This is a genomic window from uncultured Pseudoteredinibacter sp., assembly GCF_947502065.1.
Classification (GTDB): Bacteria; Pseudomonadota; Gammaproteobacteria; order Pseudomonadales; family Cellvibrionaceae; genus Pseudoteredinibacter.
Map to the genome: position 1 here is coordinate 288,357 of NZ_CANMYE010000004.1, position 57,671 is coordinate 346,027.

Consider the following 57,671-nt stretch of genomic DNA (forward strand, 5'->3'; position numbering starts at 1 on the left):
GCTTTATTGAAAGACGTGATAATGCCGAAGAAATTAGCGCCCGCCATCAACTATTAAGCTACCAGGTATCGGAGCTCGATGAGCTGGATTTACAAGAAGGCGAGCTAGAGAAAATTGAACAGGAACAGCAGCAACTAGCGAGCGCTGAAGACACTTTGCATAAGTGTCAGCAAGTTGCTGATTTATGTGAAGGTGAAAGTGAATATAGCCTACGCCAGGGCTTAAACCAGTGTCTGCATTTACTCGGCGAGATTCAAAGCAAAAGCTCGTCCCTTAACGAAGCAGAATCCATGTTAAGCCAAGCATTGATCCAACTTGAAGAAGCCAATGGGGAAATCCAACGCCACGTCGATAGCTTCGAGGCAGATCCGGAGCGCTTATACGAATTAGAGAATCGCCTAAGTCGCGTTTACGACATTGCTCGCAAGCATCGTATCGATCCATCTGAGTTATGCCAACTTCATCAGCAACTGAGTATAGAACTGGCTGAGCTTGGCAATGTCGATGAAGATTTGGACCACTTGCAACAGCAAGCGGAAGCCGCCCTTTCACACTATCAAGTATTAGCCGGAAAGTTAAAACAAAAACGCCAAGCTGCTGCTAAAAAGTTGCAACAAGACGTTAACAAACAACTGCAAAATTTAGCGATGAGCAACGCCACTTTTGAGGTTGCTCTTATCGCTTTGGAAGAACCCAGCAGCAAGGGCAGCGAAGAAATAGAATTTTTAATTGCCACCAATCCAGGTCAAGAACCTAAGCCGCTAGGCAAAATTGCCTCCGGTGGTGAGCTATCTAGAATCAGCTTAGCGATTCAAGTTGTTACTGCCCAAACCAGCGCTGCTTCAAGTTTAGTCTTTGACGAAGTTGATGTCGGCATCGGCGGCGCTACCGCCAATGTGGTTGGGCAGATGCTACGCCAGCTTGGCGAACGCTGTCAGGTACTATGCGTTACCCACTTACCACAAGTGGCCAGCAAGGCTCACCAACATTTACAGGTTGTAAAAACCACCGATAAAGCCGGTGCGGCGTCTTCGTTAAGTAAACTTGCAGAGGATGAAAGAGTTTCCGAGATTGCTAGAATGCTAGGGGGTGAAGCTGGAAGTGAACAAGCCGTTGCTCACGCCAGAGAAATGCTCTCCGTTGTGCATTAATATTTTTACAGCACGATCGGCGGCAATAAAAAAGCCTAGTGGACACTAGGCTTTTTTATTGTAAGATTTATTAGCAATCAAACTATTAGCTTGACTGGGTTTCACCTTTAGATGATTGCAGCTCGTTTAGCTCTGGGTACTGCGCAGGATCTACATACATTAGTTTCACCGCAACACCCAATTTGCTTTCACGCTCCATTATGGGCTCAACCATCATCAACATAACGTTGTAACGGCCATCTAACTCTGTAATACCCGGCAAATGGATTAAAGCCCCACCAGAACCACTACCTTCCTCGGTTAAAATATTTAAATTGCCCTTGGCAGCCAAAGTTTGGGCGATAACGCTCACCGTAGCCCTTATAGACGCCACGAACGACGGCAGGTTAAAAGAGCCGCGAAACTCGCTATAGTCGAGTTTAATTTTCATCGGCAAATCTAACTTAGACTCAATACCAGAGCTTTCATCGGTAAGTGTCAGCGTCAAAGTCCCCACATTTAACCCTTTACCGGATTTAAGGTCTTTCAAGGCCGCCTTTGCTTTGTCCTTCGCCTGCACAATAAAGGTATGATGTAGAATACGACAAGCCAAGTCACTTACCTGAACCAAATTCAGTTGAAAATTGCGAGCCGGGGCCGCTGCTTTTTGTTCTTCTGCCATAACAATCTGCTCTAATTCACTTCTTTGCGCGGTATCACCTAACTACCTTCAACGAGTTAAGTAAAACCATAAAACCAAAAATGGGGCCTCAATCGCCCCATTTAGCTCAAACCAAGGCCTTTAATTAATCCTTTGGTTTAACATACAACACTAAGCTGTGACCAACAATCTCATAGCCATGCTCTTCGGCAATAGCATCTTGAAGGCGCTCAATCTCTTCATTGTGGAACTCTATCACTGTGCCGGTGTCCGTACAAACCATGTGGTCATGATGATCACCACGAGCCAATTCAAACACTGAGTGACCGCCATCAAAATTATGACGAACTACCAAGCCAGCACCCTCAAACTGAGTGAGAACTCGATATACAGTGGCCAAACCAACGTCTTCTCCCGCTTCCATCAGCGATTTATAGACGTCTTCAGCGCTCATGTGATGCTGTTCCGAGGATTCAAGAATTTGCAGGATTTTAACCCTAGGCAAGGTTACTTTTAGTCCAGCCTTGCGTAATTCCTGGTTTTCAACAGCCATTTTTCCCCCAAGAGTCTTCTCAGTATTGAATAAGTTCAGGTATTATCTCCTATTAGTCTAACGAAGTGGAAGCCCTTCATGCAAAAAGCAGTAAAGCTCAGTTTCGCAGCCGCCTGTCTGGTCTTAGTCAGCGCCTGTTCATACCTTAAATTTCCTGGGGTTTATAGCCTCGATATCCAGCAGGGTAATATCATTACTCAGGATATGGTTGATCAGCTAAAACCTGGCATGACCAAACGCCAAGTGCGCTTTGTCCTTGGCACGCCATTGATTGCCGATACATTTACACCGGACCGCTGGGACTACTACTACAGCTTAAAAGACGCTAAGGGTAAGGTGGCCAAAGAACGGCTCACCGTATTTTTTGAAGAAGATAAGTTGGCACGCTTTTCTGGTGATTTCCGCGCGGACGGTGCTGGTAACTAGACAGTACTGAGAATTAGTCGCACTGGGAATTAATTACATTCTCAGTTTAGCTAACCAAGTGCTGGGTGAAGCAAATCTCATTTTTGAGAGGCGCTTCGCAAAGTTATTTGCTAAAACGAGCCACCTCTCATTAATCAGCTAGATTATTCAGCCGCTTTTGCCGCTCGACGTCGGCGAACCTCTTTAGGGTCCGCAATCAGCGGGCGGTAAATCTCTACCCTATCCCCTTCTTTAAGTTGATGCTCATGGGCTTTTAACAAACCCTTTGTGCCCAAGCTTTGACCGAATATACCCATCTTGGCCGTATCGGGGTCGATCTCTGGAAAAATTTCATTGATGCCTGATTTCTTTACGGCTTGTAAAGCCGTAGTACCGGGTTCAACCAATAGAGATACGATCTTTTGCTTATCCGCTAAGGCATAGGCTACCTCAACGGAAATAGTTTCAATATCACTCATCGTTACATCTAACTCTTTCTTTTTGAGTCACTTGAGCACATGGCTCGCAATAGTTTCGCCGCTATAAATCGCAAAAAGTCGCCGACTACCATTAGCTCACTACTAGTTAGTCACTACAAGCTTATAGTTTGCTCGGTCCATAAACTTGCTCAGCTCTTTGACACAGAGCCGCGACCTGCTGATTGGCTGATTTTTCAAATAGCTTCCCAGCGGCTAATTTTAGCACGGCATTGTCAAAGCCAAATCTTAAACTCAGCTCCACTTTGCAGGCGTTCTCAGCCAACGGAATAAATCGCCACTCACCCGATAACTCAGAAAACGGGCCGGCCACCAAACTCATTAACATCTTGCCGGGCCGCTCTAAAATATTGCGGGTGGTAAACTGCTGCTTAATACCAGCCTGGGAAAGGTACAAACTGGCCTCTACAAAATCTTCACCTTGTTGATGAACTTCTGCTGCCACACAGCCAGGCATAAATTGCGGGTAGGATTCTATATCCCCAACCAACTCAAACATTTGTTCTTGGGAATACGCCACCAGGGCACTACGCTCAATTTCAGTCGCCATTCATACTTCCATCAACTAAATTCACTAGGCTGCTCATAATCAATAAAGGTAATCGGCTAAAAAATTGTACTTTTTTGCGCTCACAATTTGCGACCACTACCTTTAATCTCTGCTTCGCGATCACTTTAGCCAACTTTGCAACATGGGCATGATAAAAATCGCATAGATCAATAAAGGTGCGCCGTATTTTAACAAGAACAACCAAGCTTGGAAGCGCCATTTTGAATCTTGCTGAAATGCTTCACGTGCTTTCTCGATTGGCAGCAACCAACCAACTATAACTGCCATAATCATTCCCACTATAGGCATCAATGCATTTGCCGTCACATAATCCAATAGCTGCGAAAAATTCATGCCATCTAAGAGTTCGACTTGTTGCCATTGATTAAATGACATCACTACGCCCAGGCCGATAGTCCAACAAACCGTACCCGCAAAAATCGCGCCTTGGTAACGTGGCCAGCCACGATCAACCATATGGGCTACTAAAGGCTCCATAAGGGGCACCATAGAACTTAAAGCAACGGCAACAACAACAATATAAAACCAATTGGCCAGCGAGAAGCCACCATCTAAAGAGCCAAACACCGCAGGTAAAGACACAAATAAGGATTCAGGGCCTGCTGCAGGAGCCTGTTCAGGAATCGACATCAACAAAGGCAAAGCGACCAAGCCAGCTAAAACTGCAATAAGCAGATCCAGAACACTGATACGCAACACTAAGCGCCCCATTTGACTGCTCTTTGGTAAATAGCCGCTATAGGTCATCATAACACCCAAGCCCACCCCCAAAGTGAGAAAGCCATGACCTAGTGCTAACAAGAGCGAATCCCAACTGAAATCTTCGGGCCTAAAGGAAAACATCCAAGCCAGGGCGTAACTAAAATCATCCAACGAGGACAGCTGCATCACCAAAAGCAGCATAATGATAAACATGCCCGGCACGAGAATTTTAAGAACCCAGGCCAAAACCCTTATACCCGCCGCAACTAAAAGCACGGCCGTCATCATTAATGCCGAGTGCCAGGCCAGCATAGATGTTTGATCGAGCAAAAAGCGGTCGAATTCAGCCTTACTCGTCGCAAAACTTATCCCCGCAAAGCGATGCTCTAGGCTCATACTTAGGTATTCAAGCCCCCAGCCTCCCATGACGCTGTAGATCGGCAAAATCAAAAGACTACCGGCAATCACTAGGTAGCCGACTAATCGCCACAAGCTCGATATGCCCGACAAGCGACTCACATTGGCCACCGCCAATACTGGGTTGCCACGCCCCAAGCGGCCAATCAGTACCTCAGCCAGCATAATCGGAACGGCTAAGACGATGACACAAAGCAAGTAAACCAGCAGAAACAAGCCACCACCGTGCTCCCCTACCAAATAAGGGAAACGCCATAAGTTTATTAGGCTTACCGCAGCGCCCGTTGCCCCCCAGACAAAGGGCCAATATCCTAGCCAACGAGCCTCTGCTTTAGCAGAAAGCTCGCTTGCGGGCTGTGCAACTGTATTTTCCTGAACGTTATCCATAGTTGAAATGCTACCACTAGCCTTGAGATCCAGCCATAAGCGTGACGCATAATTGTAGGGCCTGCTAACACTAATACAGCCATCACTGCCGTTCTTATTTCATCGCTTCGGCAAGGCAGAGTGAGCATATTGTGCTTTTTCCACTGTGGCGAGCCCTAAGGTAGCTGAACGGCCCCTTTGGGTTAGGCCAAAATCGCCTTACTCTGTGTTGCTCGTTGCTTATTTGGAATGACCAAACTACGCGCCTCGCGCCTTGATTAAGACGATTTTGGCTCTAACAGTGAAAGCTGTAATAGTATTAACAGGCCCTAGGTTTTCCGAACACTTACCTTTATAATCCGCCGCCATGGCAAAGAAGCAAAAGAAAACCAGTCCCAATACCATCGCTCAAAATAAACGCGCCCGTTTCGACTATCACATCAGTGATACGGTTGAGGCTGGCCTAGAGCTAATGGGTTGGGAAGTTAAAAGCCTGCGCGAAGGCAAAGGCCAACTTACCGACAGTTATGTGTTTTTCAAAAACGGCGAAGCATTTTTATTAAATGCCCAGATTCAGCCGCTGATCAGCGCATCAACTCACTTTGTGACCGAGCCCACCCGCTCTAGACGACTGCTGCTGCATAAAAAAGAGATCGCCAAATTGCGCCAAGCCGCCGAGCAGCAGGGTTATAGTGTGATCGCACTTTCTCTTTACTGGAAAAACCACCTGGTGAAATGCCAGATTGGATTAGGTAAAGGTAAGCAGCAACACGATAAGCGTGAAACGGAAAAACAGCGCGATTGGAACCGTCAAAAGCAACGTTTGATGCAAGCCAAATAGCATCCCGTTAGAAATATTGCCAATTTCCGGCTTTTTAGCCAATTTCTCGCATCATTGTTCAAATTGCGGCAAAATCAGCTTGTACCGAGTATGATTTGCCGTCTTTCAAGAAAAAGAGTGCGGCAGCGTCTACCCAACTAGAATAATGAGACGTAGATTATGAGCAGCCCTAGGGGACAATTCTCTTCCAAAACCGGATTTATCATGGCCGCCGCCGGCTCCGCCGTAGGCCTAGGTAATATCTGGGGTTTTCCAACCCAAACAGCAAGTAATGGCGGTGCCGCCTTTGTGCTGGCTTATTTAGTTCTGGCATTCTGCTTGGCCTATCCGGCTTTGATGGCCGAATTAACACTAGGCCGACACTCACGCTCCAATACTGTCGACGGCTTAGCATCCGTTGCAGCTAGCCCCCTGACAAAATTCTTTGGTCGCTTTGTAGGCTGGTATGGCATTGTGGTGGCGAGCTTAATTTTAAGCTTCTACACCATTATTGCCGGCTGGATGGTGGCCTATCTCTTCGCCCCCGTGACCGATATGCTGAGCATGGAAGCTGCGACGAGCTGGCTCAGCGAACAAAGTAACAGTCGCAACTTAATCTTCGGCGGCTTGTTTGCCGGTCTTACCATGGCGATTATCGCCAGTGGCGTTGAGTCAGGTATCGAGCGCTGGTCCAGCCGCTTAATGCCAGCGCTGATTATCTTGCTGATTCTGCTGATCGTTTATGTTCTCATGCAAGAAGGCGCAGCCGAGGGTTTAGAGCTTTATCTATTGCCAGACCTCAGCCAGCTTTCTGATCCACAACTGATCGTTAACGCCATGGGGCAGGCCTTCTTCTCGCTCTCCTTAGGTGTTGGCACTATGATGATTTACGGCTCTTACCTGAGCAAAGATGACAGCCTGCCTCGCCTAGGCGCCATTGTGACGACTGTAGATGTCGGTATCGCCTTTACTGCTGGTCTACTGATCATTCCCGCCATGTTTGTTGCGCAACACCATGGCGCTACTATCTACAGTGAAAGTGGCGAGCTACTGGCAGGCCCCGATTTGATATTCCAGGTGTTACCAGTGCTATTTGATTCCATGGGAGCTGCCGGCCCTTGGGTTGCTATTGCTTTTTTCGGCTTGATGACTATTGCCTCGCTTACGTCTTCCATCTCAATGCTTGAAGTTCCTGTAGCCCGAGCGGTAGAGCGCAGTAATGCTTCTCGCCCAGTGGTAACAATGATTATCGGCGGAATTATTTTTGCGGTTAGCGCCGTGATTATTTTGAATTTTAGCAGCCTATTTGGCCTAGTCGTGGATTTCACCACCAAATACAGCCAACCAATTCTTGGCATTTTGCTGTGTATTTTTGCAGGCTGGATTATGCATCGCGACCGCTTGCTAGCCGAACTCAAAGAAGGTCATGAAGATATTGAAGATAGCCTGTTCTGGAAGATATGGCCGATCTATGTACGCTTCTTCTGCCCGGCGCTAATTTTGCTAAGTTTTTGGCAGAGCTTATAAGCCTGCCATTTCAAGCTACTAGCCATATCACGCTACTATCATGGAGCTGATCGACAGTCATTGCCACCTGGACTTTCCCGAGTTCAGTAATGTCGATCAGCTCTGGCAGCAATGCCAAGAACATCATATTTCTCAGCTCATTATCCCTGCCACTGAGCCACAACAATGGCCCAAAATCCAAGCCATATGCAAAAAACTTGATGGCTGTTATTGGGCGGCCGGATTACACCCTTGGTGGGTCGATGAAGATAACTTTCACACCCTAAAAAACGAGCTTGAGCAAGCCTTGCAAGATCCGAACTGCATTGCGATCGGCGAGTGCGGTTTAGATGGCAGCAAAGGAATCACGCCACTGCATATCGAAGCTCTGCAGTGGCAGCTACAGCAGGCAAGTGAGCGCAACTTACCCGTTATTCTGCATGCCCACAAAGCACAACAAGAACTGCTCCCTCTTCTTAAACAGCAGCAGCCTCTGTGTGGGGTTGTGCATGGCTTTAGCGGCAGTATTGAGCTTGCCCAAAACTACATCGACCAAGGTATGTTGATTGGAATTGGAGGCAGCATCAGCTATCCGCGGGCACAAAAGACTCGCCGTATGGCCAGCGAGCTGCCGCTATCTAAAATTGTACTGGAAACCGACGCGCCCGCTATGCCTTTATTCGGCAAACAAGGCCAGAGTAATAGCCCACTGCAACTGTTAGAAGTAGCCCAGTGCTTAGCTGATCTGCGCCAGCAAGATATCGATCATATTGCTGAGCAAAGCAGCGCTAACAGCCGTGCATTATTTGATCTTAAATGAGCCGCCAAATCTGTGAGACAATGGCATCATTAACTGAACCATAGGTTCGAGCAAAACGAGAAAATAAGACCTGCAGCTGCCATGAAGACAACCGATTTTGACCCGCAAGCTTTCAAAAGCTACTTCCCTGCCCTGGCCGATGACTCCATTCATTATTTAGATAATGCTGCAACAACCCAAAAGCCCGCTTCGGTTATTGAAGCATTCTCCGCCTATTATTCATCTACCGTTGGCAATGCCCATCGCGGCAGCCACCGTTTTAGTCGAGCCGCGACAGAGACCATTGAAAGCTGTCGCCACCGCTGTGCAGAATTTATTAACGCCGAAAATGCTAACACTATGGTCTTCACCCAAAGCTGCACGGCCGCACTAAACACCTTGGCAAAGGGCTTGGCAGAAAACCTGCAAGCGGGCGATGAAATAATTCTTTCCTTGCTAGAGCATCATGCCAATTTAATTCCCTGGCAAGAAGTCGCAGAGAAAAAACAGCTGAAGCTGAAATTCCTACCTCTTAAAAATGGCCAGCTGGATTGGCAAGCAGCAAAGCCGCTTATTAGCGACAAAACTCGCATCGTCAGCATCACGGCCTGTTCGAATACCTTGGGCTGCAGTAGCCAACTTGGTGAACTTAAAAAGCTTCTGCCCAAGCACTGCACCTTTATTGTAGATGCAGCGCAGGCCATCGCGCATCAGCAGATTGATGTGCAAGAACTAGAATGTGATTTCCTCTGTTTTTCGGCCCATAAAATGTTTGGCCCCGAAGGGCTGGGAATTCTCTATGGCAAACAAGAAAGACTTAATGATCTGCCTCCTTTGCTCAGCGGTGGTGGGATGATTCAGCAAGTCAGCCTGCAAAATAGCAGCTATTTAAATGCCCCCCATCGTTTCGAAGCGGGCAGCCCGGCAACAGCCAATGTCGCCGCGTTTAGTGCTGCACTGCAGTTCTTTAAACAGTGGCCACTCACACAAATGCAACAGCACATCAATGATCTATGCGAGCAAGCTCATCATAGATTATCTGAATTTTCAGAGCTTACGCTCTTTAGTCAGGCAAACAATACGGCGGCGATCGTTTGCTTTAGCCTACAGCAACAAGAACTTAATATTGAGTTGGCCGATTACCTCGATCAAAATGGCATTGCCATTCGCCATGGACATCATTGCACCCAACCATTATTGCAAGAGTTAGGGCAAAGTAGTTTATTGCGTGCCTCTATCGCCCCCTATAACCAGCTTAACGATATTGAAGCCTTGGTAAATGCCTGCGCTGAGTTCTTGAGTGCTCAAGAACAAATAAAAAGCGAAACTGAACTAAGCTCGAATGAACTCGACAGCAAGCGCGCGGAAGAGATCAAGCGGGCAAAAAGCTGGCAGCAGCGGCAGAAGCAGCTAATCCTTTGGGGTAAAAACATAAGCACTAAAAAAGATATTCAACAAGCCCACTTATTAATTCCAGGTTGCGAATCGGCCCTGTGGCTAGAAGCCAAGCGAGGTGATGGACATTGGCATTTTCGTCACGACAGTGATGCCCGTCTAATCAGAGGGATTAGTGCTCTTATATTAAGCTGGGTGGAAGGCGCCAGCAGCCAAGAAATTACTGACTTTGATTTCACTAAAGCAATCGATGAGCTACAGCTTAAAAACTACCTCAGCCCATCTCGTAGTAACGGCGTTTACAGTTTAGTAGAACATCTTCAAAATTTAGCAAAGGACTAAGTGCTTTTTATAGTTTGCGCATTGCCTTTTGCCTATTAGCTTTATTGGGCACGCTCTAAGTAGCGCTCAATTGCTCGGGTGGCCGCATGCATGGCAAAAACCGAAGTCACCATGGTAATAGAGCCGAAACCGCCACTGCAATCCAAGCCCTGCCCGGCATCTTGCTTGGGTTTTTGCTCGGTAAAGCCTCCTGCACCATCGGGGTATCGCATCTGCTCGGGCGAATATACCGCCTCGACAGAAAAAACACGCTTGGGGTTACGCGGAAAACCGTATTGCTGGCGGAGTATTTTTCGAACCCTAGCGAGCAAAGGATCTTTGATGGTTTTGCTTAAATCCCCACTGATGACTCGTGCAGGATTGACCTTGCCGCCAGCGCTACCCAAGGTGATCACTTGTTGCTTATGGGAGCGACAATACGCGATCAAGGCAGCTTTTACCTTACCCGAATCGATTGCATCTATAACGACATCAATATCCTGGCCCACAAGCTCAGAAATGTTGTCTTGGTCTAAAAAGTCATCGATACAGTTTACCCTGATTTCGGGGTTAATATCTTTTAGCCTTGCCGACATTAATTCAATTTTGCTTTGACCAAGCGTGCTCTGCAAAGCATGCACCTGGCGATTGATATTACTGACACAAACCTCATCCATATCAACAAGGCTAATTTCACCCACCCCGCTACGTGCCAGGGCCTCTGCCAGCCAACTCCCTACACCGCCAATACCTATGACCATCATATGAGCTGAAGCCAGCTGAATCAGGCTATTCTCACCATATAAACGAGCAATACCGGAAAAGCGTTGATGGTAGGATTCACTGAGCATAAGGTTTCCAATTGTAGGGCTGCTAAAACGGCGCAAGTTTACTCAATTAATGCCTTTGGCTCTAGGCAAGCTCGAAACAATAAGCTGCCAATTGTCCCTCCCACTAGGTAACCCAGCCCCACCCATGTCACCTATCACCTTAAATAATTTACCCGCCATGAATTAGGTCTGAGCACAGCGGCCATGGCGCCAAAATTTTGGCTTCATAAAATGTTAGCCAGTTCACAAAGAGAGATAGTTCCTTGACCAGTTATCGCCCAGTCAATTAAATATCAAAGCCAATTTTTAGCGAAATTACATTTAATATCAATAGCTTAGAAAAACATTCGAGAGTCACTTATAGAGTGATTGAAACTTGACGCCCACTTGGAGATAAGGGAAGCTATAGGTGTTTTTTGACGCCAGTATCCTCATTTTTTTCAAGGGCTTGAATTAAACACTAGGGCCTGGCGACGGAAGACGGATTCTAAGCCTGCGGATTTGACAGCCAATTACAGATCCTATTGAAAAGTCTGGCTGCCAAATAAACTTTTCGGTCAGCGGGATGCCGACCCAACGAGCTAAAGAAGCAATGACTATGCGACTTAACTATCTAAAGCTACCTCAAATAGGGACATCTGTGGTTTTGCTAGCGGCATCAGGAAAACGCATCGAGCTACATATTAAACCTGTAGAAGATGGGCTGTACTCCTTGATAGCCTTAGGTGGCATCAGCGATGAGCAGCCACATAAAGTGAAAAGCCAAGGCCCTTATCACCGCTGCCAGCAAGCTTTAGGGGCAGCCAATGCCATAATTAATGCGCTGATTAGCCGCGGCTACTGCGTATCTGAAACCGTTGCACAATGGCAAATCCCTGCTCAGCGACAGCTCCGTAAAATTCGCGACAAGCGCCGCCAACATGCAGTGAGCTATACCGTAGAGCCGGTTTAATCCTAACTGCGGTAGAAAGCAAAAAAGCTCGCTGATTAGCGGGCTTTTTTATGGGCTCTTATTTTTCAACAAAGGGAAACGGCTATTCGCAATTTGGCAGCCCTCTCGCCAATAACCCTGCGGCCAGCAACATCGCAGCAGAGGCCAATAAGCAAGCCGCTAGGCCAAAGCTGGCAAAGATCCAACCCGACAAGATCGTCCCAAGCAACCTACCCAGCGCATTCGACATATAATAGAAACCCACGTCTAAAGAAGCACCGTCGGCACGCGCATAGGCAACCACTAAATAGCTATGGTAGGCCGAATTAATCGCAAAGATTCCAGCAAAGGCAAGCAAACCTAATAACAGTAACAACTGCGATAACGCAATATTATCCGCCGCTAAAAATAATAATGGCAATGCGATAGCAAAGGTTAGGATAGCCAGCAACACAGCCCAAAAACACAGCCTGGAAGCTGCATCTTGCTGTTTTAGTAACTGCGGCACAAAACCTTGAACGGCACCATAAATGATAATCCAAACAGCTAAAAACCCACCGACCGCCGAATGCTCCCAGCCAAAATACTGGGCAAGCGAAACCGGTAAAGCTACAACAAACCAAACATCCCTGGCAGCAAACAAAAATAATCTGGCGCCAGAGAGCTGATTTAAGGCAGCGCTATTTGAGAAGAGCTCCGTAAATTTCGCCCTATACTTGCTACGACCTAATTGCTTATCAAGCAACAGCAAGCTTGCCACTAAAGCGATAAACAACAAACCCATTAGCAATAACAAAGCCTGCTGGAAGCCCAAAAATTGATAGAGCGCAGCCCCCACAAAAAAGCCAAGACCTTTCAAACTGTTTTTAGAACCCGTTAGCCGTGCCACCCAACGGAATAATTGATCTTGGGGCACCAAGTTTTTAATGGCGCTCTTTGCGCTCATCTTGTTTAAATCTTTGGCAATACCCGAGCCAGCTTGAGCCATCATTACCCAAGCCACACTCAGCATATCCGCTGGCACCAGCAATAAACCCAGCGCACAAATTTGCAATAGCAAACCCACATTCATGGTTTGATTTAGGCCAATTCGTGCACCTAGCCAGCCACCAAATAAATTGGTGAAAACACCACAAAGCTCATACAGTACAAATAAACTGGCAATCGCTAGCGCGCCAAAGCCCTGCTGATGAAAGTACCAAAGCACCAACATCCGCAATGCACCATCCGTGATGGTAAAGGCCCAGTAATTCGCACAGATCAGAGCATATTGGCGGATGCCACTATTCATCTTTCTAGCCTCGAAAAGTCCCAGTAAAGCAACGCAAAAAACAATTGATTAGCAGTGCAGGGCAAGCATCTTAGCAAGCTCGGCACTACGATTCGCATAAGCCCACTCATTGTCATACCAAGCGTAGATTTTCACATGGCGAGAATTAATGACTCGAGTACTTAAGGCATCGATAATGCTGGAGCGCGGATCAGTTTTGAAATCCACCGACACCAATGGTCGTGTTTCGTAGCCTAAAATACCGCTTAGATGAGTTTCACTGGCGAGTTTTAATTGCTCATTAACTTCTTCAGCCGTTGTATCTTTTGCAAGCTCAAAGACACAATCAGTTAAAGAGGCGTTGGCCAAAGGTACTCTCACTGCGTGGCCATCTAAACGCCCTTTTAATTCAGGAAAGATCTCCATAATAGCTGTTGCCGAACCTGTACTGGTAGGAATCAAGCTCTGCCCACAAGCACGAGCTCGGCGCAGGTCTTTATGGGCCTGATCTAAAATACTTTGAGTATTGGTAATATCATGGATGGTGGTAAAACTACCATGCACAATTCCGAAAGCTTCCTTAATAACTTTCACGACCGGCGCCAGGCAATTGGTGGTGCAAGAAGCCGCAGTGACAATGCGATGCTTAGCTGGGTCAAATAAATGATCGTTTACACCCAATACGGTATCTAATACCCCAGGTTCCTTAACCGGCGCCGTAACCAAAACCCGCTTCACTCCCTGATCAAAGTAAGCTTTCAGGCTGGCCTGGCTCTTAAATTTTCCAGAGGCTTCAATGACGAGATCACAAGACGACCAATCGACGGCCTCAATTGACTTCTCGCGAGTAAAAGCTATCTGATGCCGGCCTAACAACAAGGATTGCTCTTGGGCCACACAGTTGCCATCAAAGCTTCCGTGGACAGAATCAAAATTCATCAGGTGCGCAAAGCACTCCGCATCACCGGCAGGGTCGTTAATCTGTACGAATTCAAATTCCGGCCATTGCCAAGCGGCGCGTAATACCAAACGCCCCATACGCCCAAAGCCGTTGATTCCCACTTTAACCGCCATCACCCATCCTCCGAAGCTATAAACATATGGGGCGCATTATATACGCCAAAACATATATTTAAAGCCCTAGATATGACAATTTGATGAATTTAATCTCCAGGGTAAAAAATGGCTAGCGGTAAGCCTCCCAACGTTTGCGACGTAGGCAATAATCTCTTGGGCTTTCATCACCCCGTATCAGCCCACGTTCGATATCACTAATCACGAATAAAGCCATCTTGGCATCTTCACGCTTAGCAGGCTCATTAAGCTCTTCACGTAACATTTTTTTGAGAGTCAGAAAGGGCAGTACACCAGGTTCGGTCAACTTGCCATGAAGATATTGATATTTCGAGCAGAAATGCTCATGGCCTGACTCACCACAGGCCTGCAGCCCTAAAACGATCAGCAGCAAAATAACAGCGCGCGCCATAGCAAACTCCTGTTTACTTAATAGAAGGCCTTCAGCTCAGTTGTCAATCACGAGCCAATGTCAACGATGCTGTAAGCATAGCAGTTAATCAATATTCTGCTGACTATGCAGAGGTCATCATGGCAACGAAAGGCGCTAATAGGAGATAAAACAAAGCTGCGATTAAGGCTGAAAAGGCCAAGACCTTGATTGGGCGGCGACGGGCATGTGACCACCAGCTTTCAACAGGTTGCTGACGTGCAGCCTGTGCGCGATAACGGTGATACTTTTCGAGATGTTCCTTAGCCTCTTCCAATTGACTGTCGTCATGTAACCAAATAGCCGCTAGAGAAATCCCCCAGTTGCCGGCACTGGTTTCATAATATTCAATACCTGCATCATCGAGCAATTGGCGTATTTCAATGATTTCATCTTCAGGCAGTTGATTTAGACGATAAAGCAGATGCGCCACGATAGTACTCGCAAAGAAGGCTGGATTAACTCATGTAAGAAGGAAAACAATGGCCAGCTATGCAAACTGGCCTATCTGTATTAGCTATTGGCCTGAGCGTCTTCGGCCTGAGCTTTCTTTAGATTCTGAATAAAGGTCAGGTTATTTTTGTAAACCTGAGTCACTTTTTCAATGCCAGACTCATGCAAATAACCTTCATTGCCAGAGGTTGTATAAGTCGCATATACACCAGATGCACTCATCAGTGCTGCAGAGATGATTTGCACATCGCCACCATCATCTTTTAACTTGTTCGCCAGCTCAATAAATTGAGAGGTGTAATTTGCATGAATTTCGCGTTGTTCATCAGGCAGCTTCGCCATAGTTTTCTTCCCAAGTTTTCGATCACACCGCTCAACAGCGGCTTGTTATTGATAAATACCTTCACAGTAGGCCTGCTAGGCGCGAGTCTGCACTTCAAGCAAGCTTAAGATCTGCATGGCTTGATCGCGATTTTCACCGCAGAAATCCACATCTGGCTGAAAGCCTCGACAGAAATCTGGGTAATCTTGCTGCCCCCAAATACGGCACTGCAAACTCACTGGATCTAAATTAGCACACAGCTCATCAGCAGCCTTACCTGAAGGCATATTTGGCATGGCCTGCTTTATTGAAGGAGCAATACAACAGGCGCCACAAGATTCTCGACACTCCATAAACTGATTCTAGCACCTTTCGTGAAGCTTCCACAGAAACTGTGTTAAATCCAATTATAGAAGGGCTCGATGCGACTTAGTAGCCAGCCGCCTGTCCATCTTTGCGAGTTTCAGAAGCACCATAATAGACGCCACTGTCTAGGTCGCGCAAAATAGCTTGATAGCCGCCAAAGGCTCCCAAGCTGTCGCGTAAAACATGGCCTCGCTTGGCCAGTTCTCGGCGCACAGATTGCTTAATTCCAGATTCGAGGCTGACAAAGCCGCCATCTAACATTATTTCACCGGTAGGCTGGCTTGAGCCCGTATGTAATATTCGAGGAGCATCTCCCGCTTCCTGCAAGTTCATCCCGAAATCCACTAGATTCATAACAATTTGAGCGTGCATTTGGGGCTGTGTGGCTCCTCCCATTACCCCAAAGCTCAACCATGGCTTGCCATCTTTGGTCACAAAAGCCGGAATAATTGTGTGAAAGGGGCGCTTAGCAGGTGCATACTGATTAGGGTGACCATCAATAAAGTTAAAAAGCTCACCGCGATTTTGCAGTACAAAACCTAGTTTTTCAGGGGTCATGCCAGAGCCCATACCTCGAAAATTGCTTTGGATAAGCGATACCATGTTGCCGGCTTTATCGGCGGTGGTCATATAAATCGTATCGCCCTCTACGGGGCCTGCGTGATCACGCTTTGCCGCTTTTGCCATATTGATTGAAGGGCGCTGTTGATTGGCATATTTTTTAGAAATAATTTTAGCAACAGGAATATCGCTAAAATCTGGGTCGGCATAGAATTTTGCTCTATCAGCGAATGCTATCTTTTTAGCTTCAACAAAGGCATGAATATAATCCACCGAGCCAAAGCCCATGGCCTTTACATCAAAGCCTTCCATCAGGTTTAAAATATGAAGGGCGGCGATACCTTGACCATTTGGCGGCAGCTCCCAAACATCATAACCGCGATAATTACTGCTCACAGGCTCAATCCAGTCACTGCGATGATCTGCCAAATCTTGATAGCTTAAAAAGCCACCATTGGCTTTCATATAGCGATCAATCTCGCGAGCAATATCACCTTTATAGAAAGCGTCGCGCCCTTCTTTGGCAATTTTCTCTAGGGTATTGGCCAACGCTGGATTGCGAAATATTTCCCCTTTAAGTGGCATACGCCCTTTAGGCATAAACACTTCTTTGAAGCCTGGGTACTTCGCTCGAGTGGCAACACTTTTATCTAGGTAATAGGCAATCAATTCAGATACTGGGAGGCCATTTCGCGCATAATCGATAGTAGGCTGCAACAAGCTTGCCATGGGCAGCTTGCCAAACTTCTGGTGCATTTCAAACCAGCCATCTACTGCACCAGGAACTGAAACAGGCAAAGGTCCATAGGAGGGTATTTTATCGCCCTTGGATTTCAAATAATCCAAGCTCAAAGATTGTGGCGAGCGACCTGAGGCATTTAAACCATATAACTTCCGAGTTTTAGCATCCCAGATAATGGCAAATAAATCGCCGCCTATACCATTGCCCGTTGGCTCTACTAAGCCTAAGACCGCATTAGCTGCAATAGCGGCATCAATGGCATTGCCACCTGCTTTTAAAATATCCAGGGCCACCTGAGTCGCTAAGGGCTGAGAAGTCGCAGCCATACCATTTTGAGCAATCACCTCTGAGCGTGAAGCAAACTCGGAACCGGTAATTCGATCATAGGCCTGCACCAGGGGTACAGAGGAACACAACAAGGTAGTAAGGCTAAGAAACAGCTTTTTCATGGCACACCTTTGTTTATTATGGAATCTTTTTAACTAGGGGTACTTCTGGGTACTGGGCTGGAGGCCTACGGTGTAAAACAAGGGCCTGTTAACAAGGGCCAGCCATTTTTTGCAAGAGAGCCCGAAAAACCGTGGCCTGAAATCTTAGCACGAGCTCTTGCTTATGCGTTTCGAGTTCTCGAACTGCCAAACTAAAACGATAAGGTGCGCCGCAACCGTAATAAAAGCCGCCGCGCTCTGTCGCAAAAAGTTCTCCGCTTAACGGATATAGATCACTTTAAACCTTGGCCAATTCTTTGCGCATATTATCAATCGCAACGCGATAATCTTCTTTGCCAAAAATAGCAGAGCCCGCAACAAAGGTATCAGCACCCGCTTTGGCGATCTCGTAGATATTATCAGCTGTTACGCCACCATCAATTTCAAGGCGAATCGAAGCTCCACTATTGGCCTCAATCTCATCAATCATACGACGAGCTTCGCGCAGTTTATCCAAGGTATAGGGAATAAACTTCTGGCCCCCGTAGCCCGGGTTTACCGACATCAATAACAACATATCCAATTGCGGCAGTACATGTCGGACAGCATCAATGGGGGTAGCAGGGTTCAACACCAAGCCTGCTTTACAGCCCTTTTGCTTAATAAGCTGTATGGAGCGATCCACATGACGTGACGCTTCCGGGTGAAAAGTAATGTAATCGGCGCCCGCATCAGCAAACATGGAGATCATGTCATCGACCGGCTCCACCATTAAATGCACATCGATTGGGGCACTAATGCCGTATTTTCTTAATGCCTGACACACCATTGGACCAATGGTCAGGTTGGGCACATAGTGATTATCCATCACATCAAAATGAACAATATCGGCACCACTGTCCAATACGGTTTCAACCTCTTCACCAAGGCGGGCGAAATCTGCGGCAAGTATAGACGGAGCTATTTTGAAGTCTTTCATGGCTATTTTAAGAATCCAGGCTAAATCAAAGGTGCTATTGTAGCTTGCGGCCGCAGAACTGTCACAAGCCGCTATAATAAAGCCACGGCTTTTTGCCGATACAACGTTGAATTCCAACAGTGATTAAATAATGGGCTCTTTTAGCATTATGACTTTTGCCACAGATCTTTTTCGTAAGGCTTTACTGTGCCTGCTACTAAGCAGCCCCTTTCCGACTTGGGCCCAAGAAGACACACAAACATCGCCAGAGCCCCAGGCCGAACAAAACGGGGGCGAGAAGCCCTCTCCGGCACCAGCCCCTGCCGCAATAGAACGCCCTAAACTGGATAAGCAGCATATCGCCATGCAATCCATGGCAGCCCTGGCCCAAGCAAGCGACCCAGATACTGTTTTGTGGCTAGGTGAAGGGGCGGATAGCTTTTTGGCGATATACCAAGCGGCATGGCAGCCCGTCCCTAATGGCGCGGCTATAATCCTGCATGCCGACGGACAACATGCTCTGTGGCCAGAGACAAGCAAGGTACTAAGCGAAAACTTAGCCAAGCACGGTTGGACAAGCTTATCTATCAGCTTACCCGAGGCGCTAGCAGCCAGCATTCCGCAAAGGCAATACACAGCGATTAATAACGCTGAGGAAGGTGATAAAACACCAACAGAGGTAGCGGATACTACAGCCGCCAATGAGGCACAAGCAACGCCAGAAAACACTACAGCTAACGCTGAGGCCACGATGGCAGAAGAGAGCACACTGCCAACACCGGAATCCGTAAACATGAGTATCGACCCTGAGACCCAGGCTTTCGAGCGTTTGATGGAAAGCTATGAGTACCTGCGTCAACAAGGTCTGCTAAATATAGCCATCATTTGCGAAGGCAGTGCTGCGGTGCGGGCTGTTAAAATGATATCGGCAATTCCGTTACCCGCGCCGAGTAACCCACAAGCTCGGGTGGCCAATCCAGTTGCCGCGCTGGTCAGTATTAATGCTATTCACAACCTACCGCGAGATGCAGATTTCAAACTACCTACCGCACTGGCTGAGTTGAACATTTCGGTGCTGGATATTTATTTTGATGATAGCGAGCACAGTAAGCGTGATGCTGAAAAGCGCAAAGCAGAAGCTGCACGAGCTGGCCTAGCGGTTTATCGGCAGCAGCGCCTACCCTTGAATTCCAGCAAATTGGCGCAGGGGGAAAACCCACTGAGCAAAAGAGTGCGGGGGTTTTTAAATCGCTATGTCAGAGGACGAGCTAAAACCTTGCCTTAACATAAAACCTTGATTCAAGAAGTTTTAAATAAACCAGATTTTAATTTAGCTTAAATCGCGGCGAAGCTCTTCTAAGCGATCTACCGTACCAATATCTCGCCAATCGCCATGATGCAGTTGAGCGCTGAGCTTGTTCTGCGCTATCGCTGCATCAAAAACTTCACGCAATGGGAAGATCTTTCGTCGCTCAGGGTAATCAGCCACCAAGGTTGGCGACAGTAGCGCAATGCCTGCATAGGTATAACCCTCATCTCCCGGCTTACACTGGCACACCTTGCCCTGCTCAAGACTGAAATCACCATGATCTTTAAAGGCCGGATTCGCAACGAAAAGCAAACGCCCCAAATTCTCACCTAAAGGCTGATTTAGCAGCTCAATTAATGGGAAATCACACCAAACATCACCGTTTACGAGCACAAAAGGCTCCTCACCCAATATAGGTAATGCGTGAGAGATGGCGCCAGCGGTTTCTAAGGGTTCAGGCTCTTCACTATATTGAATACCGACGCCTAATTCAGATCCATCACCAAGGGCTTGGATAATTTTCTCACCAAGATAAGCCACATTGACAACGATGTCAGTTATTCCCGCCACTTTCAGGCGATCGATTTGATGCTCTATTAGGCTCTTACCAGCGGCCATTAATAAAGGCTTCGGGGTGTGCCGCGTCAGTGGCTGCATACGTGTCCCCTTGCCCGCCGCTAAGATCATCGCTTTCATAGATATTCCCCGACAGCCTATCGTTTTGCTTTCTTATCGTCTCAATAAAATTTAAGCGATCATTTAGAGAGCCGCGCGGCTCAAATGTGCGCCTTGCTCACCGGCATGCCGAAAATCCACATACCAACTCTGCGACTCACACAATGGAATAATTTTGCGCTTAAACCAATCAGCAAATGCGGCAAACTGCGGGTACTTCTCGGCGACCTCAACGGTGTATCTGATCACCAAAGGCAAATCATTCAAGTAAGCGTGCTTTTTATCACGCAGAGCTAGGCGGGCAAATATACCCAGAACCTTGATATGGCGCTGCAAGCCCATTAAGTCAAAGTCACACTCGAACTCTTCAAAGCTCAAGTTTGCGCGCAAAGATTCCGGCATTTCGCCCCAATGCTGCTGCAGTGCTTGCTGCACAATCTCATTGGGCCAATACACATAACAGTCTCTGAGCAGTGAAACCAAGTCGTAAGTAATGGGCCCCCACACGGCATCTTGAAAATCGATGAGCGCCAACTCTTCATTAGCCAGCATAATATTGCGACTATGAAAATCACGATGCACTAGGCGCTGAGTTTGCCCTGTCGCACTTTCGAGCAATAATTGATAACAGTTTGCCAGCATGGCGGATTCTTCAGCGCTCAGTTGATAGCCAAGTAATTCAGGTAAAAACCACTGCTGCAGCAAATCCATCTCGCGCTGAAGTACAGACTCGTCATATTGGGGCAAGGCGATGGAATTGTCCGTCATCTGCATATTGATCAATAGCTGAGATGAGCGCCCATAGAGAGCTAAGACATTGTCTTTGGCCAAAATGTCGAATAGATGCTCATTACCGAAGTCTTCCAGTAAGAAGAAGCCTAAGTCGAGGTTTTTAGCATGAATAGTCGGCGTATTTACCGATATTTCCTTAAGTTTCTCTGCCACTGCGACAAATTCATGGTTCTTTTCAACTTCAGGCGGAGCATAGACAGCGATTAGATTACCGCCATCCATTTTAGGCTGGCCCGCCAAGCGAAAATAGCAACGAAAGCCCGCATCACCACCTAATGGCATCAGTTCGGGCTTTTCCTCGAGTTGCAACTGCTGCTGCAGCCAATCGGCTAGCTGTGGGCGGATATCGAGATTGGATTTTGGGGTGTTATCGGATGCTGACATACTGATCAAACTACTGGAATTTGGCTGGGACTGTACCTGCCACATAGACAAATGCCAAGCTCGATATCAACAGCCTGTTATTTTTCAACAGCTTTTGCTCTCTAGAGAGCAATAATGCCTCTCTAGCGGTAGCCAGCATACAATAAGCCAAGTAGAATCGACGGTTTGCCAAAGCTGCTGACGAGCACCTTCAGCGGCACTAAAAACAACAATATAATGCCGGCGAATATCTCATTTTCCGGCCGCTTGTAGACAAGATAAATTGGGTTTCGAACTGCATGGCTAAATCTCGCCAACCATTTAGCGCAAGCGATAAGCGCTTTGCCACTCCTGTCCTTGGCCATAAATCAGCACTTGCTGTCGCCATTGCTCTAATCAGTAGCGGAGCCGCTCACTGGGCCGCTGCTCAAGAAGACAGTCCTTTATGGGATTGCCAAGCAATCGATGGGAACTGGGCTTGTGAAGCTAAACCTAACCCAGAAAGCTACCAGCGCCCCCAGCGCAGCAATGTCTTTTTAGGCGGTTCAAAAGGCCCCGCAGGCAGTGCCGATGCTACATCCGTGCGCAGTTACCACCCACTGGACTGGGTAAATCAAGAGCAACTCTCTGAAGAACAACGCCAAAAGCTAAGCCCTGGCTGCTGCGGCGCTTTTGTAGAGCCAATGCGAGAAGATGAAGAAGCCCAACTTGATCCCGATAACGCACCGCTTCGCCTCTCCGCCGATTCGACCGAAGCCATGCAAGAAACCAGCGCCACCTTGGAAGGTGACGTAAAGATGATTCAAGGCTACCGCCAACTAGAAGCCGATCGAGCTATGGTTGATCGTGGAACCAGTACAGCAGAATTAGATGGCAATATCCGTTTGCGTGAACCAGGCGTCTTGATTAAGGGCGATGCCATGGATATGGATATGGACACCGGAGAAGCTAAGGTCCATAACGCCCAGTATGTACTTCATCAACAAGGTATTCATGGTAGCGCAGGTCAAATCAGCCGATTGCAAGATAAAACCCTAGAGATGACCGAGGCCAGTTACTCTCAATGTGAGCCCGAAGATCCATCTTGGCTTTTGCAAGGCGCCAGGGTCCACATCGATCCTAAGACTGAGGTCGGAACCGCTAGAGACATTGTTCTACGCGTCAAAGGTGTGCCCGTTTTTTACACCCCCTATTTGCAATTTCCAGTAGGCGACAAACGTAAGTCAGGCCTATTATTCCCATCGATTAGTTCTGGCGATAGCGGCGGTATAGATTTGGCCGTGCCTTACTATCTTAACCTTGCGCCAAATTACGACATGACGCTAACTCCGCGCTATATCAATGATCGCGGTTTTATGCTGGAAACAGAACTGCGCCACCTCAATCAGTATTTTGAAACCGAAGCAGATATTGCCTACTTAGCCAAAGACGAAGGCGGTAACGACAGGGACAATCAGCGCCTAGTTAACGAAGGTATTATCAGCGAGGGTCAAGCAAGCCCTTATCTGGATGAAGATCGCTGGTTAGTCGGCGTAGAGCAAAAAGGTCGCGGCCAGTCTTGGTATTCCCGTATCGACTACACACAAGTAAGTGATCGTGACTACCTTCGCGATTTAGATACCGCCAGCCTTTCACTCAACAGCGTGAGCGACCTTCGCCAATTAGCATTAGCCGGATACCGCCTAGATAACTGGGATGTATCGGTAAAAGCCGAAAAATTTCAAACGATTGTAAATGGCCTAGAATCACCCTATAAGCAATTGCCGACAATCCGAGCGATTGGCAATTATCAATGGGGTGATTTCAGTGCAGAGCTGTTAAACGAATACAGCCGTTTTGACCACAGCGATAAAGACCGCAATAACAACCGAATTATTGGTGATCGAGCTCGCCTAGATTATCGTTTGAGCTGGGATCAACAGTGGGCCTGGGGTTATATTCGCCCAATGATAGGAGCGCGCGCACTTTCCTATCAGCTTGATGATATTAATTTAAAAGACGGTATCAATGAGAGCCCTAATGCAGCGGCGGCAATGGCCGGATTTGATAGCACCATCTATTTCGAGCGCCAAGGCAATCTGTTTGGTAAAAACTACAAGCAGACCTTTGAGCCACGCTTGTTCTATTTCTATAGCGATCATGCCGATCAGGATGAGTTCTATAACCTAACCTTGGGCGGCGCCGACATAGACTTCGACACTTCTGATGCCACCGTTGGTTACAGTCAACTGTTTAGAACCAGTCGCTTTGTAGGTGCTGACCGTATTGATGATGCTAATCAGCTGTCATTGGGCCTAACATCACGCTTTATTAATCAGCGCAGTGGCGAAGAATGGCTACGTATTAGCCTAGGGCAAATATTCTACTTTGAAGATCGCTTAGTTTCTCTAAATGGAGAATTTGGCGACCTAAGCAATTCCGAGGAGCTACGTCAGCAACTTACTGCCCAGCTTTCATCAAGCAATATTGCAGAGCGCATAAGCGCAAGAAGACAGCTAGACAGACTCGAAAGGCAGATCGGCGATCAATCTGAATACGCTTTCTTGCTCAGTGGCAGCCTATCGCAAACCCTACGCTACGGCTTGGATTTAACCTGGCGCCAGTACGATGATCGCTTAGAGCGAGGCAATGCTTATATCCGCTATATGGATGATGAAGCACGGGTATTTAACTTAAGTTATCGCTATGATCGCAATTATGGCCAGCTAGATAGTAATGATTTTAACAATAATGGCATCAGCAACGAGCTGCTCGATAATGATATTGAACAGGCCGATGTATCCTTTATTTGGCCAGTTTCCGATAGCTGGAGCCTAATCGGCCGGGGCAATTACGATGTCACCAATAGCCGGGAACTTGAGACCTTAGCTGGGTTCGAATATAACAGCTGCTGCTACCGTATTCGCCTTGTAGGACGTCGCTGGATCGACAACTTCTTGGCCACCCAAGGTACGCTGGTGGACCAGCAAGTTCAGGAAGACAGCGGTATCTTTTTTGAAATTCAACTTAAAGGCCTAGGTGGTACCGGTAAACGCTTAAGCAGCATCTTGAAAGATGCAATCTACGGCTATCAGCAACGCGAAGAAATGTTTGGGAACTAAGAACTATGATCAGCAATAAAACCGTAAAGTCATTGATAGCAGGCCTAGGCTTAAGCCTTAGCGCAGGTGCCTTCGCCCAAACTATTGCGCTTGATAAAGTAGTAGCCATTGTCGATAACGATGTCGTTATGGCCTCTGAGCTGCAGCAGCAAATGGCAATGATTAGCAAGCGCTTAGAATCGCAAAATACTGAACTACCTCCACAAGACGTGTTGCGCGACCAAGTCTTGGAACATTTAATTCGAGAGCGTTTACAGCTTCAAATGGGGCAGCGCGCCGGAGTAGACATTAGCGATCAAGAAATCAATCAAGCCATGGGCCGTATGGCAGCAAGCGGCGGCTTGAACATGGAACAGTTCCAACAACAGCTTTGGAGCGACGGCATGAGCATGGCGCAGTTTAAAGAACGCCTGCGCCGTGAAATGCTGATCAATCGAGTGCAAAAAGGCAGTGTTAATCGTCGTATTAATGTCAGCGACCAAGAGATTGATAATTTCCTAGAATCCCAAGAAGGTAAGTTCTGGATTTCTCCAGATTATCAGCTCGGGCACATTCTTATCGGCCTAAGCGCTGGTGCTGATGAAGAAACCGTTGATGACGCCAAAACCAAAGCTGAAAGTCTCTCTCAGCGATTGAACGACGGCGCCAACTTTAAAGAGCTGGCCATCGCTAATTCGAACGGACAGATGGCACTGCAAGGGGGTGATTTAGGCTGGAGAAAAACCTCACAGCTGCCAAGCTTGCTGGCCGAAGCCGTACCTAATATGAAAAAAGGCGAAGTAAGTGAACCTATTCGCAGTGATGCAGGATTTCATATTCTAAAACTTTACAATCAACGCGGTGGCGAAGAAACCATCGTCGAGCAATCTAAAGTTCGCCACATTTTGGTAAAACCTTCTACAATTTTGAGCGATAAAGAAGCTTTTGAAAAAATCACCCATATTCGTGAAGAACTTGAAGCGGGTGCGGACTTCAATGAATTAGCAAAAAACCACTCCGAAGATATAGGCTCAATGTTAAGCGGTGGTGACCTCGGCTGGTCCACCCCTGGTCAGTTTGTGCCTGAGTTTGAAGCCACCATGAACGATATTGAAGTGGGTAAGGTTTCTGAACCATTTCGCAGTCAATTTGGCTGGCATATCCTTAAAGTGGATGAACGTCGCCAGCAGGATTTTACCGACACCGTTATCCGCAATCAGGCTGCCAATATTATTCGCAAGCGCCGCTTTGAGGAAGAGCTACCCAATTGGCTACAAGAGATTCGCGATGAAGCCTATGTGGAGCTCAAAATTAACAAGATTGCTGCCAACTAAACGCTAAAATGAGCAAGCGTATTGCTATTACTCCGGGCGAGCCCGCAGGCATTGGCCCGGATTTACTCCTGCAATTTATCCAGCAAGCGCAGCAGCAACAATTAATTGCCATAGCGTGCCCTAAGCTTTTGCAAGCTCGGGCGGCAGATTTGAATCTAGAGCTCAAGCTTGAGCTCTTTGACCCTGAAGCCTCGTTCTCAGCTAATCAAGCAACTCAGCTATTCTATCTACCCCAAGACTGCCCAAACCCCAGCGCAGGAAAGCTAGATCCCTCTAATGCTAATTACGTCCTGCAGTGTTTAGATAGCGCGATCGATGGCTGCCGTAACAAGATCTTTGATGCCATGGTTACCGGCCCAGTACATAAGGGCAATATAAACGACGCCGGCATTCGCTTTAGTGGCCACACAGAATACCTGCAAGACAAATGCAAGGTCGATAAGGTGGTCATGATGTTAGCCACTGAAGGACTTAAGGTCGCCCTCGCCACTACGCATCTGCCGCTCAAAGACGTAGCAGCATCCATCACCAAAGACAGCCTTAGCCGAGTTATTGAAATTCTGGTGAACGATTTACAAACTGATTTCGGTCTAGCCAAGCCACGCGTCCTAATCTGTGGCCTAAACCCACACGCTGGCGAAGGTGGTCATATGGGACGCGAGGAAATAGAGCTAATAGAACCAGTTTTAAAATCTTTAGATCTACAGGCCGATCTAATTGGCCCACTGCCTGCTGATACTCTTTTCACCCCCAAATACCTAGATAATGCCGATGCGGTCCTGGCCATGTATCACGATCAGGGCCTGCCTGTGTTAAAATTTAAGGGTTTTGGACAAGCAGCGAACATCACCTTAGGCCTACCTATCATCCGCACATCAGTGGATCATGGCACCGCCATCGACTTAGCTGCTAGTGGCAAAGCGGATACCGGCAGCCTAGCTACCGCCATCCAATACGCCTGCCACATGAGCCAAGCTAGAATTTAACGCGCCATAATATAGGCGCAAAGAGATAAGGCATAAAACTGTGGACCCTTTTTCCCATAAAGCCCGAAAGCGCTTTGGTCAAAACTTTCTAAGCGACCCAGGTATTATTCAAAGAATTGTTAGCTCAATTGCGCCACGTGAAGATGACAATATTGTCGAAATCGGTCCAGGTAAAGGGGCGATCACCGCTCTCTTGTTAGAGGCATGCCCAAAACTCAATGTAGTTGAACTTGACCGGGATTTAATCCCTATTCTGCTGGCCCAGTTTGCAGTATTTAAGGACTTTAAAATTCACCAAGCTGACGCTCTAAAGTTTGATTTTGCCAGCTTGGCAGAGGACAAGCCGCTCAGAATTGTCGGCAATCTGCCTTATAACATTTCAACACCACTAATCTTTCACCTATTAAGCTATCATGGCAAAGTGCAAGATATGCACTTCATGCTACAAAAGGAAGTGGTGGAAAGAATGGCCGCGGTACCTGGGCAAAAATCCTACGGCCGCTTAGGAATTATGGTGCAGTACTACTGCCAAGTTGAGAATCTTTTCTTGGTACCTCCTGAGTGTTTTCAGCCTCAACCGAAAGTAGATTCGGCGATTGTTAGACTCAGGCCTTTTCAAGAACTGCCCTACCCCGCTAAGGACGTCAAACTCTTAGAGCGCGTGGTGAACGTTGCCTTTCAGCAACGTCGTAAAACTTTACGAAATGGCCTAAAGCAACTTGCCAACAGCGAGCAGTTAGATGCTTTAAAGACCGACATTTCCGTACGTGCTGAAAATCTAAGCGTCGAACAATTTGTCGCTCTTAGCGACGAGCTATTAGATCTTGGCGTTAAAATTTAAATATTGAATCCAAACATGACAGAAATTGAAATCCAGACCAAGCCGATTTATATTGCCGAGCAATCCAAGCCGGAAGAGCCGCGTTACGTATTCTCCTACACTATTCGCATCACCAATCATGGGCAGCAGGCAGCTCAACTGCTAAGCCGCCACTGGCGCATACTCGACGAAAACGAACAACTACAAGAGGTTCGCGGCATCGGTGTTGTTGGCGAGCAACCACGCCTTGAGCCTGGCGAATCATTTAGCTATAGCAGCGGCGTTATTATTGAGACCCCCACCGGCACGATGGAAGGCAGTTACACAATGAAACGTGATGACGGCTCACAATTTGAGGCCGACATTGCCACCTTTGCCCTTCTTCCTCCAAACGCACTGCACTGAGGCAAACATGGCCACATACGCTGTCGGTGATATCCAAGGCTGTTTGACACCATTATTGAACCTACTAGAGCAAATAGACTTTGACCCCACAATAGACAAGTTGTGGGTCGCCGGCGATTTAATCAACCGAGGCCCGCAGTCGCTAGAAACTTTACGCTTCATCCGCAAGCTTGGTGATAGCGCCGTCATCGTACTAGGCAATCATGATTTAAGCTTTCTTGCTATCGCCGAAGGCTTTCATGCGATGCGAGATGGCGACACTGTCGAAGAGATTTTACGAGCGCCAGATTGTGATGAGCTTTGTTATTGGCTGCGCCAACAAAAGCTTGTTCATCACGACCCCGATCTTGCTTTCACTATGGTTCACGCCGGCATCCCTCCGCAATGGTCAATAAAAAAAGCCCTGCGTCGTTCAGCGGAAGTGGAAGCCGTACTAAAAGACGATGATCGTTATCAAGATTTTTTACTGCATATGTTTGGCAGCGAGCCCAGACAGTGGAATAAATCTTTAAGCGGCAATGATCGCTTGCGCATTATCACCAATTACTTTACTCGCATGCGCTTCTGTGACGCCGACGGCCAACTGGAGTTTCAAGCCAAATCAGGCCCTGAATCAGCACCAAAAGGCTTTAAACCCTGGTATAAGCTAAAAAATCGCAAAGCAGGCGCAGATAAAATTGTATTTGGACACTGGGCTGCATTACAAGGCTACGCAGACGCTGATCATGTTTTTGCTCTAGATACCGGCTGCGTCTGGGGCGGCAATCTAACGGTAATGTGTTTAGAAGATCAAACCCGGTATAGCTGCTCCTGCGATTAGCTAGCAACAGACAGCATAGGTACTTCCCTGCTTGGCTGAAAACTTGGTCGCCCCACCGAGTAGTAGTGAAAGCCTTCATTAGCCATTGTCATAGGGTCAAAAAGATTACGCCCATCGACAATTAGAGCCTCCTTAAGCAAATGCTTTATTTGCTCAAAGTTTGGCGACCAAAAGTTTTTCCATTCAGTGCATATCACCAAAGCATCGGCATTTTTGAGCGCCATTTCCTTGGTGCCCACCAGCATTAGATCATCACGTTCGCCTAAAATGCGCTGACACTCATCCATAGCCTGAGGGTCGTAAGCCTGCACCTCGGCACCTGCGTCAAATAAGGAATCCATCAACTCTAGAGCTGGCGCCTCCCGCATATCATCAGTACGCGGCTTAAAAGCCAGTCCCCACAAGGCAATTCTCCGCCCCCGTAAGTCACCATTAAAGTGATCACTTAAACGCTTAAACAGCCATTGTTTTTGCTCTAGATTAATACTTTCCACTGCTGACAACAGGCTAGCGTTTTGGCCACATTGTCGCGCTGTAGCCGCTAGCGCTTTTACATCCTTAGGAAAGCAAGAGCCACCATAACCGCAGCCAGGGTAAATAAAATGGTAACCAATACGTGGGTCCGAACCTATTCCCTGACGCACTTGCTCTATATCCGCACCGACACGCTCCGCAATACCCGCCATTTCGTTCATGAAGCTAATTTTAGTGGCAAGCATGGCATTGGCAGCATACTTTGTTAACTCAGCAGAACGTGTACTCATGACCATTACTCGATCATGATTCCGGTTAAAAGCGCTATACAAACGCCGCATGAGTTCTGCACTCGACTCCTTGTGGGTACCAATGACGATCCGATCAGGCTTCATAAAGTCTTCAATTGCCGCGCCTTCTTTTAGAAATTCAGGATTGGAAAGCACATCAAAATCTAAACGAATATCGCGAAACGCTAGCTCTTCTGAAATTGCTGCATGCACTTGCTCGGCGGTACCAACAGGGACTGTAGATTTATTGACGACAATACTATTTTTCTGCATGTGGCGACCGATATCACGAGCCACATTGATCACATGCCGAACATCTGCTGAGCCGTCTTCATCCGGTGGTGTTCCCACTGCGATAAATAGCACCTCAGCATGCTCTACCGCCGCCTTGACATCACTAGTAAAGGCCAAGCTGGCATCAGCTAAACCGTTTTTAAGAAGCTCATCTAAACCAGGTTCATAAATGGGGTTAATGCCTTTGGAAAGCTCATCAATACGCTGCCGATTGATATCCATGCACAACACTTGGTGGCCGGCCTGAGACAGGCAGGCACTGCTTACCAAACCAACATAGCCACTACCAAATACTGTAATCTTCATTCCACCACCCCTGGCACAAGCGCACTATTTAGCCTTAGATAGCGCCAGTTTGCGCTTGGGGTGTGTCAGATTAGTTGCGCTTTATTGACAAGCAGATGGCAAAAATACGACGATTTTTTTACAGGCCTAATCTATTCATAACCATTAGGGTTATTCGACTGCCAACGCCAAGCATCACTAACCATTCTCTCAATGGAGTATTCGGCCTGCCAGTTAAGTTCAACCTTGGCTAGACTTGCATCAGCGAAACATGCGGCAATGTCACCTGCACGTCTTGGTGCAATATCATAAGGAATCGTTTTACCTGATGCCCTCTCAAAAGCATTAACGATCTCAATCACAGAGTAACCATTACCCGTACCCAAGTTAAATGTGTAGCAGTCAGCTGGCTTTTCCAAAATATATTGCAAAGCGCGAACATGACCCTTTGCTAGGTCGACAACATGGATATAATCCCTGACACCTGTGCCATCGACAGTATCGTAATCATCCCCAAAAACTTGCAGACGCTTCAATTTACCCACCGCAACTTGTGAGACGTAAGGTAATAAATTATTGGGAATGCCATTTGGATCTTCACCGATTCTTCCTGAGTGATGAGCACCAATTGGATTGAAATATCGCAATAAGCAAACTTTGAATGGATTTTTCGGTGCGCGACATAAGTCTCGGCTAATATCCTCAACCATCAGCTTACTCGCTCCATAAGGATTGGTGGTGCGTGTCGGTGCCGACTCATTGATCGGCACCGTATCTGGGTCGCCATAAACCGTCGCCGAAGAGCTAAATATAAAATTATGCACCCCTTGCTGTTCCATCAACTCTAGCAACACCATTGTTCCGGAGACATTATTCTGATAATAATTGAGGGGCTGCTCACATGACTCGCCAACAGCTTTTAAGCCAGCAAAGTGAATTACGGCTGCAAATTTATGCTTCGCAAATACTTCTGACAAAGCCAGCTTATCCTGTACATCAACGCGATAAAAATCGAATTTTTTAGAACACAGGTCATTAACACGCTGCAGCGCTTCATTTTTGCTATTACTAAGATTATCAACGATGACAGGATTAAAGCCTGCTTCATGCAGCTCAATAACAGCATGACTGCCAATATAACCTGCACCACCGGTTACCAGAATATCCATTTCCTTCCCCCAGATTTAAAAAGGCCACATTATGTCATAGATAGCTTGCGGGCAAACACTAGCGCTCAATCCAAGGGGAAGTTTTAGCTTAATGTGAATAAGCAAGAATCTAGAGCTCAGAAAAGAGCCCTAGAGGACAAGTAGCTACTGCAATCAAAGCGCTGCTACACCATAGCAGCATTGGCTGTTGTAGGCGCGCTTATCAGCGCGGCTACTTTATCTAGCAACTCGTTATTATCAAAAGGCTTGGACAAAATATCATTGGCACCAAACTCTAGTGCTTTTTGCATTCCAGCGGCCGTTTCGGCAGACACTACCAACACCTTTGTCTCTTTGTATACCGCCTGCTCACGCATAGTCTTTAAAACCTCATAACCATCCATGCCCGGCATCTTAATGTCCAATGTCACCACGGAAGGTTGGTGCTGCGCCAACATCAGTCCGGCAGCAAAACCATCTGCTGCGACCTCGACGTCATAGCCCGCACGACGTAATACCCGACGCATCGCCGACGCCATTTCAAGCTGATCTTCAACTACCAGGACTTTGTTGGAAGCAGGTAGTGGACGCAACTCTTCTGGAACCGGCATATCGTTGCTTTGTAAAAAATCAACGAAGTCATCAACCTGAATTCGGTGATCCCCTCTGCCGGGGAGCTTATAGGCTTTCAAGCGGCCCCGCTCAATCCAGCGAATGACGGTCCTAAAATTCACCCCGCAATACTTGGCCGCTTCCCCTGTGGTGAGTACTCGGGTTTTATCCATATAAAGTCATTCTCGTATCAAATCCAAAAACGTGGCTTTAAGTGCCAAATTCTGAGCAGATGCACAATAACACCTTAGCAGAAACATCCCAATTTCAGCCTAGTTCATATTCCCAGCTGTCTGAAATGACTTTTTATACTATTTTTTGTGAAATCGATACCAAAATGTACTAAATGTCAGGTTTGACAGGTAAGACATCTTAGACCGATAATAGAGTTGTTGCGAAGAGGTGCACATTGATTCCCTAACTAGCGATATCAACTTTACTGATAGCGTCGAACTAGGGCCAGCACCTAATCCCAAAGAACACCCTAAGACCCTTAGCCCCCTAGATGTAATTGGGGGCGCTTTTTTCCCCTCCCCCTCTTATCGCCCCCAACAGTCCTCATCTTTGCTCAAGCATGCTACTCTATTAATCAAAGAAGTAAGCAATAGGATTCTGCGCCCAAGATATGAGCAATTCAATTCTCTTTGTGGACGATAACCCTGTTAATCGCCAGCTATTGCGCAGCATTTTAAATCAAGAATACACGCGCCTTTATGAAGCGAGCAACGGCAATCAGTGCTTAGATATTCTTCAGAGTCATACTGTTGATCTCCTATTGCTAGATCTCAATATGCCGGGCATTTCAGGCTTTGAGCTGCTAACTGAGATCCCAAACCTAGATTTAGATAGCCCTCCCACCATTATTGTCGTTTCTGCTGATAAAGACCCCGCAATAATCAGCAAAGCATTAAAAGGCGGAGCAGCCGACTATGTAACCACCCCCTATCACCGCGACGAACTTATTGCCCGCGTAAAAACACATTTAGCCTTGCGCAGCCGTGAAATTCACCTTGAACAACTGGTCATTAGGCGAACTAAAGAGCTTACCAATGCCAGCTACCGCTTGGAACAAGCCCAAAAACAACTCATACATGCTGACAAAATGGCCTCCTTGGGACAGTTGGCTGCTGGTGTGGCCCATGAAATTAACAACCCAGTGGGCTATATCCACTCTAACTTAATGACCCTTAGTGATTATCTGCAGGACTTCCAGCAATACCTAAAGGCCAGCAAAGAACTCGGTAAAACGAGCAGTGATGAAAAGTTCAAAAAACGAGCGCAAGAGATCTATGAAAAATTTGATATTGACTACCTACGTGACGATGTTGGGCAAATCATTCACGACTCACTCAATGGTACCAATCAAATCAAACAAATTGTTACCGACCTCAAAGGCTACTCGCACCCAGAACAACAAGAGTGGCTGCATCATAATATTCATGATCTTTTGGAAAGCAGCCTTAATATTGTGGCCAACCAACTCAAATATAAAGTGGAAGTGCAAAAGCGCTACCAAAGAGACTTACCCAAGGTATATTGCATAGGCTCACAAATAAGCCAAATCCTAATTAACCTTTTAGTCAACGCCGAACAGGCTATTGATGATCATGGGCAAATCATCATAACAACAAGCCTAAGCCGGCAATCGCTCAATAACAATCAAGCTAGCGTAGACATCTGCATAACAGATGATGGCAGCGGCATCGAAGAGGCGATTGCCAATCGAATCTTCGATCCATTTTTTACCACCAAGCCCGTTGGCACTGGAACAGGCCTCGGGCTTTCTATCTGCTATAACATTGCCTCCGGGCACGGCGGCCTAATCACAATGCAAAGCCAACCAGGCCGGGGCAGTCAGTTTACCGTCAGCTTGCCGGTTGAACATGAACTGAGCCAAGAGAGCAACAACTTGGGCTTTCACAGTTAGCCGCAACCAATTCATGCCCGCCAAACTACAGCAACAAAACTGCCTCAGCCATTAGCTCTCACGATTTGTTTTAACTACGACGTTGACGCAAAGACATTAATGAGCGTAACAAACGCCCCAGCAGCCCCTGGTAAAACGCCAAGCTCAACAAAATCACCGACGCACCAATCAATAAACTGGCTTGCAAGCTCTCATTTAAAATCAAAGCCCCTAAAAACAATGCCACCGCTGGAGTAATCAAAGTATTCAAGGATATCGTGGCCGCGCTCATGTGTTTTAATAAATAAAAGTAGGCTGGAAAACCCAGCAAAGACCCACAAACAGCCAGGTACAATACCGCCCCACCAGAACGCCAGCTAATGTCCGTAGATATACGGCCGTCGGTAATTAACCACATCAAAAACAAAGCTGGAAATGATAGTAATAATGCACCTGCTGTTTGTCTCATAGGTTCAATATTGGAGGCAAAACGCTGCAAACAAACACTGCTTAAGGCAAATATAAGCGAGGACAACAAGACAGCTAAAATCCCCTTAATGGCAGAAGGCCCGAACATTAACTGCCCTTGAAAAATGATAATCAAACCGAGCAACGCCAAAAGCAAACCTAAGATTTTCTGCCAATCAAAAGGATTGACCCTTAGAATCAACAAAGTCATCAAGCCCGTTAGAAACGGAGTCAAACCAAACAGGACGGAAATCAGGCCACTCGATATATATTGCGCAGCCCAATAAACCAATGGTAAGGCCGGAAATATTCCCATTGCAGCGGCAGCAAACACCTTGAGATCAGAGCGCTCCTGGATCAATGATTTCCCTTGCCACCACAAGAGCCCGAGCGCCAAGGGCAGAGCAATTCCCATGCGCAACATAACGGCTTCAGTAAAGCTGAAACTTTCATTACTTAATCTAATCCCCAACGGTGTGCTTCCCCACAAAAGCACGACCATTGCAAACACCAATGGTATTTTCACAAAAAACCTCCCTTAACGGGCCTTAAGCAGAGAGGCACAAAAAAGGCCGCTCTACTGGCGGCCCTTTTAACTCAATACTTTAAATATGGATTAAATGGATCGCCTTAATTCGCCACGCGCGGCACATGGCTTGGTCCACTGATAGACAGCAGAGCAAGTCAGCTTTCGCGAAATATGCATGGCAAGAGAACGGTTCATTTTAGTACTCATAAAACAAAAGCGGCTCCTTACACTTAGGAGCCCGCAGACAAATATTATCGCCCAAAGCTAATCTCGAACTAATCTTTAACTACTCTCTAAATAGCTAAACAGATTCATTGAGTGGCGCTGGCCGACTAATGCTAAATCCTATACAGTGTCGAACAAGATTCGATCAAGGTCAAGCACGAAATTTATGGAATGTTATTTAGTCGGCGGCGCTGTACGAGATGAACTCATGAACTATCCCTTTGTGGAAAGGGATTGGGTCATTGTAGGGGCTACTTCAAGTGACTTAAATAAAATGCTTAGCGAAGGATACCAGCAAGTTGGTAAAGACTTCCCCGTATTTTTACACCCACAAAGCAAAGAGGAATATGCTCTTGCGCGAACTGAGAGAAAGACTGGCCATGGTTACGGTGGCTTTAGCGTCGACACCGAAAATGTCAGCCTCGAAGAAGACCTTAGTCGCCGGGATCTAACGATTAATGCTATTGCTAAATCGGCTAACGGCGACATTATTGATCCATATAACGGGCAGAGGGATATCCAAAATAAAATACTCCGGCATGTTTCAGCTGCTTTTGCAGAAGACCCCCTGCGTATTTTAAGATTGGCGCGCTTTCTGGCCCGCTATCAGCATTTAGGGTTCAGCGTAGCGCCAGAAACCATGGCTCTCATGCGATCGATGGTTGCCGCCGGGGAAGTTGAACACCTTGTCGCCGAGCGTGTGTGGAAAGAAACCGAAAAAGCTCTCTGTGAGATAAGCCCTGCAAGCTACTTTAATTGCTTACTTGAATGCGGAGCATTAAAGATTATTCTGCCCGAGCTGGAAGCACTTTTCGGCGTGCCTCAACGTGCAGAATTCCATCCAGAAATAGATACCGGAATCCACAGCCTTATGGTTTTGGAGCAAGCCTGTAGCCTAAGCCCAGAAACCAGAGTACGGCTAGCGGCCGTGCTACATGACCTGGGCAAAGCAACTACGCCAGCCAACATACTGCCTCGCCACCATGGCCATGAACAAAGAAGCCTGCCTATCATTAAACAACTGTGTGAACGCTTACGCATTCCTAAAGCTCATTTACGTTGCGCGCTTCATCTCGCCGAGTTCCACACTCATGCGCATCGCGCCTTTGAGCTGCGTGGTAAAACGATTGCCAAACTGTTTAAACAGCTTGATGCCTATCGCAACCCACAAGCACTGGAAGATTTCTTGATAGGTAGCGAGGCGGATAGTAGGGGTCGAAGCGGCTTTGAAAGCAAGCCCTACCCTCAAAAAAAGCATCTCGAACAGGCCTATCAAGTCGCCTGCCGAATTAATGCCAAAGATATTATCGCCCAAGGCCACAGCGGCAGTGAAATAGGCCTACAATTGGAGCAACAACGCATTAAGGCATTGGATCAATTTCAGAAATCGACAGGACACAGACCTTGAGAGCATCAGTAGTATTAATCAGCGGCGGGGCCAAACGCATCGGAGCCGCCTTATGTCGACACTTTCACCAAGGTGGTTACCGTGTTGTTCTACACTATCGCCACTCCCGGCAAGCGGCGCAAGACTTAGCACAAGAATTAAACCAAAAACGCGCTGACTCCTGCCATTGCATTCAAGCGAACCTCAACGAGCTATCGGAAATAAAACAGCTAGCCCAACAAGCCATTGAGAGATGGCAAGGCATTGATCTATTGATCAATAATGCGAGTAGCTTTTACCCTACTCCAATTGAAGATTGCGACGAACAGAGCTGGAATGACCTGGTGGGCAGCAATATGAAAGCACCATTGTTTTTGAGTCAAGCGCTGGCCGAATCACTCGCGCAAAACAATGGCGCCATTATCAATTTTGCAGATATTCACGCTGACAAACCCATGCGAGGTCACATTATCTACAATATGGCAAAAGCCGCCAATGTGATGCTAACCAAAACCCTAGCACTAGAACTGGCCCCTAATGTTCGAGTTAACGGTATCGCGCCCGGGGCGATTCTTTGGCCAGATGGAGAGGCTGAAAACAGTGAAATTTTAGCAAAAGTTCCCTTACAAAAGCTGGGAAATGAACAAGCGATCTGCCAAAGCGCTTGGTATCTGGCAGAGCAAGCTCCTTACAGCACAGGGCAAATCCTTGCTATTGATGGTGGCCGCAGCTTAAATATGTAAACTTGTAGAGTGATAACAGCCCATAATCGCCGCAAGAGCTAGAGCTTAAACAATATTCAGGTTATTATTTGCGCGCCTTAATGGCGACACAGCGAAACCACCAAGAACAAGAAGCTGGATACCAATATGCGCACGCTGCTCTATTTTTTTCTGGGCCTACTTACCCTTGCCATTGCCTCTTACTCGGCGATTTACTTTCTCAGTCCTGCAACCCTTGTTGAGGCGGGCATCAGCCATGAACGCAAACAAGCTGGGCTCGAGCTCAAACAAATAACTATCGCCAAGCATAATATTCATTACTTAAGCGGCGGTCCTAACAACGCCCCAGTTTTGTTAATGCTACATGGCTATGCGGCCAATAAAGATAACTGGGTGCGCTTTGCTGCTCAATTCAGTGATCGCTACCGCATCATAGCGCCTGACTTGCCAGGATTTGGTGACAGTAGCCGACTACAAAATCAAAGCTATGATATTGCTAGCCAAGTCGAACGCCTTCAAGCCTTCGTGGACGCTCTAAAATTGCCCCGCTTTCATATTCTAGGCAACTCTATGGGCGGCATGCTTGCCGCGACTTACAGCCTCGAACATTCCGACAAAGTTTTGAGCTTAGGCCTACTAAACAGCGCTGGCGTTAGGGAGCCAAAGCCAAGCCCACGCAGCCTAGCCTGGGCCGAAGGGCGGAATATTTTGCTGCTTGAAAACACAGAAGACTTAGATCGACTATTTGAGCTAGCCTTCAATCACCCGCCTGCCATGCCTCAGATTGCCAAAGATTACCTTACTGAAAAAGCCCTACTACAAAGAGCTTTCAACGAAAAAGTTGCTCGGGATTTACTGGCCAAGCCCATAGAACTGGATGACAAGCTGGATCAAATCACCATTCCTAGCTTAATTATATGGGGAGATAGCGATCGAATTATCGATATGTCCTCAGCGAGCATTTTCAGCCAGGGCTTAAAGCAATCTACCACCATTATCATGGAAGACACTGGCCACCTACCAATGCTAGAACGCCCTAAAAAAACCGCTCGGCATTATCAGCAGTTTTTACAAACAATCGCTGGAAAATAAAAAGTAATAACAGCCAAATAGCTTAAGGGGCTTTGGAGATTGATTGCCCCTGCCACTGAAAATCGATCGCCCAGAGCTTTTGAGCCTTATCATAAGCGCTCCACAGCTGGGCGTAACTTAATTTCAATACCGGGTGAAGCTCATCACCGGCTATCTCTGCTAGCGGCAAAAGCACAAAAGCGTTCTGAGTTATCTCTTCACGCGGCAGCTCGATTCCTTCAGAAATTCCCACCAGCTGATCGTAAAGCAATATATCAACATCAAGAGTTCGGCCACTGAACTTGGGGACATCACGGCGACGACCGTGCTCATCTTCAATCTTCTTCAAACTGTTGTTAAGTGGGCCAAGCGCTAAATCGGTATCGATTTCCACTACCATATTGTAAAAAGGCTCACCCGTGAAACCCACAGCCTCACTTTCATAGACCGAGGAAACACTGACAACTTGAAAGTGACTGTCCAGCGCATCCAAGCAGGAACGAATATGAAATTCCCTATCTTCATTACTTCCCAAACTTAAGAATACTCGCGCCATCAGACATCTCCGCGCTGACCGCGCTCTATCAACAAACCGACATTTTTTGCTGCCACAACGGCACCTGGCTTGCTTAACCGCAGCCGTAACCAATTAATTGAAAACTCATTGCGTAGCATCGCTGCAATTTCTTCAGCTAACGATTCAATCAATTCATATTGACTACTCGCAACGAGTTCAGCCACGCGATCAGAAACAGCTTTATAATCCAAGGTATGTTCAAGCCGATCTGACTTTGCTGCTGCTTTTATATCCCAGGCCATTTCCAAATCGATCAGTAGACGCTGCTTAATTCGGCGCTCCCAATCAAAAACACCAATAGTGGCATCAACAGCTAGACCTTCAATAAATACTGTATCCATCATTGTCACGCCGTTTTACTGATATCTTCTAAGCTTTCCAAATCCCAACGTGGCTGAACCTTCACAGCAAGCTCCTGTTCTTGTCCAGCCATTAAGCGCTGACAACCAGCGTAAGCAATCATCGCTCCATTGTCGGTACAGAATTCATGGCGCGCGTAAAATACCCCAGCACCTATTTTGGCAAGCTTAGCTTCTAACTCGGCACGCAAACGCTTATTTGCAGAAACCCCACCTGCTATAACTAAGGTTTTTAATTCTTCTTGCTCTAGCGCACGACGACACTTAATCACCAAGGTCGCTACGACGGCATCTTCAAATGCATAGGCGATATCAGCACAAGTCTGCTCATCTGGCAGCCCATTTTCCAACTTATGTTCGGCAACCGTGTTTAAAGTGAAGGTTTTTAAACCACTAAAGCTGAAATCTAAACCCGGTCGATCCGTCATTGGACGTGGGAATTTAAAGCGCCCCGGCTTACCTTGCTCGGCCAGATTGGCAATTTGAGGGCCGCCAGGATAATCCAAATCCAACATTTTAGCGGCCTTATCGAAAGCCTCTCCGGCAGCATCATCCAGCGACTCCCCCAACATTCGGTATTGGCCAATCCCATCGACTCTAACCAACTGGGTATGTCCACCAGACACCAGTAGCGCCACAAAAGGAAACTCTGGCGGATTATCTTCTAGCATTGGCGCCAGCAAATGCCCCTCCATATGGTGCACACCAAGAGCTTTGCAGCCCCAGGCATAGGCCAAAGCGCGCCCAGCGCAGGCTCCAACCATCAATGCCCCTACCAAACCTGGGCCAGAGGTATAGGCAATAGCATCAATATCTGTGCTTTGGGTATTTGCCGCTGCAAAAACCTCATCAATCAAAGGCAATAGCTTTCTTACATGGTCCCTTGAAGCCAATTCAGGCACCACACCACCGTACTCAGAGTGCACCGCGACCTGTGAATAGAGCCTGTGTGCCAGAAGCCCTTGCACACTGTCATAAACAGCCACACCAGTCTCATCACAGGAGGTTTCGACACCTAAAACTCGCATCTTTATAGCCTTTCGAGGGGATCAAATAAAAGCTCGGCATAATAACAGCTTACACCATGCTTACCAGCAAATTAGCGTCTGTATAGGCGCTGCAGCCCTATATATTGATGAAAATTAGCGCCATTAGAACCACATAGCACACAAAAGCTTGCGCGTGATGCCAAGACTGTATAGAATTTGCGCCCCTTGGAACGGTGTGATTCCTATGCTTGGATCGCCAAAGCGATTGTCCAGCTCAAGAACACACCACATTAAACAGATACACGAATAAAGGTACAATCAACAATGCCTGCTGTTAAGCTGAAAGAAAACGAACCATTTGATATCGCTCTGCGTCGCTTCAAGCGCTCTTGTGAAAAAGCTGGTGTACTTGCCGAAGTACGTCGTCGTGAATTCTACGAGAAGCCAACCAGCGTTCGTAAGCGTAAGGCTGCTGCCGCTGTTAAGCGTCACGCCAAGAAGGTTCAGCGCGAATCTCGCAAGTTTCAGCGTCTGTACTAATTTTGACCTCTTGGCTCTAAACTCCAAGTTTTAGAGCCAAGGCTAAATTAGTACTACTAACCTGCCCACAGGTTAGCGCAGACCAGCTCAAGCCCACTTGAGCGAGTGTATCTAAGCCCAGCCTCGAGCTGGGCTTGCGCGTTTGGCCCTACGTAAACCAAGAAGCTTACAAGAGCCTCTATAATCAAGACCACATTTAAAAACCAGCTAAGGAACTGCCATGTCTGAGTTGAAAAAAACCATCGCATCCGCCGTGAAGGACGCTATGCGGGCCAAAGACAAGCCTCGCCTAGGTGTACTTCGAATGGTTCAAGCCGAGTTTAAGCGTATCGAGGTAGACGAGCGCATTGAGATTGATGATGCTCGCGTTTTGGTTGTTCTAGACAAGATGCTCAAACAGCGTAAAGACTCAGCCCAGCAGTTTCGCGATGCTGACCGCATCGACCTAGCCGAGCAGGAAGAAACTGAAAGCACTATTATCCAAGAGTTTCTACCAGCCGCTTTGAGCGAAGAAGAAGTAGCCACGATTATTGATGAAGCTATCGCCAGCAGTGGCGCCGAATCTGCCCGTGACATGGGCAAAGTAATGGCTTTAGTGAAGCCACAGGTTCAAGGTCGCGGCGACATGGGTATTGTTAGCCAGCTAGTGAAAGCTAAACTTGCCTAATTGTGCCCAGCACGGCCGCTCGCTAAACTAAGCTTATGAGCGGCCGCATACCCCAGAGTTTTCTTGATGATCTCCTCGACCGTATCGACATTGTCGATGTGGTAGATCACCGTGTAAAACTAAAAAAGACCGGCAAAAATTACAGCGCTTGCTGCCCTTTCCATGAAGAAAAAACCCCGAGTTTTACCGTAAGCCCTGATAAACAGTTTTACTACTGCTTCGGCTGCGGAGCCTCTGGCAACGCCATGGGTTTCATTATGGAATACGAGCATTTAGATTTTCCAGCCGCCGTTGACGAGCTAGCAAAATTAGCCGGTGTCGAAGTACCTCGAGAAAAACAAAATATTTCGCCGGCCCAGCAAGAAAAAGAAAAACAGCGACAAGAGATCCTAAAACTTCTCGAGCAAGCCGACGAGCACTACCAGCTGCAGCTACGCCAGCACAGCCATAAAAACCAAGCCATTAATTATCTTAAGTCTCGCGGATTAAGTGGCGCCATTTGCAAGAACTTTGGCATTGGCTTCGCCCCACCTGGCTGGGAAAACTTAAAACAGCAACTGGCAGACAACAAGCACAAGCTGAAGCGCCTTGAAGAAGGCGGCATGCTTATCCACAACAAGGATAAGAACAGTTACTACGACCGCTTTCGTGATCGCATCATGTTTCCAATACGCGATCGACGCGGTCGTGTTATTGGCTTTGGTGGCCGCGTACTTGGGGATGAAAAACCCAAATACTTAAACTCCCCAGAGACCCCAGTATTCCATAAGGGGGAAGAGCTATACGGCCTTTGGGAAGCCCGCCAAGCAAACTCGCAAATTCAGAAACTGCTAGTCGTTGAAGGCTATATGGATGTGGTGGCACTGGCGCAATTCGACATCAACTATGCAGTTGCCACCTTAGGCACCGCCTGTGGTGAAGCCCACCTAAACCTAGCCTTCAAACACACCCAGGAAATTATATTTTGCTTTGATGGCGACGATGCCGGCCGCAACGCCGCCAAACGCGCACTCAGCAACTCCTTACCCGTTATGAACGACGGCCGGCAGATTAAATTTCTATTTTTAGAAGACGGCCAAGACCCAGATACCTATGTTCGCCAGTTTGGCAAAGATAAGTTTTTGCAGCGCATTGAAGAAACCGCCAGTCCCTTAGAAGATTTTCTATTTGATAGCCTGTGTGAAGATGTTGATGCCAATACCATGGGCGGCAAGGCCCTGCTCAGCAAGCGCGCCGCCCCCATGCTTAATCTGCTACCTAAAGGCGTATACCGCGAGCTAATGTTTAAACACCTAGCCCGCCGTACCGAACTTAGCCTAGACACCCTTCTAGAGCTAATCGACCACCCCCTGCCCGACTTTAAGGCAGAGCCAAAACCAGCCGAGCATCTGCCGCCAGCTCCCAAAGAGAGCACAAACGCTGATGAACAAGCCATTACAGCCGCAGATAGCGGCGAAGCTGACCCCTGGCAAGGCTATGAGTCAATGGCCATTCAACATGACGAAGGGCCAAGCGATAGCTATCAACCCGCTGAATACCAAGCCGGCCCGCCCCCCTCTAGCGAAAACAGCTTCAGAGCCACACCTACTGAGCAGCACGACAATAAGTTAAGCCCCCAGCGCCTGCTTATAGGTCTACTCATGAGCCGCCCTGAGCTTGCTAAGGAGCTGAGCGACATTGAGCTATTCGGGCAATTTAAAGACAACGACAGCCAACTTCTACTCAGGCTCGCACGCTGCTTACACAGCCGCCCCCACTTTAATGTCAACCAGCTCTCAGGCCACTGGCTAGCGAGCTACGGCCAACAGGAGTGGCAAAAACTTAAAAGCATTGCCGAACAGAGCACCCCTGTACTGGCTGCAGCAATGCGAGAAGGAAACTTTGATGACAATGCCGAACTCAAAGCTTGCGAAGAGAAATTACAGCGCCAACAGCAGAAAAAGTCCCACCGCAGCAAACTTCAAGAACTGAAAAGTAAAACATTCAATGAGCTTAGCGATGAGGAAAAAGCCCTTTTTAGGCAACTCATTCAGCAAAGTCATTAGCGGCTCTGAGCCATAACCCCACAGAGGCTATAGCATCCAAGTAAATAAAAGCAGTACGCAGGCTTGATTTTCTAGAATAAGCCCTTATTTATGCGCTATAATCTCTTGTTTATCTCGCCAGCATAACTTATAGGTCACGAATGAGCGATAACGCCCAACAGCAACAGTCCCGCATTAAGGAACTTATTGCCCGCGGTAAGGAGCAAGGCTACCTTACTTACGCAGAGGTCAATGATCACCTTCCCGAGGACATTTCTGACCCAGATCAGGTTGAAGACATCATCCAGATGATCAATGACATGGGTATCAAGGTGTATGAAACTGCACCCGATGCCGATGAGATCCTCATGACCGATGGTGATTCTTCTGCCGATGAGATCGCCGCCGCCGAAGCCGCGGCTGCCTTGGCAGCGGTTGAAACCGAAGCCGGTCGTACCACTGACCCTGTGCGCATGTATATGCGCGAAATGGGTACTGTAGAGCTACTAACCCGTGAAGGCGAGATCTCTATCGCCAAGCGCATTGAAGAGGGTGTTCGCGAGCTAATGCAAGCCATGTCTTACTGGCCTGGCTCCGTTGAAAACCTAATCAATGAATACAAGCTGATCGATAAAGAAGAGCGTCGCCTTCCAGACGTTATTTCTGGCTGGCTAGACCCCGCTGATGATGTACCTTCTGCCCTAGCTCAAGCTCAGGCTGCCGAAGCCATGGCAGGAAACTCTGACGACGATAGCGACGACGACGAAGAAGACAACAACAACGGTATTGATCCAGAAGAAGCCAAAGAGCGTTTTGGTAAACTGGAAGCCCAACTCAAGAAAACCGTTAAAGCTCTTGAGAAGCACGGCGCAGGCAGCAAGCAAGCTGCTAAAGAGCAAGCTGCCCTAGGCGAAATCTTTAAGTTCTTTAAGCTGCCCCCGCGTCAGTTCGACCCACTATACAACGACATTCGCGACACCCTAAATCAGGTTCGTCAGCAAGAGCGCCTAATCATGGATCGCGTCGTTCGTAAAGCCAGAATGCCACGTAAAACCTTTATCAAAGAATTTCCAGGCAATGAAATTAATGATGATTGGATTACCGAGGTTATCAAGAAGAAGCGTGACTATTCAGAAGCTCTGAAGCGTTATCTCCCTGATATTCAGCGTGCGCAACGCAAATTGGCCCAAATTGAAGAAAACAGCAATTTGGCACTGGCAGACATTAAAGAGATTAACCGTCGTATGTCGATCGGTGAAGCTCGTGCTCGTCGCGCCAAAAAAGAGATGGTTGAGGCTAACTTGCGCTTGGTTATCTCTATTGCCAAAAAGTATACCAACCGCGGCCTGCAATTCTTGGATCTTATCCAAGAAGGTAATATCGGCCTAATGAAGGCGGTGGATAAGTTTGAATACCGCCGTGGTTACAAATTCTCTACCTATGCGACCTGGTGGATCCGACAGGCCATTACCCGCTCTATTGCGGATCAGGCCCGTACTATTCGTATCCCAGTGCATATGATTGAGACGATCAACAAGCTTAACCGCGTATCTCGTCAAATGCTTCAAGAAATGGGCCGCGAGCCTACCCCGGAAGAGCTGGGCGAACGTATGGACATGCCTGAGGATAAGATCCGCAAGGTATTGAAGATCGCTAAAGAGCCAATCTCCATGGAAACCCCAATCGGTGACGATGAAGATTCACATCTTGGCGACTTTATTGAAGATCACACCATTACCTCTCCAGTGGAGTCGGCTACAGGCGAAGGCCTTACCGAAGCAACTCGCGATGTATTGGGCGGCCTTACCGCGCGTGAATCGAAAGTACTACGCATGCGCTTTGGTATCGATATGAACACCGACCACACCCTTGAGGAAGTGGGCAAGCAGTTCGACGTAACCCGTGAGCGTATCCGTCAGATCGAAGCTAAGGCATTGCGCAAGCTGCGTCACCCTTCACGCTCAGATCATTTGCGTAGCTTTTTGGATGAGTAACCTCATCTAGAAACACTTATAAAGGCGACTATTTAGTCGCCTTTTTTGATTCTGCCTTCTGCTACAGTCATTCCCTGAACGCCATCCAGTCAACATTGCGAACAAAGTCCGAATTCCTATCCGCATTTCCCATGAGTGGTTTTCCAGCCTAACGCTTAATGCCATAATCCCTTGGTCGCAACGCAATTCGAATCATCGAAACCTATGCGTATAACAATTATCCTAAGCACAGGACCAACAACATGAGCGAGACCTCAACACCCGCTACAGGCGATTCCACCCGCCTGAGCCGGTTGCTCGACAAAGTCGAGATCATTGGCAATAAACTACCAGACCCCGCCGTCATATTTTTAATTAGCTTACTTATCGTGTGGGGGCTTTCAGCACTTATGTCGAACTTTCAATTCGACGCCCTCGATCCACGTACTGGCGAAGCCATCGTGGTTAATAACCTACTTACCGGAGACTCCCTTGCCGATTTTCTATCGCGTATGGTGAAAATCTTTACCGGCTTTGCTCCCTTAGGCGTGGTATTGGTAGCCATGCTAGGCGTCGCGGTTGCTGAGCACTCTGGCTTTATCAATGCCGGCATTAAGCGCATGCTCGATGCCACCCCCAAGAGCCTGCTCACCCCCTCCGTTATTCTGGTGGCTATTGTTAGCCACACGGCAACCGATGCGGGCTATGTATTGGTGATCCCATTGGCAGGGGTCATCTATACCGCCATGGGCAGACATCCGCTTGCCGGTATCGCTGCAGCCTTTGCTGGCGTCAGCGGCGGCTTTAGCGCCAATTTTGTGCCTTCAGCCATTGACCCTCTACTCCAGAGCTTCACCCAGACTGCCGCTCAGATTGCGGACCCAGAAATCCTAATCAACCCGCTGAACAACTACTTTTTCACCTCAGCTTCCAGCTTATTAGTGGTTCTAGTGGGCTGGTATTTAACTGACAAGGTTATCGAGCCACGCCTAGCGAATACACCTGTTGATGGCGATACCGAAGACCTACCGAAGTTCGGCGAGCTGAGTGAGAAAGAAGGCTCGGCATTACGCTGGGCTACCATCACCATGATTATTGGACTTGGTATATTGATCGCCGTCGCACTACCGTCGACATCGCCTTTGCGCGCTGCAAACGGCGAACTTGCCTCTTTCAGCGCTCCAATTATGCGCTCGATTGTGCCGCTGATTTTCCTTCTTTTTGTGATCCCAGGTGTGGTTTACGGCTATATCGCTGGCACATTTAAAAGCAGCAAAGACGTGATTGGCGCCATGAGCAAAGGCATGGAAGGTATGTCTTACTATATCGTGATGGCGTTCTTCTGCTCGCTATTTATTGATGCCTTTGGCAAATCAAACCTAGGCGCACTGCTGGCGGTAAACGGGGCGGAAGTTCTAAAGACCTTGGCATTACCTAGCATGGTCACCATGGCAGGCATAGTTTTCCTAACAGCTTTCGTAAACCTGTTTGTGGGCTCTGCCTCGGCCAAATGGGCCCTGATCGGCCCAATCCTGGTGCCAATGCTGATGCAAATCGGAATATCCCCAGACCTAACTCAGGCAGCCTACCGAGTGGGCGATTCCTCGAGCAATATCATCACCCCGCTAATGCCTTACTTCCCATTAGTTGTGGTGTATTGCCAACGCTATGTGAAAAGCACCGGTATCGGCACCTTGCTATCACTCATGCTGCCTTACTCGATTGCCCTGTTGATTACCTGGACCGCCTTCCTGCTAATCTACTGGGGACTAGGCATCCCACTAGGCTTGCAGGCTAGCTATATTTACCCAGCAGGCTAAGCTATTGAAAGCATGAGAAAAAAACCGCTAGAGATCTAGCGTATTTGAGGCGAGGCGATTATAATCCCTCGCCTAATTTGATGACTTTCATCTCTTAGGGCCCTTAGCTCAGCTGGTTAGAGCACTCGACTCATAATCGATAGGTCCGCGGTTCAAGTCCGCGAGGGCCCACCATCCTTTCCTCAAGTCTAAGCAAACGTGTCAAAGCACTCGACTCGCCCTGGCTCTACCCCATTAACGGGAGATGGCATTCTCGCTCTTCATAAACCCAAGATAGATCCGCAGTTCAAGTCCGCGAGGGCCTTTATGCCCCAGGGTGCACCATCCTTCCCTCAAGTCTAAGCAAACGTCAAAGCACTCGACTCGCTCTTCATAAACCCAAGATAGTTCCGCAGTTTAAGTCCGCGAGGGCCTTTATGCCCGACTGAAACCAGGGGTCAGAACCCCATAGGTTCTGACCCCGTATCGGAGCCAATAAAACCTCAGCATCTACCGAAGTTTCCGAATAGAATAGATTGCAAAAATAAACAGGAATCAAAATGGAAGGCATCGCACTAAAAACACTCCTAGCTCTCAATGCCCTATGGTTTTTCGGCGGGTTTCACACCTTTGATATTCGAGGGCGAATCTTTGCAAAAACAGTTGTCCCCAAAGAGCATAGAAACACTCCCGTTATGGAAACCCTTATAATGTCTGGGAAGTTTGTTGGAGGTTTTAATTTAGCCTTTATGGTTCTTAATCTATTGCTACTATGCAATACAGAATTGTTTAGCAAAGCATCCCAATGGTCTGTTTTACTATGCACCATGTCGGTAGCTCACGGAACCCAGTTCGCGCACAATGTGCCCGTAGCCATTCAAAATCGACGCGGGGAAGGTGTTTGGCAGGTAAAAGGCTTAATGCTTTTTATATTCCTTACCGATTTCAGCCTAATGATATTAAATGCAGCAATGGCTTTGTACTTTCTGATTTAGAGCACCAGCAGGGTCGTAGAAGCAATTGTATTTTCAAATTGGGCTATTGGTTCTTCAGGCTCCTGAGATAGCGAATAATATCATTGGACTCATACAGCCACTTTGTCGGCTCACCTTTACGCTCAATACGCAAACACGGCACTTGGGCTTTACCACCACCTCGAACGAGCTCCTGCCGAATTTTGCCTGATAAGCCAACCTCTTTCATTGCCACTTTCATATTCAAGCTTTTAAGCGCTTTTCTGGTTTTAACACAAAACGGACAAAGCAGACTTTGATACAGCGTTAAACCTTCTATTTTTGCAGGCCTAGCCATTAAGTTGACTCCCATGTTTTAAAGCGCTGCTATTTTTAGCGAGTTTCAACTATAAATCATCACAAATAGATCAAGGCTACTAACAATATAGCAATAAACTTAGCAGTATTATTTATAGCGCCATTTTCGACAAGTACTTCGCAAACCAGAAGAATAAGCAATGACAGGTAAGAAGAAGTGGCACTACCCCAATGAGAAAATCTATTTGCGAGTAATTTGTATCAAGAGCCATCAAGTACCCGTTAAGAACAAGCGCCGGCTACCGCACCGGGCTTGTCGCTCAAGCCCTCCTCAAACTTATGAAGCATCTTATCTGAGTATATGGGAATAGTGAGAACATGCACCCAGCCGCGGACTCGCGTACACTGTTTAAAAACCAAGACTTGAATTAGAAAATGCTAAACAGCCACTTTGATAAACAGCTCGTCGATGAAGAACTGCTGCGCTTGGTAGCTGGGCAATCTAGGCGAGTACCCTACCCAATCATTCTAGCTATGGCATTAATTGCTAGTTTTGCATGGCAGTATATCGCCGCTGAAGTAGTTATTTCCTGGCTGCTCTTTTCTGGGTTTTGGCTACTTGTTCGCGCATATGTACTCCCCAAGATTGCTTTATACCCAGATGCTCAAAAGGCCAATGAAATAGCCATAATACTGAGCGCCATGAATGGTATCGCGCATGGCAGCTCATGCCTATTCTTCCCTTACTTTTCGGTTCTAGAACAGGCAATTCAAACAATGATCCTGCTGGGTATTTCCGCAGGCGCAGTGGCTACAACCTTTGGCAAACGCGATATATTTATTGCCTATCTACTGCCAAGCCTGCTACCCATCAGCATTATGTGGGCGCTACGCCCTCACCCTGAGAACCCCTATTCCGGGTATATCGTTTCAGTTCTTTGTCTAATGTTTGGAATGATTTTATTGAGCCTAGCTAAGGACATGTTTAAGAGCTTCAGCACCGCCTTTGTCGCCCAGCAAGAGCAAACTAAACTGAACGAAAAGCTACAAGCTAGCCTAACGAGTGAAGCTTCTGCAAATCGCGCAAAAACCCAATTTTTAGCCGCAGCCAGCCACGACTTAAGACAACCATTACATACGGTGTCTATCTTTTGCGCAGCCCTTGAAATGCAAAATGAACAAGAATCCAATAAAGAAATCATTGAGCATATGAATGGCGCTGTAAGTACTCTTAGCAAACAATTAGATGCTTTATTGGACATCTCCAAACTAGACGCAGGCATTACCAAGCCGGAGCTTAAGCAGGTAAATTTAAACGCGTTATTTTCAGAACTTGAAAGAGAGTTTAAGCCCATTGCACAGGACAAAGGCATTGAAGTTGAATTTACAATCAAAAATACCATTGGCATTCTTAATGATGAGGTATTACTTATACGGATACTGCAAAATTTAATTGCCAATGCTATCAAGTACAGTAATGAAGGCAAGGTTCAGATTGAACTCATTGAATCTGACAGAATTAGTATGTGCGTTTCAGATAATGGCCCAGGAATCCCTGAGGAAGAGCAGGAACGAGTATTTGAAGAATTCTATCAACTGCATAATAGTGAGCGTGATAACAGCAAAGGCTTGGGCCTAGGGCTCGCTATTGTTAAAAGGCTTTGCCATTTATTGAACATAGAACTACGCCTTGAATCATCAACTCAGGGCACTCGGTTTTATCTGCATTTCCCACAACATATCGAGCTAAAACCAGAAAACGACTCAATGGAAGTACAGCCGCAAAGCGATTCATTGATGATAGGTCTGCAAGTATTATTAATCGATGACAATATTCAGGTTTCTCGAGCTACTCAGCTGCTCTTGGAAAACATGGGCTTTACCGTCGTACTCGCTGAAAATAAACAGCAAGCGCTTAAGCACTGGGAGCAACACAATATTGATTTTGTAATAGCCGATTTACGCTTACGCCAACAGGAAACTGGTATCGATATCATCCAAGAATTGCGCCATCGAAACGGCAATTTGCCTGCCTTATTAGTCAGTGGTGATACCGCTCCGGAGCGCCTGCATCAAGCAAAAGATGCCGCTATAAAACTTTTGCATAAGCCGCTCACCAGCGGCACATTGGAACAAGAAATGATAGATGAGCTGAAACGCAAAAAAAGCGAAGTTTAGGCGGGTGACATTGAAAACTCTTTCGCCGGAATTAACGCCAATGCTGCGGTGGCATAAACCGCTTCAGTTCGATTATCAACGCCAAGTGCTTTGTAGCAAGCAAACAAATGGGATTTGACCGTACCTTCGGCAATATCCAGCTCACGAGCAATAACTTTGTTAGCCTTACCCTGAACAGCTTTCATTAAAACAGCCAATTGGCGACTAGAAAGATCAGATAGAATCTCTTCACGCTTCGCCTGGCTCTCAGCATCCCATTGCTTAAGCTCATACTGCCCTAGAACACTTGGTGGTAGGTATACCCCTTGCGCCAACACTAACTTAAGGGCCGCCACCAACTCTTGAGGGGATGAGGCCTTTGGAATATAACCAGCTGCCCCCTCTGCGATAGCATTACGGATAATAGAGGCTTGATCTTCGCTCGAAATAAGTACCACTGGGCAGTCAAAGTGCTCCCTGACAATATTCAATGCACTTAAACCATCCTGACCAGGCAAATAGTAGTCCAACAAGACAATATCAATTTCATCAGCATCAAATAACAAAATTGCCTCGTCACAGCTACCTGATTCCAGGAACTGTGTATTGAGTTTTAGCCCTGCCAGTAAGTACTTTAAGCCACTGCGGAACAAGTGGTGATCATCTATGATCAATACACGCACTTCAAAAACCTCTCTGCACATAAAAACTCTGAGCTCCCAGCGAGAGCTTTAAGCGATCAGAATAAATTGAAATACCGAATAAGGCTACGATGACTCGCGAAATTTATTACAAAAATCAGTAATATTCCTGAGTTTTTTAAATAAAAGTCAGCCGAGAGCCGGATTTTTGAAGAGAATTGTTAAAAGCAAGCCGATTAGGAGTTAACAAGCAAAATTGAAAAGAATGGCCCCTGCTGCAGGGGCCATTTTGAATTAAGCAACCGATTGTAAGTAGTTTTGAACCCCCATACGGTCAATAAGACCTAGTTGCTGGCGCAACCAATACTCGTGATCTACCTCAGTATCGTCTAGCATCTGCAACAAAGTATCACGTGTTACATAGTCTTTAACAGATTCACAGTGGGCCATTGCATCTTTCAACTCATTACCTACATGAATTTCAAGATCCAAGTCACTCTGCAACATAGCGGGAACATCTTGACCAATGTTCATTGGTGACCGCTTGGCCATATTGGGAACACCACCTAAAAATAAAATACGGCGAATCAATAAATCTGCATGTCCCAACTCATCATCACGCTCATGGCCGATTCGCTCATACAGTTTGGTCAACCCCCAATCTTCATACATGCGGGAGTGAATAAAGTACTGATCCACAGCCGTAAGCTCATATTCAAGCAGTTTATTCAGCCATTCAATAACTTTGTTATCACCTTGCATAGCACAAACCTCAGATAAATTAATTCAGCTAAACAATCATAGCGCCAAAACGAAATCACGTCTAGTTTTCCTTATAAATCAATTACTTACAACTGATTATTAGGCGCATTCAAGAGTGTGTCGCATTCGCTTTCCGGTTTCGCCGTGGCGGTTTAGCGCGGCAGCAACTCACATACCGTATTCGTTCCATCGACAGCAACTACCTTAACTTCGGCCTGATCATACAGCTTCTCATCGGGCACTATCCCCCACAAGGTATCTCCGATCTTGACCTTTGCGGCCCCTCCGGCTGGCATTAGCACAACTCCGTGCGCACCTAATAAGTTATCCATACGATTATTTAAGGTTTCGTGATCTGACTGAAAATCTAATACGCCTCGCATTTTTGTCACCGCTAAAAAGCTGAATGCGACGGCACTCACTGAGTAAATAGTAAGGGCTAACTGCCAGCTCATCTCTGGCATCAATATATGGATTAGGCCAGTGAATAAAGCACCCGCTGCTGCGCCAAGAAAAAACCCACCTGGCAAGGCTATTTCCGCGATAAGTAATACGGCGGCTAACGTAAGCCAGTGGTAGAAATTCATATCGGCTATAAATTGGATCGCTTCCATGGTTTTACCTCTACTAATTTGATTTGCTTTGTTGGAGAGTCTAAGGGCTCTTTAAAAGAGCCCTTTTCGGCCGTTTAACGTCTAGGCTACCGTTTTGCTGCTATCTATCAGATCTTTGATTCCCGCTACCGAGCCAATAACACTCGAAGCTTCTAGGGGCATCATGATGACTTTGGAGTTATCCGCACTGGCGATTTCACCTAAGGCATCAACATATTTTTGAGCCACGAAGTAGTTAATCGCTTTCGCATCACCCTCAGCAATCGCTGCACTTACCATTTGAGTCGCTTTCGCTTCAGCCTCAGCTTCACGCTCTCGCGCCTCAGCTTCTAAGAAAGCAGACTGGCGCTCACCTTCAGCCTTTAAGATCTGTGAACGCTTTTCACCTTCGGCTACATTAATAGCCGCTTCTCGCTCACCCTCAGCCAAAAGGATTTGAGCACGTTTTTCACGTTCAGCTTTCATCTGATTAGCCATCGAATCAATCAAGTCTCTCGGCGGAGTAATATCTTTAATTTCGATTCGGTTTACCTTAATCCCCCATGGGTTAGTCGCCTCATCAACCTTGGTTAACAAGGCTGTATTAATTGCATCCCGGTTAGAAAGCATGGCATCTAATTCCATCGAGCCCAGTACCGCACGAATATTGGTCATAACCAAGTTTTGCATCGCTCGCTCTAGATTATTTACCTCATAAGAAGCTCTTACTGGGTCCAATACCTGATAAAAGCAAACAGCATCGGTTGTCACCATAGCGTTATCCGCCGAAATCACTTCCTGTGGCTGCACATCCAACACCTGCTCCATAACAATTTGCTTGTGGCCAATACTGTCCACTAGCGGAATAATCAACTTCAACCCTGGTTTTAATGTCCGGGTATATTTACCAAAACGTTCTACCGTCCACTCTTCACCCTGAGGAACCTGCCTAACCCCCTTGAAAATAAGAACTACACCAAAAGCCACAACTGCCCACACAAACACATTTACATCAAACATAACATTAGCCTCTTATTAATCTTTTTTGTTACATATTCTTAACTCGAGATGAATATTATGAGAAAAATAATTTAAAAGCAATTATTGTTACGTATAATTAACAACAAATGGCACCTAGAATGACAAAAGACGGAAAAGGCGATCAAATAATGAGCAAAATATTCAACAGCCCAGAGATGACCGAAACAATTCGACGTTATTTCGCTATGGAAAAGAGTATGCGAGGTTTAGATTACCGAGAGCTGAGCCGCCGCCTAGCAGAAGGGGGCGTTGAGCAATCAGAGGGAAATCTGAGGGTCAAAATGACCACAGGAAAGCTAGGCACGCCATTATTTTTACACCTACTAATGGCGATGGGCGTTAAGCAATTAGACATGGAGCAAATAGACACTATTTACCAGCAAGTATGTATAGACCTGAGCACAAAGCCGTCAGGCTAGATTAGTCAGTGAGTTTAAAAATGAAGCTCAAAGTCGAGCTATTGGCACCGAATTTACTTTTATTAACCTTCGGCAATTAGACTTTTTATTTATAAACGAAATTAAAAATAGAAAATAAAGTTATTCTGGGCCTAATTTATAGGTCAATTCCGACCATATATTGTCAATTCCACCCTTTTTCATTAGCCCTGACTATACTCATCAATAATTCTCGGTGATAACAATAAATAGCTCGTATTCACTGCTCTGTGCTTTTATTACACTGATTGCATTGCAGTAACACCTGTAATAGTCATCTCACGATGACTTCGCTACATAAATATAATAATTGCGGAGGAAATCCCACGTGTTGATACACAACCACGCCCGTAAAAAGTTACTGCCACTGGCAGTTTCGATAATTACCCTTGGCCTCTCTCAAACCGGTATAGCACAGGACCAACAGTCTGCCGGTGAAATTGAAGAAGTTATGGTTACTGGTTCCTATATTAAAAGCAGCCCAGGAGACGCCGTTGTTCCTGTTCAGGTTATGGGCCGCGAAGATTTAGATGCTATCGGTGCCACTACAGTTGCTGATGTTATTGCGAAGTTAGCTATTAGCTCCGGCTCTGAAAACCAATCAGATTCATTCACCCAGGGCTCAACCCAGGGTACTTCAAACGTTAACTTGCGCGGTCTAGGCTTGAGTTCCACTCTAGTTCTGATCAATGGCCGACGCCAAACTATTTCCGGCTCACTGACCAACGATGGCAGCGTGTTTGTTGATACCAGCACGATTCCTGCAGAAGCGCTGGAACGCGTAGAAGTGTTAAAAGAAGGTGCCGCATCTACTTATGGCTCTGACGCGATTGCCGGTGTTGTAAACTTTATTCTGCGTAAAGATTTTGAGGGTTTAGAAGTAAACCTCGGCTACCAAACCACACAAGATGATGACCAAGAAGACAGAGATGTCGGCTTTATCTGGGGGGGCGGCAACGATAAAACACATGTGACCATCTCTGGCCACTTTTTAGATCGCACACCACTGAGTGTTGCTGATCGCCCAGAGCTGGCCGACAACGCTATCAGTAGTTTGGGCACAACCTTCTTGCCTGTTGCTCCTGTAACAGTGCCAGATGGCCCTTATGCTGGCAGTTACACTCCATTTGAAAACGTACCGCTGGCTGGTTGTACAGATACCGTTGGGGGCGTACTGATTCCGCAACCTAACGGACAACGCTGCGGCTTCCATTACGGCCCACGTTTTAATTTGGTCAATACAGAACATCGCCGACAGCTATACACCAACTTAACTCATGAGTTTGATAACGGCATGGAGCTGTTTGCCGAAGCAGGCTGGGCTAATAACAACGTGGAAGACAACCCACAATCACCAAGTTACCCCTACCTATCGTTCCCGGTAATTTTGCCGAATCATCCAGGCAACCCATTTGGTGCTCCAGTGGTATGGCTAGGTCGCCCTCTCGGTGCTGGCTTTCCATCGCCTAATGCGCCGCGTGAGAATGACAACCGCCGCTTCTCGGTCAACCTAACTGGTGAGCTCAACAATGGCTGGTCATTTGACACTGCACTGACCTACTCCCAGAACAAATATCGTCAGATTCAGCCCGATACTATTCAGTCTCGTTTAAACGCGGCCTTGGCCGGCCAGGGTGGCGCTACTGGTGATCAGTACTTCGACCCATTTAATCCTGCGAATAATAGCCAAGAGCTGATCGATTATCTGTCCTACGATACTGACACTCAGCGTACGACTGACTTGCTAGTATGGGATGCTGTTGTTGCTGGTGAAATGTTTGAGATGTCTGGCGGAACCGCCGGTTTCGCTTTCGGCCTGCAAGCACGCCAAGAGAAATACGAAGTTGAAACCGATGACCTTTACGAAATCACCTTTGATGCAAATGGTAACCCTATCCCGGTTGACCTTATCTTCTTAGGAGGTGTTTCTGAGGTTAAAACGGATCGCAGCAGTTACGCAGTATTTGCTGAAACCAAACTTCCAGTCACCGAAGACCTAGAGGTCACTGCAGCATTGCGTTACGAAAAACTCGATAACGACAACAGTCTTGATCCGAAGATCGCCATGCGCTGGCAGTTAAGCGAGCAGTGGATTGCTAGGGCTTCGGTATCAACATCTTTCCGTGAGCCTTCTCTGTCTCAGCTAAATGCTACCGCAGTAAGCTTGCAGGGTATTCAAGACTTCAACCCAGACGGTACGCCTAAAGGTGGTGTTGCCTTTATTCGCGTTGCCTCTCAAGGCGCTGCAAACTTAACCCCTGAAGAATCAACCAATTACAACTTGGGTATAATCTTCCAGCCTACTGATGATCTAGAAATGAAGCTAGATTACTGGCGTGTAGACTATGAAGATCTGATTACTCAGCAAAGTGCACAAGGTATTGTGATTGCCAACCCGAATGATTCGAATATCGTCCGCACACCAAACGGTCAGCTGATTGGTATCAATACTCGTTACTTTAACTCCTCCAATGTCGAAGTTGATGGTTTAGATTTTGAAACCACATGGAGCCTGGGTGATGCTTGGTCTGTGAAGGCTAACTTGTCACACTTCTTAAACTACGACTTGACGCTAGCGGATGGACGTACCGTAGAAGCGGCAGGTTTCTTTAACCACGATAACTTTGCACGCTCACTGCCTGAAACAAAAGCGAATATGATTCTAAGCTGGATCGATGAAGATCAACGTGCCAACTTGGTACTGAACTACATTTCCAGTTATGAAACAACGCGTGAAGTTCCAGCAGACGAGAGTCAAAGCATTGATTCCTATGTAACTCTAGATGCGAACTACAGTATCAACTTGCCACTGGGTTTCACTGACGATTCTGAAACCACATTAACCTTTGGTATCAAGAACTTGTTGGATGAAGAACCACCACGTGTATACGATGCAGCGAACTATAGCTATGACCCTAAACAGCATAGCCCGCTAGGTCGTACCTTATACGCCAAGGCTAAGTTCCGCTTCTAATATTATTGTAGTTTTTACATCGATCTCCCTTAAAAGCGGCCAATTGGCCGCTTTTTTTATGACTTCTGTAATCTTTTTATTACTACAGCAACCTGAGTTCCTGCGGTTCTAGCGTAAACTGCAGGACATAACTTATAGTAATCTTGCAACCGTTTATCGAAAGCAGTGCTATAATTGCTGTTTTAAGCTAAGCATTGGCAAAATTGTGAAACCTACCAAGACCAAAGCAGAAATTCGCACTGAGATAGAGGATCAGATAGAGCAATTTCTCCGCCACGGAGGAAAGGTGGCTAGCTACCAAAAAGGTGCAAGCGGCTTAACGGATGGCGCAGGTATCCAAAATAGCTTTAGCCCAAGACAGGTG

The 57,671-nt window shown here is 47.0% G+C and carries 56 protein-coding genes and 1 tRNA gene (2 of these 57 cut by a window edge); 29 read left to right on the forward strand and 28 right to left on the reverse strand.

The features are described from left to right. Positions 1–1,151, forward strand: the 3' portion of a protein-coding gene (recN, locus tag Q1A41_RS12745; protein ID WP_299979507.1) for a DNA repair protein RecN. It extends 517 nt beyond the left edge of the window; 1,151 of the gene's 1,668 nt are visible here — the last part of the coding sequence; its start codon lies beyond the left edge, outside the window; it ends in the stop codon at positions 1,149–1,151. Between the two features lie 85 nt (positions 1,152–1,236). Here the strand turns inward: recN and Q1A41_RS12750 are convergent, their stop codons facing one another. After that, positions 1,237–1,812 (reverse strand): hypothetical protein, encoded by a 576-nt coding sequence (locus Q1A41_RS12750; RefSeq protein WP_299979510.1) that lies wholly within the window; start codon positions 1,810–1,812, stop codon positions 1,237–1,239. Between the two features lie 124 nt (positions 1,813–1,936). Further along, positions 1,937–2,344, reverse strand: coding sequence for a ferric iron uptake transcriptional regulator (gene fur, locus Q1A41_RS12755; protein ID WP_299979513.1), 408 nt, complete (start codon positions 2,342–2,344; stop codon positions 1,937–1,939). 78 nt (positions 2,345–2,422) lie between these two features. Between fur and bamE the strand changes: the two genes are divergently transcribed. Then, positions 2,423–2,770, forward strand: coding sequence for an outer membrane protein assembly factor BamE (bamE, locus tag Q1A41_RS12760; RefSeq protein WP_299979515.1), 348 nt, complete (start codon positions 2,423–2,425; stop codon positions 2,768–2,770). Between the two features lie 143 nt (positions 2,771–2,913). On the opposite strand, the gene Q1A41_RS12765 is transcribed toward bamE, so the two are convergent. From Q1A41_RS12765 to Q1A41_RS12775, 3 genes are all read right to left on the reverse strand, one after another. Beyond that, positions 2,914–3,228, reverse strand: coding sequence for an RnfH family protein (locus Q1A41_RS12765; protein WP_299979518.1), 315 nt, complete (start codon positions 3,226–3,228; stop codon positions 2,914–2,916). Positions 3,229–3,349: 121 nt separating this feature from the next. Next, a complete protein-coding gene (locus Q1A41_RS12770; RefSeq protein WP_299979520.1) occupies positions 3,350–3,796 on the reverse strand; it encodes a type II toxin-antitoxin system RatA family toxin in 447 nt (148 codons plus the stop codon). Between the two features lie 120 nt (positions 3,797–3,916). Continuing rightward, positions 3,917–5,323, reverse strand: a complete 1,407-nt coding sequence (locus tag Q1A41_RS12775) for a sodium-dependent transporter (RefSeq protein ID WP_299979523.1) — start codon at positions 5,321–5,323, stop codon at positions 3,917–3,919. A gap of 346 nt (positions 5,324–5,669) precedes the next feature. On the opposite strand from Q1A41_RS12775, the gene smpB reads away from it, so the two are divergent. The 4 genes from smpB to Q1A41_RS12795 all read left to right on the forward strand — a co-directional run bounded on the left by smpB (position 5,670) and on the right by Q1A41_RS12795 (position 10,164). Further along, positions 5,670–6,143 (forward strand): SsrA-binding protein SmpB, encoded by a 474-nt coding sequence (smpB, locus tag Q1A41_RS12780; protein ID WP_299979526.1) that lies wholly within the window; start codon positions 5,670–5,672, stop codon positions 6,141–6,143. A gap of 159 nt (positions 6,144–6,302) precedes the next feature. Beyond that, positions 6,303–7,649 (forward strand): sodium-dependent transporter, encoded by a 1,347-nt coding sequence (locus Q1A41_RS12785; RefSeq protein WP_299979529.1) that lies wholly within the window; start codon positions 6,303–6,305, stop codon positions 7,647–7,649. 40 nt (positions 7,650–7,689) lie between these two features. Continuing rightward, positions 7,690–8,448, forward strand: a complete 759-nt coding sequence (locus Q1A41_RS12790; RefSeq protein WP_299979532.1) for a TatD family hydrolase — start codon at positions 7,690–7,692, stop codon at positions 8,446–8,448. 81 nt (positions 8,449–8,529) lie between these two features. Next, positions 8,530–10,164 (forward strand): aminotransferase class V-fold PLP-dependent enzyme, encoded by a 1,635-nt coding sequence (locus tag Q1A41_RS12795; protein WP_299979535.1) that lies wholly within the window; start codon positions 8,530–8,532, stop codon positions 10,162–10,164. Positions 10,165–10,205: 41 nt separating this feature from the next. On the opposite strand, the gene tcdA is transcribed toward Q1A41_RS12795, so the two are convergent. Continuing rightward, positions 10,206–10,994 carry a tRNA cyclic N6-threonylcarbamoyladenosine(37) synthase TcdA gene (tcdA, locus tag Q1A41_RS12800; protein WP_299979538.1) on the reverse strand — a complete coding sequence of 263 codons (789 nt, stop codon included), beginning with the start codon at positions 10,992–10,994 and terminating at the stop codon, positions 10,206–10,208. A gap of 571 nt (positions 10,995–11,565) precedes the next feature. Between tcdA and Q1A41_RS12805 the strand changes: the two genes are divergently transcribed. Next, on the forward strand, positions 11,566–11,925 hold the full coding sequence (locus Q1A41_RS12805; protein ID WP_299979540.1) for a hypothetical protein: 360 nt from the start codon (positions 11,566–11,568) through the stop codon (positions 11,923–11,925). A gap of 82 nt (positions 11,926–12,007) precedes the next feature. Here Q1A41_RS12805 and arsJ read toward each other — a convergent pair whose 3' ends face one another. The 8 genes from arsJ to rpe form a co-directional block, all read right to left on the reverse strand. Beyond that, positions 12,008–13,195, reverse strand: a complete 1,188-nt coding sequence (gene arsJ / locus Q1A41_RS12810; protein ID WP_299979543.1) for an organoarsenical effux MFS transporter ArsJ — start codon at positions 13,193–13,195, stop codon at positions 12,008–12,010. Positions 13,196–13,243: 48 nt separating this feature from the next. Next, the gene (locus tag Q1A41_RS12815; RefSeq protein ID WP_299979546.1) at positions 13,244–14,248 is read right to left on the reverse strand and encodes an ArsJ-associated glyceraldehyde-3-phosphate dehydrogenase; all 1,005 of its coding nucleotides are present in this window, start codon (positions 14,246–14,248) and stop codon (positions 13,244–13,246) included. Between the two features lie 112 nt (positions 14,249–14,360). Further along, positions 14,361–14,660, reverse strand: a complete 300-nt coding sequence (locus Q1A41_RS12820; RefSeq protein ID WP_299979549.1) for a hypothetical protein — start codon at positions 14,658–14,660, stop codon at positions 14,361–14,363. 103 nt (positions 14,661–14,763) lie between these two features. Next, positions 14,764–15,111 carry a DUF6164 family protein gene (locus Q1A41_RS12825; protein WP_299979552.1) on the reverse strand — a complete coding sequence of 116 codons (348 nt, stop codon included), beginning with the start codon at positions 15,109–15,111 and terminating at the stop codon, positions 14,764–14,766. An 80-nt stretch (positions 15,112–15,191) separates the two neighbouring features. Beyond that, positions 15,192–15,473 (reverse strand): DUF3144 domain-containing protein, encoded by a 282-nt coding sequence (locus Q1A41_RS12830; protein ID WP_299774017.1) that lies wholly within the window; start codon positions 15,471–15,473, stop codon positions 15,192–15,194. Positions 15,474–15,548: 75 nt separating this feature from the next. Continuing rightward, on the reverse strand, positions 15,549–15,806 hold the full coding sequence (locus tag Q1A41_RS12835; protein WP_299979555.1) for a YkgJ family cysteine cluster protein: 258 nt from the start codon (positions 15,804–15,806) through the stop codon (positions 15,549–15,551). A 76-nt stretch (positions 15,807–15,882) separates the two neighbouring features. After that, positions 15,883–17,571 (reverse strand): gamma-glutamyltransferase, encoded by a 1,689-nt coding sequence (gene ggt, locus Q1A41_RS12840; protein ID WP_299979558.1) that lies wholly within the window; start codon positions 17,569–17,571, stop codon positions 15,883–15,885. Positions 17,572–17,848: 277 nt separating this feature from the next. Beyond that, on the reverse strand, positions 17,849–18,529 hold the full coding sequence (gene rpe, locus Q1A41_RS12845) for a ribulose-phosphate 3-epimerase (RefSeq protein ID WP_299979560.1): 681 nt from the start codon (positions 18,527–18,529) through the stop codon (positions 17,849–17,851). A gap of 148 nt (positions 18,530–18,677) precedes the next feature. Here rpe and Q1A41_RS12850 point away from each other — a divergent pair, with 148 nt between their 5' ends. Then, the gene (locus Q1A41_RS12850) at positions 18,678–19,793 is read left to right on the forward strand and encodes a DUF3530 family protein (protein ID WP_299979563.1); all 1,116 of its coding nucleotides are present in this window, start codon (positions 18,678–18,680) and stop codon (positions 19,791–19,793) included. A gap of 45 nt (positions 19,794–19,838) precedes the next feature. Here the strand turns inward: Q1A41_RS12850 and murU are convergent, their stop codons facing one another. Both murU and Q1A41_RS12860 read right to left on the reverse strand, forming a co-directional pair. Then, positions 19,839–20,513 carry an N-acetylmuramate alpha-1-phosphate uridylyltransferase MurU gene (gene murU / locus Q1A41_RS12855; protein ID WP_299979565.1) on the reverse strand — a complete coding sequence of 225 codons (675 nt, stop codon included), beginning with the start codon at positions 20,511–20,513 and terminating at the stop codon, positions 19,839–19,841. A gap of 63 nt (positions 20,514–20,576) precedes the next feature. Further along, the gene (locus Q1A41_RS12860; protein ID WP_299979568.1) at positions 20,577–21,713 is read right to left on the reverse strand and encodes a phosphotransferase; all 1,137 of its coding nucleotides are present in this window, start codon (positions 21,711–21,713) and stop codon (positions 20,577–20,579) included. A gap of 233 nt (positions 21,714–21,946) precedes the next feature. Between Q1A41_RS12860 and Q1A41_RS12865 the strand changes: the two genes are divergently transcribed. Genes Q1A41_RS12865 through Q1A41_RS12890 form a run of 6 tightly spaced genes read left to right on the forward strand, consistent with a single transcriptional unit; the run spans position 21,947 to position 29,092 of the window. Continuing rightward, entirely contained in the window at positions 21,947–24,748 is a 2,802-nt protein-coding gene (locus tag Q1A41_RS12865) for an LPS-assembly protein LptD (RefSeq protein ID WP_299979574.1), read from the forward strand. Between the two features lie 5 nt (positions 24,749–24,753). Further along, positions 24,754–26,061, forward strand: coding sequence for a peptidylprolyl isomerase (locus Q1A41_RS12870; protein ID WP_299979577.1), 1,308 nt, complete (start codon positions 24,754–24,756; stop codon positions 26,059–26,061). An 8-nt stretch (positions 26,062–26,069) separates the two neighbouring features. Next, on the forward strand, positions 26,070–27,047 hold the full coding sequence (gene pdxA / locus Q1A41_RS12875) for a 4-hydroxythreonine-4-phosphate dehydrogenase PdxA (RefSeq protein ID WP_299979580.1): 978 nt from the start codon (positions 26,070–26,072) through the stop codon (positions 27,045–27,047). Between the two features lie 40 nt (positions 27,048–27,087). Beyond that, positions 27,088–27,888, forward strand: a complete 801-nt coding sequence (gene rsmA / locus Q1A41_RS12880; protein WP_299979582.1) for a 16S rRNA (adenine(1518)-N(6)/adenine(1519)-N(6))-dimethyltransferase RsmA — start codon at positions 27,088–27,090, stop codon at positions 27,886–27,888. A gap of 15 nt (positions 27,889–27,903) precedes the next feature. Beyond that, entirely contained in the window at positions 27,904–28,272 is a 369-nt protein-coding gene (gene apaG / locus Q1A41_RS12885) for a Co2+/Mg2+ efflux protein ApaG (protein ID WP_299979585.1), read from the forward strand. Positions 28,273–28,279: 7 nt separating this feature from the next. After that, positions 28,280–29,092: a symmetrical bis(5'-nucleosyl)-tetraphosphatase gene (locus tag Q1A41_RS12890; protein ID WP_299979588.1), complete on the forward strand. Its 813-nt coding sequence runs from the start codon at positions 28,280–28,282 to the stop codon at positions 29,090–29,092. Here Q1A41_RS12890 and Q1A41_RS12895 read toward each other — a convergent pair. From Q1A41_RS12895 to Q1A41_RS12905, 3 genes are all read right to left on the reverse strand, one after another. After that, positions 29,089–30,456 (reverse strand): UDP-glucose/GDP-mannose dehydrogenase family protein, encoded by a 1,368-nt coding sequence (locus tag Q1A41_RS12895; RefSeq protein ID WP_299979591.1) that lies wholly within the window; start codon positions 30,454–30,456, stop codon positions 29,089–29,091. The two genes, Q1A41_RS12890 and Q1A41_RS12895, sit on opposite strands and share 4 nt — an antisense overlap. Positions 30,457–30,587: 131 nt before the next feature. After that, positions 30,588–31,604 carry a UDP-glucose 4-epimerase GalE gene (galE, locus tag Q1A41_RS12900; protein WP_299979594.1) on the reverse strand — a complete coding sequence of 339 codons (1,017 nt, stop codon included), beginning with the start codon at positions 31,602–31,604 and terminating at the stop codon, positions 30,588–30,590. Positions 31,605–31,768: 164 nt separating this feature from the next. Further along, the gene (locus tag Q1A41_RS12905; RefSeq protein WP_299979597.1) at positions 31,769–32,368 is read right to left on the reverse strand and encodes a response regulator; all 600 of its coding nucleotides are present in this window, start codon (positions 32,366–32,368) and stop codon (positions 31,769–31,771) included. Between the two features lie 452 nt (positions 32,369–32,820). Here Q1A41_RS12905 and Q1A41_RS12910 point away from each other — a divergent pair, with 452 nt between their 5' ends. Beyond that, positions 32,821–34,122, forward strand: a complete 1,302-nt coding sequence (locus Q1A41_RS12910) for a response regulator (protein WP_299979603.1) — start codon at positions 32,821–32,823, stop codon at positions 34,120–34,122. 70 nt (positions 34,123–34,192) lie between these two features. Here the strand turns inward: Q1A41_RS12910 and Q1A41_RS12915 are convergent, their stop codons facing one another. After that, on the reverse strand, positions 34,193–35,095 hold the full coding sequence (locus Q1A41_RS12915; protein ID WP_299979606.1) for a DMT family transporter: 903 nt from the start codon (positions 35,093–35,095) through the stop codon (positions 34,193–34,195). 394 nt (positions 35,096–35,489) lie between these two features. On the opposite strand from Q1A41_RS12915, the gene Q1A41_RS12920 reads away from it, so the two are divergent. From Q1A41_RS12920 to Q1A41_RS12930, 3 genes are all read left to right on the forward strand, one after another. Then, positions 35,490–36,731 (forward strand): multifunctional CCA addition/repair protein, encoded by a 1,242-nt coding sequence (locus Q1A41_RS12920; protein ID WP_299979609.1) that lies wholly within the window; start codon positions 35,490–35,492, stop codon positions 36,729–36,731. After that, a complete protein-coding gene (locus Q1A41_RS12925) occupies positions 36,728–37,453 on the forward strand; it encodes a pteridine reductase (RefSeq protein ID WP_299979612.1) in 726 nt (241 codons plus the stop codon). The genes Q1A41_RS12920 and Q1A41_RS12925 overlap by 4 nt, the downstream gene beginning before the upstream one ends. A gap of 126 nt (positions 37,454–37,579) precedes the next feature. Continuing rightward, positions 37,580–38,524, forward strand: a complete 945-nt coding sequence (locus Q1A41_RS12930; protein WP_299979615.1) for an alpha/beta hydrolase — start codon at positions 37,580–37,582, stop codon at positions 38,522–38,524. 22 nt (positions 38,525–38,546) lie between these two features. Here Q1A41_RS12930 and folK read toward each other — a convergent pair whose 3' ends face one another. The 3 genes from folK to tsaD are packed head-to-tail and all read right to left on the reverse strand — an operon-like array spanning position 38,547 to position 40,467. Further along, the gene (folK, locus tag Q1A41_RS12935) at positions 38,547–39,059 is read right to left on the reverse strand and encodes a 2-amino-4-hydroxy-6-hydroxymethyldihydropteridine diphosphokinase (RefSeq protein WP_299979618.1); all 513 of its coding nucleotides are present in this window, start codon (positions 39,057–39,059) and stop codon (positions 38,547–38,549) included. Next, positions 39,059–39,421, reverse strand: coding sequence for a dihydroneopterin aldolase (gene folB, locus Q1A41_RS12940; protein WP_299979904.1), 363 nt, complete (start codon positions 39,419–39,421; stop codon positions 39,059–39,061). Before folB ends, folK begins: the two co-directional genes overlap by 1 nt. A 5-nt stretch (positions 39,422–39,426) precedes the next feature. Next, entirely contained in the window at positions 39,427–40,467 is a 1,041-nt protein-coding gene (tsaD, locus tag Q1A41_RS12945) for a tRNA (adenosine(37)-N6)-threonylcarbamoyltransferase complex transferase subunit TsaD (RefSeq protein WP_299979621.1), read from the reverse strand. A 285-nt stretch (positions 40,468–40,752) separates the two neighbouring features. On the opposite strand from tsaD, the gene rpsU reads away from it, so the two are divergent. From rpsU to Q1A41_RS12980, 7 genes are all read left to right on the forward strand, one after another. Further along, positions 40,753–40,968 (forward strand): 30S ribosomal protein S21, encoded by a 216-nt coding sequence (rpsU, locus tag Q1A41_RS12950; RefSeq protein ID WP_166849292.1) that lies wholly within the window; start codon positions 40,753–40,755, stop codon positions 40,966–40,968. A gap of 220 nt (positions 40,969–41,188) precedes the next feature. Next, positions 41,189–41,635 (forward strand): GatB/YqeY domain-containing protein, encoded by a 447-nt coding sequence (locus Q1A41_RS12955; RefSeq protein WP_299979625.1) that lies wholly within the window; start codon positions 41,189–41,191, stop codon positions 41,633–41,635. Between the two features lie 35 nt (positions 41,636–41,670). Further along, positions 41,671–43,680: a DNA primase gene (gene dnaG, locus Q1A41_RS12960; RefSeq protein ID WP_299979627.1), complete on the forward strand. Its 2,010-nt coding sequence runs from the start codon at positions 41,671–41,673 to the stop codon at positions 43,678–43,680. A 140-nt stretch (positions 43,681–43,820) separates the two neighbouring features. Further along, positions 43,821–45,653 (forward strand): RNA polymerase sigma factor RpoD, encoded by a 1,833-nt coding sequence (gene rpoD / locus Q1A41_RS12965; RefSeq protein WP_299979630.1) that lies wholly within the window; start codon positions 43,821–43,823, stop codon positions 45,651–45,653. 242 nt (positions 45,654–45,895) lie between these two features. Next, the gene (locus Q1A41_RS12970) at positions 45,896–47,452 is read left to right on the forward strand and encodes an AbgT family transporter (protein ID WP_299979633.1); all 1,557 of its coding nucleotides are present in this window, start codon (positions 45,896–45,898) and stop codon (positions 47,450–47,452) included. A 97-nt stretch (positions 47,453–47,549) separates the two neighbouring features. Further along, positions 47,550–47,626 (forward strand) — tRNA-Ile (locus Q1A41_RS12975). Positions 47,627–47,991: 365 nt separating this feature from the next. Further along, positions 47,992–48,426 (forward strand): hypothetical protein, encoded by a 435-nt coding sequence (locus Q1A41_RS12980; protein WP_299979636.1) that lies wholly within the window; start codon positions 47,992–47,994, stop codon positions 48,424–48,426. A gap of 43 nt (positions 48,427–48,469) precedes the next feature. Here Q1A41_RS12980 and Q1A41_RS12985 read toward each other — a convergent pair whose 3' ends face one another. Beyond that, positions 48,470–48,742, reverse strand: a complete 273-nt coding sequence (locus tag Q1A41_RS12985) for a glutathione S-transferase N-terminal domain-containing protein (protein WP_299979639.1) — start codon at positions 48,740–48,742, stop codon at positions 48,470–48,472. 395 nt (positions 48,743–49,137) lie between these two features. Here Q1A41_RS12985 and Q1A41_RS12990 point away from each other — a divergent pair, with 395 nt between their 5' ends. Next, entirely contained in the window at positions 49,138–50,880 is a 1,743-nt protein-coding gene (locus Q1A41_RS12990) for a hybrid sensor histidine kinase/response regulator (RefSeq protein WP_299979642.1), read from the forward strand. Here the strand turns inward: Q1A41_RS12990 and Q1A41_RS12995 are convergent. From Q1A41_RS12995 to Q1A41_RS13010, 4 genes are all read right to left on the reverse strand, one after another. After that, a complete protein-coding gene (locus tag Q1A41_RS12995) occupies positions 50,877–51,563 on the reverse strand; it encodes a response regulator transcription factor (RefSeq protein ID WP_299979646.1) in 687 nt (228 codons plus the stop codon). The genes Q1A41_RS12990 and Q1A41_RS12995 overlap by 4 nt on opposite strands. Before the next feature lie 231 nt (positions 51,564–51,794). Next, positions 51,795–52,262 carry a bacterioferritin gene (bfr, locus tag Q1A41_RS13000; protein ID WP_299979649.1) on the reverse strand — a complete coding sequence of 156 codons (468 nt, stop codon included), beginning with the start codon at positions 52,260–52,262 and terminating at the stop codon, positions 51,795–51,797. 152 nt (positions 52,263–52,414) lie between these two features. After that, entirely contained in the window at positions 52,415–52,876 is a 462-nt protein-coding gene (locus Q1A41_RS13005; RefSeq protein ID WP_299979652.1) for an NfeD family protein, read from the reverse strand. A gap of 81 nt (positions 52,877–52,957) precedes the next feature. Continuing rightward, positions 52,958–53,875: an SPFH domain-containing protein gene (locus Q1A41_RS13010; RefSeq protein WP_299979655.1), complete on the reverse strand. Its 918-nt coding sequence runs from the start codon at positions 53,873–53,875 to the stop codon at positions 52,958–52,960. A gap of 149 nt (positions 53,876–54,024) precedes the next feature. Between Q1A41_RS13010 and Q1A41_RS13015 the strand changes: the two genes are divergently transcribed. The 3 genes from Q1A41_RS13015 to Q1A41_RS13025 all read left to right on the forward strand — a co-directional run. Then, positions 54,025–54,315, forward strand: a complete 291-nt coding sequence (locus tag Q1A41_RS13015) for a DUF6471 domain-containing protein (protein WP_299979658.1) — start codon at positions 54,025–54,027, stop codon at positions 54,313–54,315. Positions 54,316–54,661: 346 nt separating this feature from the next. After that, positions 54,662–57,307: a TonB-dependent receptor gene (locus tag Q1A41_RS13020; RefSeq protein ID WP_299979661.1), complete on the forward strand. Its 2,646-nt coding sequence runs from the start codon at positions 54,662–54,664 to the stop codon at positions 57,305–57,307. Between the two features lie 205 nt (positions 57,308–57,512). Next, a protein-coding gene (locus tag Q1A41_RS13025) for a hypothetical protein (RefSeq protein ID WP_299979664.1) crosses the window boundary here: on the forward strand, positions 57,513–57,671 show its 5' portion. 156 nt of this gene lie beyond the right edge of the window; 159 of the gene's 315 nt are visible here — the first part of the coding sequence; the start codon lies at positions 57,513–57,515; its stop codon lies beyond the right edge, outside the window.

Bases quoted from the DNA above. Each gene is read 5' to 3' on its own strand.
- Q1A41_RS12750 (WP_299979510.1), bottom strand. From the start codon at position 1,812: ATGGCAGAAGAACAAAAAGCAGCGGCCCCGGCTCGCAATTTTCAACTG.
- fur (WP_299979513.1), bottom strand. From the start codon at position 2,344: ATGGCTGTTGAAAACCAGGAATTACGCAAGGCTGGACTAAAAGTAACC.
- bamE (WP_299979515.1), top strand. From the start codon at position 2,423: ATGCAAAAAGCAGTAAAGCTCAGTTTCGCAGCCGCCTGTCTGGTCTTA.
- Q1A41_RS12765 (WP_299979518.1), bottom strand. From the start codon at position 3,228: ATGAGTGATATTGAAACTATTTCCGTTGAGGTAGCCTATGCCTTAGCG.
- Q1A41_RS12770 (WP_299979520.1), bottom strand. From the start codon at position 3,796: ATGGCGACTGAAATTGAGCGTAGTGCCCTGGTGGCGTATTCCCAAGAA.
- Q1A41_RS12775 (WP_299979523.1), bottom strand. From the start codon at position 5,323: ATGGATAACGTTCAGGAAAATACAGTTGCACAGCCCGCAAGCGAGCTT.
- smpB (WP_299979526.1), top strand. From the start codon at position 5,670: ATGGCAAAGAAGCAAAAGAAAACCAGTCCCAATACCATCGCTCAAAAT.
- Q1A41_RS12785 (WP_299979529.1), top strand. From the start codon at position 6,303: ATGAGCAGCCCTAGGGGACAATTCTCTTCCAAAACCGGATTTATCATG.
- Q1A41_RS12790 (WP_299979532.1), top strand. From the start codon at position 7,690: ATGGAGCTGATCGACAGTCATTGCCACCTGGACTTTCCCGAGTTCAGT.
- Q1A41_RS12795 (WP_299979535.1), top strand. From the start codon at position 8,530: ATGAAGACAACCGATTTTGACCCGCAAGCTTTCAAAAGCTACTTCCCT.
- tcdA (WP_299979538.1), bottom strand. From the start codon at position 10,994: ATGCTCAGTGAATCCTACCATCAACGCTTTTCCGGTATTGCTCGTTTA.
- Q1A41_RS12805 (WP_299979540.1), top strand. From the start codon at position 11,566: ATGACTATGCGACTTAACTATCTAAAGCTACCTCAAATAGGGACATCT.
- arsJ (WP_299979543.1), bottom strand. From the start codon at position 13,195: ATGAATAGTGGCATCCGCCAATATGCTCTGATCTGTGCGAATTACTGG.
- Q1A41_RS12815 (WP_299979546.1), bottom strand. From the start codon at position 14,248: ATGGCGGTTAAAGTGGGAATCAACGGCTTTGGGCGTATGGGGCGTTTG.
- Q1A41_RS12820 (WP_299979549.1), bottom strand. From the start codon at position 14,660: ATGGCGCGCGCTGTTATTTTGCTGCTGATCGTTTTAGGGCTGCAGGCC.
- Q1A41_RS12830 (WP_299774017.1), bottom strand. From the start codon at position 15,473: ATGGCGAAGCTGCCTGATGAACAACGCGAAATTCATGCAAATTACACC.
- Q1A41_RS12835 (WP_299979555.1), bottom strand. From the start codon at position 15,806: ATGGAGTGTCGAGAATCTTGTGGCGCCTGTTGTATTGCTCCTTCAATA.
- ggt (WP_299979558.1), bottom strand. From the start codon at position 17,571: ATGAAAAAGCTGTTTCTTAGCCTTACTACCTTGTTGTGTTCCTCTGTA.
- rpe (WP_299979560.1), bottom strand. From the start codon at position 18,529: ATGAAAGACTTCAAAATAGCTCCGTCTATACTTGCCGCAGATTTCGCC.
- Q1A41_RS12850 (WP_299979563.1), top strand. From the start codon at position 18,678: ATGACTTTTGCCACAGATCTTTTTCGTAAGGCTTTACTGTGCCTGCTA.
- murU (WP_299979565.1), bottom strand. From the start codon at position 20,513: ATGAAAGCGATGATCTTAGCGGCGGGCAAGGGGACACGTATGCAGCCA.
- Q1A41_RS12860 (WP_299979568.1), bottom strand. From the start codon at position 21,713: ATGTGGCAGGTACAGTCCCAGCCAAATTCCAGTAGTTTGATCAGTATG.
- Q1A41_RS12865 (WP_299979574.1), top strand. From the start codon at position 21,947: ATGGCTAAATCTCGCCAACCATTTAGCGCAAGCGATAAGCGCTTTGCC.
- Q1A41_RS12870 (WP_299979577.1), top strand. From the start codon at position 24,754: ATGATCAGCAATAAAACCGTAAAGTCATTGATAGCAGGCCTAGGCTTA.
- pdxA (WP_299979580.1), top strand. From the start codon at position 26,070: ATGAGCAAGCGTATTGCTATTACTCCGGGCGAGCCCGCAGGCATTGGC.
- apaG (WP_299979585.1), top strand. From the start codon at position 27,904: ATGACAGAAATTGAAATCCAGACCAAGCCGATTTATATTGCCGAGCAA.
- Q1A41_RS12890 (WP_299979588.1), top strand. From the start codon at position 28,280: ATGGCCACATACGCTGTCGGTGATATCCAAGGCTGTTTGACACCATTA.
- Q1A41_RS12895 (WP_299979591.1), bottom strand. From the start codon at position 30,456: ATGAAGATTACAGTATTTGGTAGTGGCTATGTTGGTTTGGTAAGCAGT.
- galE (WP_299979594.1), bottom strand. From the start codon at position 31,604: ATGGATATTCTGGTAACCGGTGGTGCAGGTTATATTGGCAGTCATGCT.
- Q1A41_RS12905 (WP_299979597.1), bottom strand. From the start codon at position 32,368: ATGGATAAAACCCGAGTACTCACCACAGGGGAAGCGGCCAAGTATTGC.
- Q1A41_RS12910 (WP_299979603.1), top strand. From the start codon at position 32,821: ATGAGCAATTCAATTCTCTTTGTGGACGATAACCCTGTTAATCGCCAG.
- Q1A41_RS12920 (WP_299979609.1), top strand. From the start codon at position 35,490: ATGGAATGTTATTTAGTCGGCGGCGCTGTACGAGATGAACTCATGAAC.
- Q1A41_RS12930 (WP_299979615.1), top strand. From the start codon at position 37,580: ATGCGCACGCTGCTCTATTTTTTTCTGGGCCTACTTACCCTTGCCATT.
- folK (WP_299979618.1), bottom strand. From the start codon at position 39,059: ATGGCGCGAGTATTCTTAAGTTTGGGAAGTAATGAAGATAGGGAATTT.
- folB (WP_299979904.1), bottom strand. From the start codon at position 39,421: ATGGATACAGTATTTATTGAAGGTCTAGCTGTTGATGCCACTATTGGT.
- tsaD (WP_299979621.1), bottom strand. From the start codon at position 40,467: ATGCGAGTTTTAGGTGTCGAAACCTCCTGTGATGAGACTGGTGTGGCT.
- rpsU (WP_166849292.1), top strand. From the start codon at position 40,753: ATGCCTGCTGTTAAGCTGAAAGAAAACGAACCATTTGATATCGCTCTG.
- Q1A41_RS12955 (WP_299979625.1), top strand. From the start codon at position 41,189: ATGTCTGAGTTGAAAAAAACCATCGCATCCGCCGTGAAGGACGCTATG.
- dnaG (WP_299979627.1), top strand. From the start codon at position 41,671: ATGAGCGGCCGCATACCCCAGAGTTTTCTTGATGATCTCCTCGACCGT.
- rpoD (WP_299979630.1), top strand. From the start codon at position 43,821: ATGAGCGATAACGCCCAACAGCAACAGTCCCGCATTAAGGAACTTATT.
- Q1A41_RS12970 (WP_299979633.1), top strand. From the start codon at position 45,896: ATGAGCGAGACCTCAACACCCGCTACAGGCGATTCCACCCGCCTGAGC.
- Q1A41_RS12980 (WP_299979636.1), top strand. From the start codon at position 47,992: ATGGAAGGCATCGCACTAAAAACACTCCTAGCTCTCAATGCCCTATGG.
- Q1A41_RS12985 (WP_299979639.1), bottom strand. From the start codon at position 48,742: ATGGCTAGGCCTGCAAAAATAGAAGGTTTAACGCTGTATCAAAGTCTG.
- Q1A41_RS12990 (WP_299979642.1), top strand. From the start codon at position 49,138: ATGCTAAACAGCCACTTTGATAAACAGCTCGTCGATGAAGAACTGCTG.
- Q1A41_RS12995 (WP_299979646.1), bottom strand. From the start codon at position 51,563: ATGTGCAGAGAGGTTTTTGAAGTGCGTGTATTGATCATAGATGATCAC.
- bfr (WP_299979649.1), bottom strand. From the start codon at position 52,262: ATGCAAGGTGATAACAAAGTTATTGAATGGCTGAATAAACTGCTTGAA.
- Q1A41_RS13005 (WP_299979652.1), bottom strand. From the start codon at position 52,876: ATGGAAGCGATCCAATTTATAGCCGATATGAATTTCTACCACTGGCTT.
- Q1A41_RS13010 (WP_299979655.1), bottom strand. From the start codon at position 53,875: ATGTTTGATGTAAATGTGTTTGTGTGGGCAGTTGTGGCTTTTGGTGTA.
- Q1A41_RS13015 (WP_299979658.1), top strand. From the start codon at position 54,025: ATGAGCAAAATATTCAACAGCCCAGAGATGACCGAAACAATTCGACGT.